We start from the raw sequence: 57,241 nt of genomic DNA on the forward strand, positions 1-57,241 counted from the left end.
CGACAAGTCTGGCCGCGTCACCAGCTCGGGAAACATGCCGCCGGTGTGCTCAAACATCGCCTTGCGCAAGGTCGCCTCCGCCACCCCCAGGCGTCGCGCGACGCCAGGCAGATGCCAAACCGGCTCAATGGCGACCTTGGTGACATTGGCTTCGCCGGTCGCCAGCAATATTTTGCCGTCGGCGGGAATCAGCCCTTGCTTCACCGCATATTGAATTTCGGGGATGGCGATACGCGCTTTGGTGACAGCGATGGTGGGACGGATATCCAACCCTTGTTGCAGGTGCGTTTGGAAGTCTGAGGCCACGCGGTGCCCCCAGGGGTCGAGGGAGACAATCTTGTCCGCATCGCTCCATTGCGGGTGCGGCCCCAAATCGATCACCGGTTCCGTATTGGTAAGATCCGGCCGGTGCAGCGGCGATAAATCGCCCTTCGCCACCGCCAGGGCGCGATACAGACTGTAAGCGCCGGCATGAGAGCCGATGGTGTTTTTACAGGCGGGATTGGACAGCGTTCCGATAATCGGCCCACGCTCGCCAATATCCGCAGCGCCCCATTTGACGGGATGTTTCACCCCGTTGCGCGTATGCGAGGTCAACGCTATCGCGCGCACTTGCTGGTCTACCCCCATAGCCAAGTCCTCAGCTATCGACGACAGGTCGTCGAGGTTGTAAACCCAATATGCTGCAGATTTCATTCCAGTAATTGACCAATCAGTCAACTAATGGGCGCGAGTACTATGCGAGTACTAAAATCAATGAGTTGAACAGTGACAACAGGGTTTCGGCGGCAGGAGGAAAAACAAAAAGGCGGAGGAATAAAGACGCCGCTGCGCATTCATTGTGCAACGGCGCCCGGAGACTGTGCAGCGATTAATAAGTCCAGTTAACCGTCAGCTTGGCGCTGCGGGGCGCGCCATAATAACTCTGCGCCCAGTACAGACTGTTCAGGTATTTTTCGTCTGTGATGTTGTCCAGATTCAAGGTAGCGCTCCAGTTATCCGTAAAATCATACTTCGCCATCAGGTTGACCAGCATGTAGTCCTCCTGAGTGGTGCGGATGGATTCGCCCGCATTCGGCCCCGTCGTAGCCACGCCCTGCTCTCTGTAGATGTCGTCCTGCCAGCTCAAACTGGCGCCCACTTTCAAGCGCTCCAGACCGGGAACGCGATAGCTGGACGACAACCGCAGCATACGCCGGGGCACATAAGTTTTGGCGTCCTCGCCGTCTTTGTCTTCGATGGAAACATACGTGAAMCCGCCCGCCACTTCCCAGCCGGGAGACACTTCTCCGGCGATCTCCAACTCATACCCCTGACTGGAAACGCCATCCACGCCTTTGTAGTAATTCGTGCTGGTTCCAGGATAAACGCCCGCCACTTCCGCGACGTTGTCCTGTTTGGTTTTGAAGACAGCGACGGTGGTATTGAGGCGCTCGTTGAACAGCTCGCTCTTCAACCCTGCTTCGATGTTGTCGCCCTTCACCGGAGCGATGCGGTTATGGTCGATGTCGTCTTTGAACTGGGGATCGAATATTTTGGTGTAGCTGACATATACCGAATGATTTTCATGTATATCCGCCACAACGCCGACATAGGGAACCACTTCTCCACTTTGTGTTTCTTTCTTGCTGTCGCCGTAGGTGACGCCGCTGCTCTCCAGGTCCGTCACACGGAAACCGGTGATCAAGGTCAGGCGATCCATTGGCTTAAGCCGGGTGGCGGCGTACAGGCTTCTGCGCTTATCGGTGAATTTGCTGCCAGCGACACCTGCGTTGTATTCCGGGTCGGGATAATCGCCATCCCAATCGTCAATGTCATCGATTTCCGTCCCGATTCCCGCGCCATATTTGGACTCGTCCCACACCTCGGATTTAGACCAGTTCAAACCAATCACCGCTTCGTGTTCACGTCCTCCCAGGGTGAATGGCCCTGTCGCATAAACATCTGCAATCCACTGCTCGTTATCAAAACCGTACAGGCTGGGATACGCGTAAAGATCAGACCCGGACGTATCCGGATTGGGCGTCCCATAGACATAAAACAGCTTGGTATCGGCCTTGACCTGCTGGCGAGTGAGCACGCCTTTGATACGCCAGCCGTTGGCGAAGTCATGGGCCAGCTCGGCAAAAGAGCTGTCGATACGGCCATCCCAGTACGCCCAATCCGTCGCCGTGCTGACGGACGCATCGTAATTCGTAGCCGAACCATCCGTCCGGTACAGCGGCAATGCGCCCCACATTGGGCTGTTTGAGAGCGTATCCTGGCGACTGTGACCCAACGTCAGCGTGGTGCTGTCATTCAGGTCGGCCTCCACCACGCCATAAAAAATGGTCTTTTCCTGCTCATAGCGATCCAGATAGGACTCTTTATCCTGATAGGACACGACCATCCTGCCGCGCACTCGCTCCGACTGCAGCAAAGCGCCGGAAACATCCGCGTCCACACGACGGTTATCCCATGAGCCATAAGAAAGCCCCACGGAAGCCTGAGTGTCCGCCGTCGGCCGCTTGCGCACGAAGTTAACCGTGGCGGAGGGCGTTCCTGTGCCAGTCATGAGTCCATTAGCGCCGCGCAGCACCTCAATGCGATCGTATATCGCAGTATCTATATCGCCGTACAGATTGCCGTATACGAAAGGGACGCCAATGCCGTCGAGCTGAAAGTTGGTGATATCAAAGCCTCTCGCCGTAAAGTAGGTGCGGTCGGTTTCCACCTGCTCCACGGTGACGCCGGGACTGTACGCCAGCACGTCGTTGATATCCGTCAGCGCAAAGTCCTGCAGTTGCGTTCGGGTGATCACCGACACCGACTGCGGCGTCTCCCGCAACGACATGTCCATCCGCGACGCCGTGTTGCTGGCGCGGGTTGTATATGACCCGCTGCCTTCCGTCGGAGCGACGCCGCCCGCCTTAGCGTTTACCATCACCGGCTGCAACACCTGTACGTCATCGCTATCTTCCGCCGCGACGCCTCCTGAGGCCAGCAATCCCAGCGATAACACCGCCACCCAGTACGCCAGTCCGTTGGCGGCATAGGGCGGCGCGTGACGAACGGATCGTCTGGCGCTGCAAGTTTGGGAAGAGATTGGGAATAAACGGGGCGCAAATTTACCGGGACAACGCTGCGTCGCCATACTGCGGGTTCCTCTCAGGTAGCAATTAATCTGGCAGACAAACAGCGTCCTTCTCTTTGTCTGAAATGACAGGACCTGCGTACGCCAAGTGGCCAGGCCTGCTTTCCGCTGCATGTCGCCGCACAGGCGCATCCATACGCCTGACTATCAGCGGTCGATTCATTGTCAGGCTGATAACGAGTGGGAATCTGAGTGGCGTCCAGGCCAATACGGCGATGCAATATTTGATAATCTAAACGCAAATCATTATCATTTGAATTAATTTTCGCGTCAACCTGCAGAGAAACGTCGCCGTAACGCATCGCTCATCCGGCCGCCTAACTCACTCAGGTATCGGCGACATTGAGTAAGCCATCATTCGCAGCCATTAAATCGGACAGCCCAATCACCCCGTGAGACCATCATCCCCCTTGCACCACTGTCAGCCCGGCGCAGCATCCGTTCCGCTGGATGCGCTGCTGCGCGCCGCCGCGCTGGCGCACCCTGCATTGACGGGAGAGATCGGCGTCGACAACACCGGTTTGATTTGCGCAAAGGCGGATAATCAGGAAGTTCTGACGCAATTACACAACTACTGGCGCAATGCCTGCCCGGAAGCAGGCGCTCCTTACTGGGCCGTGCGCAGTTGGACCATGCTGGTGTGGCAACCGACTTTTATTGCGGTTGCAGCAGTGCATATCGTCGGCGCCGCCGCGCCTTTATCCGAGCTGGGACAGAAGTACGCCCAGGGCGTAGTAGCGGGTTTTCGCACCCCGCCCGTGGCCTTGCCCACCACCGCCATCGAACGCTTGATCGAGTTCAGCGGCGCAGAGCTGGCGCAAGTGTGCGAAGGCTTTCTGGAACAGCTAAACCGCATCGCCAAGGTTAAGCCACTGATCGCTAAACGCCTGGTTGCGGACAGTCTGTTATCCGCCCTCTCTCGCCTCAGCCTGCTAAACGCGCCCCCCGACAACGACGAGATCCAACACTGGGCGCAAGCCTGGCTGAAGGCCATGGACCTGGTTGGATACAGCAGCCTGACGCCCATTCCGCTGCATAACGGAAGACTGCAACTGACCCTGGACCGCAAAGCCTGTTGCCTGCACTACCTGCGACAGGACGGCGAGCTATGCGCGTCATGCCCGAAACAAAAACCGGAAGTGCGCGTACAACGACTGACGGAAGAGTGGAACGCCTATGCTTGAGCTTGAAGATATCCGCGTGCGCCGCGATGGGCGTGACATCCTGTCTCTGCCCCACCTGAATCTGGACCCGCGCCGCTTCAACGTTATCCTGGGGCATAACGGGTCTGGAAAATCCACTCTGATCAATTTGCTGGCGCGGCAAATCCAGCCGGATTCCGGCGTCATCAGACTGCAAAACCGCCCGTTGAACGATTACTCACAACGAGATCTGGCGAGGAACATCGCGTTTCTGCCGCAAAATCTGCCGGAAGTCGCCGGCCTTAATGTCAGGGAGCTGATACGTCTGGGCCGCTTTCCCTGGCGTGGGACATTTGGACGCTGGCGTCAGGAAGACACGGCGATTATCGAGGCGGCGATGGCGCAGACAGGTGTGTCGCGCTACGCGGAACACCTGACGGATCGACTGTCTGGAGGCGAACGCCAGCGCGCCTGGATCGCCATGTTATTGGCCCAGCAGGCGCCGTTGTTGATGCTGGACGAACCCACTTCCGCCCTGGACTTATCCCATCAATACGAAGTGATGGGGCTACTGCGCCGTCTCAATCAAGAACACGGACGCGGCGTTGTCGTCATCCTCCATGACGTCAATCTGGCCGCCCGTTTTGCAGACCGCATCGTGGCGCTGAAACAAGGGCGACTGGCGTTCGACGGCGCGCCGGAGTCTCTGTTGTCCGCTTCGCTGTTAGGGGAGTTGTACGGCATTGATATTGACCTCGTCGATCATCCGCGCCAGGACAGCAAAATCGCGGTAGTGGCATGACATTCATGATTTCTTATTGCACATCGATTATCCCTTCGCCTTCCATCCGGGTATGCCCATGACTTTATTTTCCAACCTGATTCGCCCTTCCCGTCGCCCGCTTACTGGCAGCCGCGCTTTCATTGCTCTCGCCTCTATCCTGGCGCTGACGATCAGCGTCTGCGCCCAGGCGATCACCATCAGCGACAATCGCGGCGAGCATGAATTCGCGCAAACGCCACAGCGGGTTATCGCGCTGAACTGGTCTATGGCGGAAAATCTGGTGGAACTGGGCGTCACGCCGATCGGCGTCGCCGATATCAAGGGCTATCAGGAGTGGGTGGTGCGCCCCCAACTGGCGGATTCCATCACTGACGTAGGCACGCGCTCCGAACCTAACCTGGAGCGTATTGCGGCCCTGCAACCGGATGTGATTCTGCTTTCCAGCATGCAGGAAGGCATGGTGGAAAAACTGGAGCAAGTGGCGCCAGTGCTGTTTTTCGACTCTTTCCGCGCCGACCACGATAACTTCGATGTCTCCCGGCAGATCTTCCTGCAACTGGCTCGCCTGTTCGAGAAAGAAACCACGGCGAAGCAAAAACTGGACGCGATGGACGCCCGCTTTGGCGAACTGCAAGCGCAATTGAAGGCGCACTATCACGGCAACTTGCCCAAAGTGGCGGCAGTGCGCTTCACCACGCCCTCGGTCCTGCGCATCTTCGGCGACAACTCCATGGCGCAAGCCGCCATGGCCAAACTGGGACTGCAACCCGCCCTGCCACAGTCGGCGAACCAATGGGGCATTACGCAGAAAAAGGTGACAGACCTGGGGCGGATCAAAGACGGCGTGGTGATTTACATCGAGCCTTTCGAACAGGCGGACGACCTGTTCTCCACACCATTGTGGCGGGCAATGCCCTTCGTTCGCGGCGAACGCTTCGCCGCCGCCCGCTCCACCTGGACTTACGGCGGACCGCTGTCGGTGCAATATCTGGCGGAATCCATCACCGACGCCTTATTAACGCTAACGCCGTGATCAAACTGGATCAGCTCATCGCTACAGGTTGAAGTCGTATGCGCCGCTATCTGGTCACCCTGGCGTTATTGCCGGCTCTGCTGTTCGCCTACCTGCAACTTAGCTCTCCGCCGCCGCTCAGCGTGCAGTGGACGTTGCTCAGCGGCGGCGCAGCCATAGAGTTCGAAGACTTTCAGTTCTTTTACGCCACCCTGCCCCGGGCCGTTCTGGCCTTGCTGGTTGGCGGCGCTATGGGACTGGTCGGCAGTTTGTTGCAGCAAATCACCCAGAATCGCCTGCTCTCTCCTATGACCCTGGGCGCCGCGTCAGGAGCCTGGCTGGCGCTGGTCTGCGCCAGCGTCTGGGCGCCCGCCCTGATGGCGAATTATGGAGCCTGGATCGCCATGGCGGGCGCCAGCCTTTCCGTCACGCTGGTGTTATTGATCGCCGGCAGCGGTGGCTTGGCTGGTTTGCCTGTCGTGCTGGCGGGCATGGCCGTTAATATTCTGTTGGGCGCAGCGGCTTCCGCCATCGTGCTGCTCAACGATCAGTATGCGCGCAACCTGTTCATCTGGGGCGCGGGCGATCTGACGCAAACAGACTGGAACTGGGTGGTCTGGCTCGCGCCCAAACTAAGCATCGCCCTGCTGATTCTGCTCTTCGCGCACCGCCCCCTGACCTTGCTGCGCCTCGGAGAGGCCGGCGCACGAGGACGCGGCATGGGCGTTTTCGCCACACTGGCGTTACTGCTTCCCGCCGCGCTTTGGCTGGTGGCGTGTTCTATCACTGCCGTAGGAGTTATCAGTTTTATTGGCCTGCTAACGCCCAATCTTGCTCGCGCACTGGGAGCGCGCCGCGCCGGCGATGAGTTGGCGTACAGCCTGCTGCTGGGCGGACTGTTATTGCTGGCGACTGACGCCATCGCCGTGTTGGCCAGCCAGTGGACAACCGATCTGGTTCCCAGCGGCGCCGCGGCGGCGTTAATCGGCGCGCCTGGATTAATCTGGTTCACCCGCCGCAAGTTAACCGCCGCCGATCACAGCTCTCTACAACTGCCCGCCGGCGTGATGAAACTATCCAAAACCGCTCTGATCATGCTGGCGCTGGCCGTGCCTGCAACAGCGGCGATAGCGTTGTTGTGGTCTCCAGAAGGGGCCGGTTCCGTCAGTTGGCGCTTTGGCTGGCCGTCCGACCTGGTTTTCTCCCTGCGCTGGCCGCGTATTGTCACCGCGGCGGCGGCGGGAGGCGGCATGGCCCTGACGGGCGTCATTCTTCAGCGATTGATTCGCAATCCCCTGGCGAGCCCGGATATTCTGGGCATGTCCGCCGGCGCATCGCTGACATTAGTGCTTTCCGTGTTGGCGTTTGGAGGCTCGATCTATCAAGCCGGCCCTTTGATCGCTTTCGCCGGCAGCCTGGGCGTACTTTTGCTGCTATTGCTGCTGGGACGCCGCCATCACTACGCCCCCGGCGTCATGGTGCTGACCGGCATCTCCCTGGCGGCGTTGATCGACGCCCTCGTGCGTTTCGCCCTGGCCAAGGGCAGCGACAGCGCCTATTCGATTCTGGGCTGGATGGCTGGCTCCACTTACCAAACCACCGACGGTAAAGCCTGGCTTCTGCTGACCGGAGTTATCGTCCTCGCCACGTTATGCGCGCTTTGCTCCCGCTGGCTGACATTGATCTCCGCCGGAGACCAGATCGCACTGGCCCGTGGTCTGAATGTCAAACGCGCCCGTCTGGCGTTGCTGTTTCTGGCTTCCCTCGCCTGCGCGCTGGTCACTGCGGTGATGGGCCCCGTCGCCTTCGTAGGCCTGCTTGCGCCACACATGGCCGCCATGCTCGGCGCCCGCAAAGCGCCGCAGCAACTGCTTCTCGCCATTCTGTTGGGAGCGCTGCTGATGATTCTCTCCGATTGGCTGGGACGCACGCTTTTATACCCGGCGCAAATGCCCGCTGGCGCAATCGCGTCTTTGCTTGGCGGCGGTTACTTCATTTACCTGCTGACGCGTCGACGCGCAGCGTAAAACGATTTTTGCTTGCCTGTTAGCGAAATACCGGTAGACTAACAAACAAATGTTAGACATACGGACATTTGTTTGTGATAACCGAACGCGAACAGGAGATCCTGGATTTAATCCGCCAGGACCCGCTCATCTCTCAACAGGCCCTGGCCGACCGTCTGGGCGTCAGTCGCTCCGCCGTGGCGGGTCATATTATGAACCTCTCCAACAAGGGCGCGATTCGCGGTAAGGGCTATATCCTCGCGGACAATCCTTACGTGGTGGTGATTGGCGGCGCCAACATGGATATTCTCGGGCAGCCCAGCGACAAACTGCTGCCCCGCGACTCCAATCCGGGGCATGTCAGCTGCTCTCCCGGCGGCGTCGCCCGCAACATTGCGGAAAACCTGGCGCGCCTCGGCGTAGACGTGCGCTTGATCGCCCCCCTGGGCAAGGACGTATACGGACAGACGCTGCTGGAGCAAGGGCTGCAATGCGGCATCGACATGCGCCATTGCCTGCAACTGGACGACGCCGTCACCTCCACCTATCTGTCAGTGCTGGACGCCTGCGGCGACATGTCCGTCGCCATCAATGACATGCAGATTCTGGATCGTCTCAGCGTCGAATACCTGCGCAGCCATGCCGACATGATCCGCCGCGCCAGTCTGTTGATTGTCGACGCCAACCTGTCCGCCGGGGTATTGGAGTACCTGCTCAGCCAGTTCCCTGATCTGCCGATATTCGCCGACCCGGTATCTGGCCCCAAGTCGGACAAGTTACGCGGGCTGCTCGACGCCATCCACACATTCAAGCCCAATCTGGCGGAAGCGAAGCGCCTGTCCGGGCTGGACGCTCAGGATGACGGACAGCTATCCCAGCTGGCCTCCTGGTTTCATCAGAAAGGCGTGCAGCGTGTTTGCATCAGCCTCGGCGCTCAGGGCGTTTACGTCAGCGAAGCCGGCCGTCACCAACTATATCCGCCGCCGCCAATCCAGCCGGTCAACGCCAATGGCGCCGGCGATGCGTTTCTCGCCGGCCTCGCTTATGGCTGGCTGGCGCAATGGCCCACGCCCAAATCCGTTAACTTCGCCATCGCCGCCTCGGCGGTGGCCATGTCGCACCAGGCGACCATCAATCCGAATATGTCCCTGGCGACAGTGAACCGTTTACTAGAGGAAACTTTTTTATGAATACTTATCTGGACGTATCTCCCGAAGTACAAGCCGCTCTGGCGGCCGGCAAACCGGTCGTGGCGCTGGAGTCCACTATCATTTCCCATGGCATGCCCTGGCCGCAAAACGCGGAAACCGCGTTGCAGGTAGAGCAGATCGTGCGCGACAACGGCGCGGTTCCCGCCACTATCGCCATCATCAAAGGCCGTCTGAAAGTCGGTTTGAGCAAGGAAGAGATCGAATACCTGGGTCAGGCCGGTTTGAGCGTCACCAAAGCCAGCCGCCGCGACATTCCCTTTATCGTCGCCCGTGGCGGCGACGGCGCCACCACTGTCGCCTCAACAATGATTCTGGCGGCCATGGCGGGAGTCAAAGTCTTCGCCACCGGCGGTATCGGCGGCGTGCATCGCGGCGCCCAGGAAACCTTTGATATCTCCGCCGACCTGCAGGAACTGGCGCACACCGACGTGGCGGTCATCTGCGCCGGCGCCAAATCGATTCTCGACCTGGGCCTGACCCGGGAATATCTGGAAACTCATGGCGTGCCACTGGTGGGCTATCAGACTTCCACCCTGCCTGCGTTCTACACCCGCGACAGCGATTTCGATGTGGATTATCAATTGGATACGCCAGAGCAGATCGCTTCGGCGCTGCAAGCAAAATGGGCAATGGGTCTGCGCGGCGGCGTGGTGATCGCCAACCCGATCCCGGAAGCCTACGCCATGGACCGCGCCAAGATTGACCAGGCCATCAACGCCGCGTTGACGGAAATGGAAGAGAATGGCGTCAGCGGTAAAGACTCCACGCCGTTCCTGCTGGCGAAAGTGGCGGAAATTACCGGCGGCGACAGCCTGAAAGCCAATATCCAGCTGGTGTTCAATAACGCAGCCCTGGCGGCGCGCATCGCTGCGTCCTACTACGCTTAAATTCTTTGTCTACGGAGTGGTTTGACGGCATTCGCCAAACCACTCCGTGCGATCATTTTCAGCCTGCCGATCTAAGCCATTCTGGGTGCGACAATTTGCCGTCTTCCCGACAGCGGCCGACTCCTTCTAAACTTCCTCTCACAGCAAGGTACAGAGCGTTCGGCGCAAACTCCCCTTTGCGCAGTTCCGAACGCATTCCTTCCCAGGGTCGTCGTTTGTCCGGCTTCACGGCGGGCATTCAGCGTCCCGAAACTCTGCGGAAACTTTATCGCCCGGCCATCAACGCCGGGCGGGTTTTTTTTGTAGTTTCCGCTGCAAAGTACGGCGATGCATGTTCAGCGCTCTCGCCGTCGCCGAGATATTGCCTTCATTCTCCTGCAACACCCGTTGAATATGCTCCCACTCCAGACGCCGCACGGACAGGGTCGCATCCGTATCCACTTCAGATTCAACCGGCGCTTCTTCGCGGGGCTCGCCAAAAGCCGCCAGCAGCTCCGTCGCCGTCACCGGTTTACAGAGATAATTCAAGGCGCCGCGTTTGATCGCCTCCACCGCAGTGGCGATGCTGGAGTAGCCCGTCAACATCACGACCTGTAATTGCGGCTGGCGTTGCAGCATCTCGCTGAGCAGTTGCAATCCGCTGTCCCCCGCCAGATTCAGATCCAGCACCGCCCGACTAGGACTACTGTCTTCCAAATGAGCCAGCGCCTCGTCGCCGCAACTGGCGGTGATCACAGACTCGCCACGCCGACTTAGAGAGCGGGCGAGAGTTTGCAGAAAAACTTGATTGTCATCGATTAGTAGCAGCGGCGTATTCACCGTTTGGATTTCCTTGTGAAAGGGTCGCATTCTCCCCGTCGCAGCGCGCGCCCTGGGGCATCGGCAACAGGATTTCCGTAATAGTTCCATCAGCGACGTCGAGCAGACTCAAACTGCCGCCCAGGCGTTCAATGGTGGAGTGGGACAAAAACAGCCCCAAGCCATTGCCGCCTTCACGCATTGAAACAAATGATTTGCCCAGATTCTGCCTTACCAGCGACGGCAGTCCCGGTCCTTTGTCATGGATGCGCAACAACAGTTCGCCGTTGCTTAAACGCGCTTCCATTACCGGGTCCTCCGCGCTGGCTTTAGCGGCGTTATCGAGCAGATTCAGAATCGCCATATCGAGCATTTCTTCCGAACGCACTTCCGCCTGCGGATTTTCAATGCTCGCCAAACGCAATGACCCCGCCGGATGCAGCAGGGAGAATTCCTCACGCAAACGCTGCACGAAGCCTTCCAACGATTCACTGCGCACCACGCCAGTACGAATGTCCTCCGCCTGACGCATCATCGACGACAGGGTCTGCTTACACAAATCGATCTGCGTCGCCATGGAGCGCAAGTCGTCCTGCGCCTGGACATCCGCCACATCATGACGCAGATCGTCCACCAACAGCGCCAGGGTTCCCAGCGGCGCGCCAAGTTTATGAGCCGCTCCCGCGGCGAAAATAGCCGTCGCCACCAGCCGCTCGTCGCGCAGCATCTGTTCCCGTTGCGCGGCAATCTGCTCACGTTGCCGCCGGATAGCCAGAGTCAGCGGCGCCACGACAATCAGCAGCAAGGCGACGGACAACAAAAACGTCAGCCACATCCCCGCCAGATGCAAGCGCATGAAGTTCTGCAAACCGTCCGGGCGGCTACTGGTCAGCGCGACGAAATCCTGCGTCAGCGCAAAATAGATGCTCACGCAGACTGTCGCCAGAATCAGACTGGACTGCCATCCCAACAGCGCAGCGCCCATGGCCACCGGCATAAGTAGTAATGAAATGAATGGGTTTGTATGTCCGCCGGTGTCGTGGAGAAACCAGCCCAGCAACAAAGTGGACGCCAACAGCACCGCCAAATAGCGCCCGGTGGTCAACTCCCTTATCCGTATGGAAGCCAGACAGGTCAACGCGGTAATCGCCAATTGCGCCGGCATGACCGCCCAAGGCAAACGCGACGGCAGCTCCAACCGCCAATGGCCGCTGAACAACGCCAGCAACGCCACCAGGGAGATGGACTGCATAACCAGGTAATAAGCCAGATAACGCAAGCTGTCCCGCTGCAAGGGCGTCGCCAGCCAAGCGAAATATTTTGTAGTGTTCATAACGATCAAACCCCAGAGTTGAGGGCATCATACCACTTGCCAAGCCATCCGCGCCCCATGTGACATTTTGCCGCACTCCGCCTAAATTCACCTCCGTCATTCGCTCCTGCGTTTTTTGGTCGTTTCGATCGATAAGCTACAACATAGCCCTCTCTAAGAAGGGTGCGCGAAGAACGCAAACGAAGAAGGAATTTCGATCATCAATGCAAGTCATCGATACGCCAATACACCTCAGGAGGAGAACATGGACACCTCAAAAGCCCAACTCATGGTGAGCCTCGCCCGGGACGAACTGGATGCGCTGCTGGACTGCGCTGCGGAGAAAGGAGCCCGACGGGCGCTGCTCGATTTAGGTCTGACAGGAGAAGACGCTTTTTCCGATATCCGTGAACTACGAGCGCTGCTGCAAGCGCTGCGACACGCCAAGCAGACCGCCTGGCATACGCTGATCCGGCTCGGCACTACCGGCCTGATTCTAACGCTGATGGGAGGGCTGGCGGTGAAGTTTCAACTGCTGTAGCCCGCCAGCGTTGCAGTAAAGACGTCCCCTAACCGCTAACGGTGCGGGCGACCCATGTCGTTCAGGCCGCCCGCCTCTCAGATTGAACATTGTGAACCCGCTTCCGCTGGGGTATCCTGCCTCCGCTTTTTTAAAGCGCACATTTAATCAACTTATTCTCAGGGCAGGGTGAAATTCCCTACCGGCGGTATGTCCCCAGTGGACGAGCCCGCGAGCGCCTGCTGTCGTTCAGCAGGGTCAGCAGATCCGGTGAGAAGCCGGAGCCGACGGTTACAGTCCGGATGGGAGAGAATAAGGCCAATGTCGCAGCGGGACCGCGGAATTCGCCACGGCCTGTTGCGGTCGTACGCCTGTTGACCGGTGTAAGTCGGTCGTATTCCCACAGCCCTGATTCTGGTAACTCAAATGGAGATCCCATGAATCAGCCACACACTTCTTTATTAACGCCATTCGGCGATGCGATCACCCGGGTGGAAAAAGCCCTGGAAGCCATTCGCAATGGCCAGGGCGTCCTGCTGGTGGACGATGAAGACCGCGAAAACGAAGGCGATCTGATTTACGCCGCAGAAACATTGACCGAGCAGCAAATGGCGCTGTTGATCCGCGAGTGCAGCGGCATTGTTTGCCTATGCCTCACTGACGACGTTATCCGTCGCCTGCAGTTGCCGATGATGGTATCGGAGAACTCCAGTAAAAACGGCACCGCGTTTACGGTCACCATTGAAGCCCGCGAAGGCGTCAGCACCGGCGTCTCCGCCGCGGACCGGGTCACCACCATCCGCACCGCTATTGCTGACGACGCCAAACCGGAAGATCTCGCCCGCCCGGGTCACGTTTTCCCCTTGCGCGCGCAACCCGGCGGCGTGCTATCCCGTCGAGGACATACAGAAGGCACAGTTGACCTGATGCGTCTGGCGGGATTGAAGCCCACCGGCGTGCTCTGTGAACTGACCAATCCCGATGGCACGATGGCGCGACTGCCGGAAATCGTCGCATTCGCAGAGAAACACGCCATGCCGGTCTTAACCATTGAAGATTTGGTGAAATATCGGACAGAGACGATGGATCAAGCGGTTTAATTACCCGACGCCGCGAATCTGTCTCAGACGGAGCCGAACGGCTCCGTCTACTCCATCTCCCGCTCAGCCAGATACACCACTGGATTATCACAGCAATCCAGCACCTTGCGTACATCCTCAATACTGATCTCCACCGTCTTCTCAGGCGGCCCGGGAGAAAACACCAGCCTTTCACTGGCGAATATGCACTCATCAATCACCAGCGTGATATCAGCAGGATGCCCAAAAGGACAGGCGCACATCGGCTCACACCCGGTCATTTCCTTTAACTCCTCATCACTGCAAAAAGACGCTTTACCGCCTAGCGCATTCTTTAACTGCTTCCAATCCAAACGCTGATGCTGCAGCGTCACCAACATGCAAAAGCGCCCGTCCTTCAATTTCATGAACAGACTTTTGCTTTCCGCGCCGGTGAAGCCAAAACGCCTGGCCACCTCTTCCGCCTTTTCATAGGTGAACACAGGCTCGTGAGTTTCCTCGCGGTAATTCACATTGGCCTTCTGCAACAAAGCCATCGTATCCCGATATAAGTCGTCAAGCGTTCTCATTGTTTGATTGAATCAATTCTTTGGTAAGGAAATGCTTTGCCTGATTGTGCTTGGGGTAGGACTCCAATGTAAATTGCAGCGTGTATCCTTTCTTCTCATAAAAAGGCAACGCCTGAAAGCTGAACGTATCCAGGACGGCATAACGACAACCACGGTTAATCGCCTCCGCCTCAGCACGGGCTAACAATTCACCGCCAATCCCCTTACCTCGCAACGATTCGGACACCCATAAATATTTAACCTTAAGCCAATTCCCAAGCGTCTCTCCAACCACCCCCGCCAACTTGGCGCCCTGATCATCAGAATAAAAAACCGCCAAATCCTTCATATCCCGCATATCCATATAGTTCAGATTGTAAGCAATCAAACCATTATGAATAACGTCAATATCTTCTTGTGTGGGGGAATCCGTTAATACGAAGTTCATGTTTTTCCTTTTAAATAAAATGATGTCGTTTCGATCCTTATCCTCAGAATCGGCGATAAAAAACCACTGCCCTGAGAGATAATACTTTTGGCATATGGAGAGACCATTAAATTTTCGTTATGATTTTCAGCTATCTCAATTTATTTATACTTTTTAGTCAAAGCATAAGGACTATAGCTGTTATCAATGATATGCATGGAGGCAAATACACATCTCATCCCTGCCACTTTTCTCACTCTTAAATCTTTACGGCTTTCTGTGATCCCAGTTAAAGCGTCTGAGCCTATACAAATTCGAATATAAGGAGCTTAGTTTGAAACACTTTTTGAAAGGCAACTCTCGTAATGGTTCTGCGCTATCTCTACTGGGCCTGCTTATAATTTATTCTCATGCCGCAAAAGCAGGAGAAAGTGTCACGATTCCTGGTAAATTTCTTAACTATGAGGCTGCCAAACAAGCTGTCTGGCAAGCGCCCAAAGACTCATCAGATGGCGGTGGCATTTGCTGTAGCCACCACGAGACAGGCTTTAGAAAAGCATGGAAAAGCGGCAAGCTTGACGGTGTAAGTATCGAATACTATGCCTCTTTTTATTACCCCGAAAAGGAGTCCTGCCCCGCAGGAACTGAACAGTATTCAAATGGTTCTTGCTTACCCATCCCATCAACTGCGCCTCCTGAAGCATGTTCTGTAGGGAACCCTATTGCCGTATCAACAGGTATAAAGCGCCAAGTCGAAACAGATTATCAAGATAGCAAGTCCGGGCTATTAAGCTTCGTTCGCACCTACTCAAGTGACACAGGCAAATGGAGAGATAATTTATCCCGCAGTACGACAGACAAAAAAGTACTTCGCACTGACGGATCTGTCCTTGTTCGGCCCTGGATAAAATCTAATCTAAGCGATGGCACATCCACTTATTATTTAGCCACAGGAAATGCAAAAAAAATTGAATACATTTCCATCAAGCCTTCGACTGGCGGCATTACACCAACCACCACAAAAAACACCTCCGGCATTACATTAGATGAAAATGGAGTGCGCTATACCTATAACAGTGATGGAAAGTTAACTCGTGCAGAGAGGTTGGCTACGGGAGCATACGCCGAATACTCCTATGAGGATACGAATACTATCGTCACGGATAACTTGGGGCGAACACTTCGCATGAGTAAAGATGCGAGTGGAAATGTGACTCAGATGATTACACCTGCCGGTGTGACGTTTAATTATACGTATATTGATGGAAATCTAACCCGCCTTGATAATTCCGCGGATATATCAAAACAATACCATTACGAAGACTCCCGCTTTCCCCATGCCCTAACAGGCATTACCGATGAAAAAGGCGTTCGCTTCGCCACCTGGAAATACGATGACCAGGGTCGCGCAGTTCTTTCAGAGCATGCTGATGGCGCAGAGAGGGTTACTCTCAGCTTCAATTCCGATGGCTCAACCACCGTCACTAACGAGCTGGGCAAGCAAACCACTTACCACTTTACTCATTTATATGGAACGAATAAGCCAACGTCAGTGGAAGGACATGCGTCAGAGAATTGCATCGCAGCAAACTCCTCTTACACCTACGACCAATATGGTTATAAAGACCTGGTTACCGACTGGAAAGGGAACATAACCGATTTCGATTACAGCCCCACAGGTCTGGAGATAAAGAGAGTCGAGGCAAAAGGCACATCAGATGAACGCATTACTGTAACTGAGTGGAACCCGACGTTAAGACAGCCGATTAAAATCACCGAGCCGGATCGCATTACTGAATTCGTCTATGACGATAATGGAAAACTAAAATCCAAGTCTATTTTACCAGTTGAAATTCAATAGTTATCACATCTTAAAAATCGTGTACGAGTAGAATCTAATAGGCTATTTAGTAAAGGAGTTAAGTCACACATCATGCTAACTAAATCAATTGTTATTATATCTTCGCTATTGCTAGCACTGCCCACTTTAGCTCAGGAGTATTATTGGATTGGAGGTCCATATGGGGACTCATCCAATAGCCCAATGTCCATCTGTAATACTTACAATGCGTCGGCAATAATAGGTTCAGGCGTCACTACTACTCGCCTTACTAATCATGCTGTTGGCGAACTTGCTTGTCAGGGGTTTATGGGCAATGCCTCACACCCAGCTATAAAGGATAAGTATATTTTCGCTTTTTTCGTAAGAAGGGTTGGTGATGACTGTCCATCAAACAAAAAATTTGAAGCAGATACCCAAGCCTGTACCAGTCGCTCTCCATACCCCGCCAAGCAGTGCACCAAAGGCAACCCAATAATTGTTTCCAGTGGGGAAAAAGTTCAAACAGAAGTTGACTTTCAAAATGCTTTTGGCCCCGGAAGCCACTATGTCAGAACTTACAAGAGCAAAGTAGAGGCGCCTCAAGCCCATGGGAGTTGGAGTCTGCCTTTTTCACGCAAAATTGCGATGATTGAAGTACCTGTCGCCGATAACTACGTAAGACTTATTCGTGTCGTGAGAGATGATGGCGCCGAGTATCATTTCCGAAGAGACAATGCGACTGGACAATACAGCACTTACACAGACACCCTCATGTCACTAGAAGGCTTTGTTGATGAGAAAGACAAACCTACGGGCTATAAACTCCACTTAGGCAATGAAGTTGAAGAGTATGATCGGTTTGGCCGACTGTTATCCGTTTCAGGTCCATACGGTACAAACTATGAAGTGCAATACGGCACATTCACAACTATCACTTCCAAGCATGGCCAGACTTTAACTTTGAAATACAAGTCTGACCGTCTGACGGTAGAAAGTATTACTCACTCGGATGGAAGAAAAGTTTCCTATACCTATAACGCAAAAGGTCTGGTGGAGACTGCTAGCTTCTATCAGGAGCCTAACTACGACGTCCCTCTACATACTAAGACCTATCACTACGAAAAAACTGGCTTCCCTACCCTCTTAACCGGCATCACCGACGAGTCGGGCGTCAGGTATGTCACTTGGGATTATGATGAGCAAGGCAGGGGCATTTTAAGCGAGCATGCCGGTAGCAATGATCGGTATCAGTTTGCCTATCCCGATGCCCTTACTACAGAGGTTATCAACCCTCTTGGCAAAGTCACGACTTATGAGTTCGAAAACTTCAATGGCTATGAACGCATCAAGGCGGTTAAGGGTGCGGAGTCCGACAATTGTCTGGCGTCCAATCGTAGCTATAGCTACAACGACCAAGGGCTACTTTCTGGAAAAGTCGACGCTAACGGCGTCGCAACCAGCTACGACTACAACGAACGCGGCCTGGAAGTAAAACGCATTGAAGCCAAAGGGACCCCGGAAGAGCGTGTGACGCTCACCGAGTGGCATCCAACATTGCGTCTTCCCACCAAGATCACCGAGCCGGATCGCATCACCGAATTCACCTACGACGATGACGGCAAACTGAAGAGTAAATCCATCCAGCCTGTGGCCGCCAATTAAGCGCACAGGGATGTTACGTTTTTGATTAAGGGTTAATACACACATGATGTTAGCAAAGAAAACCGCTTTGGCGGCGGCTATCGCCGGCGTACTCATGAGCGCCAACAGCTGGGCCGATCGCTCCTGGAGTTACACCTACAACAGCCAGAATCTAATGGAGACCCAGGACGGTCCCCGCACGGACGTCAATGACGTCACCACTTACGGCTATCATGCCGACGGCAACCTGCACACCATCACCAATGCGCTGTCTCAGGTCACCACGTTGGAGAACTACAACGGAGCGGGTCTGGCGCAGAAGATTATCGACGCCAACGGCGTCGTGACCCTGTTGGAATACAACTGGCGCGGCCAGCCGGTTAAGCGCACCGTAAAAAGCAGCCAGGGCGACGCCATCACCGTCTTCGTTTATGACAAGGTCGGGCTGCTGGAGCAGATCACTCTGGCGGATGGCACCTTCCTGCATTACGAATACGATCCCGCACGTCGTCTGCGTAGCGTCACCAACCGCGCCGGCGACAAGATCGTCTATGAAGTCGATCCCATGGGCAACCGCACCAAAGTGGAGATCAAAGACGGCGCCGAAAACCTGTTCAACGTGCAGCGGCAGGTGTTCGACGAGCTGGGCCAGTTGATACGAAGCATCACCGCCGCCAATCATGATACCCGTTACGGTTACGACAAAAATTCCAACATGACGTCCGTCACCGACGCCAACAACCAGCAGACCGTACAGGGCTTTGACGCGCTGAACCGGCTGATCAAGGTGACTGACGCCAAACTGGGCATCACCCAGTATGAGTACGACGCTCAGGACCATCTCATTGCGGTTACCGATCCGCGCAACCTGAAGACGACCTACAAGTACGATTACGCTGGCAACATGTACGAGCAGAACAGTCCGGACACTGGCCAGACTGTCTTTACCCATGATGACGCCGGCAATGCGCTGACCCGCACCGACGCACGCGGCGTGGTGACTGAATACAGCTATGACGCATTGAATCGGGTGACGCAGATTCGCTACCCCGCGAATCCCGCCGAGAACATTTCCTACAGCTATGACGACACCGCCAATGGCGCCAAAGGCATCGGCCGCCTGACCCGCATCAGCGATCAGTCTGGAACCATTAGCTTCCATTACGACGACCGCGGCAACCTAGTGAAGGAAACCCGCGCAATAGAGGGCCAGACCTACGTCACTCTGTATGCCTATGACTTGGCCAACAAGTTGAAGGACATCACCTACCCCAGTGGTCGCATCGTGCGTTATCACTACAATGAAGAAGGTCAAACAGATCGCGTCGTGACGCTGGCCAATAGCGGTGCAGCAGAACAGATCGTGGTGGAGAACGTCAGTTACCTGCCCTTCGGCCCCATGCAGAGCCTTACCTACGGCAACGGCCTGACGCGCACCATGAGCTACGATCAGGACTACCAATTGACCGGTATCGACAGCAGCGTCATGCGTCGCAGCTATGGGTACGATCCGCTGGGCAATATCGCCAGCATCACGGATCAGATCGACAGCGCGCAAAGCCAGAGTTTCGGCTATGACGCCCTGTCGCGCCTGGAAACCGCGGACGGCGGATACGGCGATATGCGTTACGACTACGACGCAGTGGGCAACCGTACTGCGCGCACCCGCACGCAAAACGGTAAGACCCTGTCAGAGAGCTATGAGTACGCCAGCGACAGCAACCGCCTGACCCGTGTCGACATCAATGACGACGGCGCCGTCAGTGAACGCACGTTCGCCTACACCGACAATGGCAATATCCGTCAGGATCAGAACAATGCCCGCAATCTGGAGCTGATCTACAACCAGCAGAACCGTTTAGAAGAAGTGAAGAAAGGCGGCGAGCAACTGGCCATGTATGTACACAACGCCCTCGGCCAGCGCGTCATCAAAGTCGCGACTGACCCTGCGGCCAACGTGCATTTCCACTACAGCCAAAGCGGTCAATTGCTGGCCGAGACCAAGCCGAGCGGCGAAGTCATTCGGGAAATGATTTACCTCAACGGCGTTCCTGTGGCCATGCTGGCGGAAGGCGGTGGCGGCGCAACAACGCCCGTGTCCGACATCATCGTCGACAACCATGACAGCGGCGTCACCACTGTCGGAACCTGGAGCGCATCCAGCTTCTCCAGCGTCCGTCATGGCGCAGACTATCAATACGCGCCAGCGGGCAGCGGCGGGAAATCCTTCACCTGGAAACTCCCCGTCAGCAAAGCTGGCGTCTACAAAGTCTACGCTTACTGGAACGGCGGCTCCTCCCGCGCCAGCAACGCCACTTACAGCCTGCAGACCAGCGCCGGCGCGCAAAGCATCACCGCCAATCAGCAACAAGGCGGCGGCTGGGGCTTACTGGGCTCCTACTCACTAAACAGCGCCTCAGCCATCACGCTGAACGATAACGCTAACGGTTTTGTGATTGCAGACGCCATCAAGCTGGAATGGGTCGGAGCGACTGCAACACCAGACCCCGCTCCCATTACGGTAGACAATAACGACGCCACAGCGACGCAGACAGGCGGCTGGAGTATTTCCACCTTCTCTTCCAACCGTTTTGGCGATAACTACCATTACGCTCCCGCCGGGACTGGAAGCAAAGTATTCACCTGGAGCCTCGCCATCGAGCGGGCAGGCAATTACCGCGTTTACGCCTACTGGAACGGCGGTTCAACCAGAGGCAGTAACGTGAAGTACGACATTCAGACCCAATCAGGAACGCAAAGCGTGCACGTGAACCAACAACAGGGCGGCGGCTCCTGGAGCCAGATCGGCGTATTCCCCCTGGACGCCAACGCGAAAGTCTCCGTCTCTGACAACGCCAACGGCTACGTCATTGCAGACGCCATCAAAGTGGAATGGGCCGGCGAGTAAGGAGTAACAGACATGAAAAGCCTAAACCAATTAACAACGATTTTATTCAGCGCCCTATTCTCACTGACCACCCTGCTCAGCGCACAAGCGCACGCGGAAGCCGATCTGTACTTTATCCACTCAGACCACCTGGGCACGCCTCAGGCGATGACCGACAGTGATCAAAATGTGGTTTGGAAAACCCTGCAGACTCCGTTTGGAGAGACTGTGAAGGAGACAGGGACTGCCGTTCAGCCCCTGCGTTTTCCGGGGCAGTATGCTGATCCAGAGTCGGAATTCAATTATAACTATTTTAGAGACTACGACCCTAAGATTGGCCGTTACCTACAATCAGATCCAATAGGGTTAGCAGGAGGAATTAATACATATGCATACGTTGAACAAAATCCTCTTCTTTATTTGGACCCTGAAGGCCTTTCAAGGAAGAAGGGGCTTGCTGAAGCATTTTTATGTGCAGTGCTTTTCATATGCGGCGACGGCGATCCCCATACACCGGATAAAGCAAGTGGACGGAGAGATCCAACTCCAACAGAGCAGGCCGAGCACGAAAGAAAGAAAAGACAAACAAAAACGCCAAGAAAACGAAAACCGAAAGGAGACGGGGAACTTCCTAGCCTATCACCATATGATTTCCCTGTTTGGGCTGCTTGCGTGAATGGTCAAGCTCCTTGTGATATTTGTAAGCTTTGGGGATATACTAATCCTTATTGCGAGAGTCCCTATAACCCATACAAATGTGAAAAATAATTTACATGAATAATGCTAGAGCACTTGAAGAAGCTAACAATCTTTATCGAAAGAAAAGGTTTAGTGAAGCAGCTTTGTGTTATAGAAGCCTAGCATCCAGTGGACATTATGGAAGCGCGCGTAGGCTAGGGTGGATGTATTTGCTCGGTGAAGGATTAGATGTCAATTATAGCGAAGCATTGAAGTGGCTAAATTATGCAGCCGAACAGGGTGATGATGAGGCCATGTTTGCTATAGGATGGCTCTATCTATCAATGGGCAATGAAAACTGGCACGAAGCCTATAAATGGTTTGAGAAAGCGGCAGAGAAAGAGTTTCCTGCCGCAATATATCGGCTAGCTTGGATTCATATGCATTGCGATGGCTATTCAAAGGCCTCAATTGAAGGCTTGTTGATAAAGTCATCATCACTAGGTTGTTTGCGCGCAAGGAGAGACTTAGGAGTCTGGCGACTAAAAAATAAAAAGGGGTTAACAGAAAAAATACGAGGAGTCTGGGATATAGTTAGCACATTTATCGCAGTGTTCTACGCCACATATAAAAATAACAATGATCCTAGACTATTGTTTTAGCGATAAATTTCGTAAAGCCCCCTCATCGGGGGCCGTCAGATTTGAAATCAATCAATAGGGTCAGTAAAACCAAGGGGCTACCTGCGCGCCCCTTTCCATCCATCATGTTTCACTTATTCTATTTATTCAAATTTGCATGAGAATTCTTAATAATCAATAGGGTCAGAGTCATTGATCCTTACATGCTTAAGAGTTAACCTACCAACCTCAATTTCAGAAACGGATTATTCTGATGGCTCGTTTACCTCGCCTTTATTTCCCGGGCTGTGCTCATCACATCATTCAGCGGGGAAACAATCGTGAACCCTGCTTTTACGATGAGGCGGACTACAAGGCTTATCTCTCTTCTCTAAAGGATGCGGCAGACAAATATCAGGTCGACATCCATGCTTTTGTCTTGATGACCAACCATGTTCATATGCTTGTCACCCCGGTAAACGACCAGGGAATAGGTCGAATGATGCAGGCGCAAGGACGCAAGTATGTTCAGTACTTTAACTACACCCATAGCCGCACCGGCACTCTGTGGGAAGGACGTTACAAGTCCACCTTAGTTGATTCTGAGACATACCTGTTAACAGTTTATCGCTATATTGAGCTAAACCCTGTCAGAGCGGAGATGGTGGAGCATGCTTCTGAGTATCCATGGTCAAGCTATCGGCACAATGCCCTTGGAAGAATGATTCAGTTGATCAGGCCGCATTCGATTTACCAGCAACTGGGTAAAACGGCGGAAGAACGCCAGAAGCATTACCGACTATTATTTCGTGGTCGGATGCCAGAACAAGATTTATCTGCGATCCGGGAAGCGACTAACAAGGCTTGGGTGTTGGGAAATGATCGTTTTAAGGCTGAGATAGAAGCTAAAACTGGAAGACGGGCAAAGCCATTGGGACGAGGAGGAGATAGGAAGTCTGAGAAGTTTCACGTGATGAAAGATCAATGACTCTGACCCTATTGATATGAAACATGAGTATAGAAAGTATAGTTTGGTTAGCTGCACCAATTATTTTATTCTCTGCGTGCGGCTTTTTTATGCCTAGGTTAATTAACAGACAGCGATTCAGCTTTGTTTTTATTGGAGTAATTTTAGGCTTTACCGGATTGTTAATGGGGCCCCGATGCCTATGCATGAAATTAGAGGAAAAAATATATGGAGCGTTAGTTTATTCTATTAGCCTTTCCCTAATAATTATATTAGCTTTATATTTCCTTCTAATTTTCAGGAAGAAAGGGGATAAAAAATGACAGCTGGAATACGAGCAAAGCCATTTATCAGCATACATTTAATCGAAGTGATATTTTTATGAATTGGTATGCAGTTAGAAACCTATATCATTTTGGAGTAAAAAAGTCAGGCGCCAACGTATTCGAAGAAAGAATCGTTTGCATTCATGCAAAAGACTTTGAAGAAGCTCATGAAAAAGGAAAAGAAGAGTCTGAAGCCTATGCATTAGAAAATGAATTTGAAGCACACAATGAACAGCATGCGTACAAACAAGATGGAAAAAAATTAATTGATGGATATGAGTTATGGTCAGAGTTATACGAATCGAACCTGAGTTTAGATGAGTTCTACAAAGAGCACTATTTAAAGTACATGTATGCGCCAGATGAGTAGAAACGTCCTACACGAGACTGTAATTTAATTTGTGTATCTGCCTGTCACTAGTACCCTATAGCAGGGTTAAGGATAGGTAGACAATGAACCAGAAAGAATTAGGGAACCTCTGAATAACCCCAAGAATCAGTCATAATACGGCAGCCCAACTCAGCAGGAACACTTTTCATGGAACAGATGACTTTTTCCGAAGCCGAATACCAGAATAAAAAAGCGTAAGACCCGCCAAGAAATCTTTCTGGACCAGATGGATAAGCCGATTCCCCGGGAATGGTTAGAGAAGGTCGCCCGTCATTATCCTAGGGGTGAGAATGGTCGGCCGCCGTATCCGTCATCCGGGCCGAAGTGGAGTATCCATGCCGCAACATCAAGCAAGTGTTTGGTTATGACAAAGTCCGCTATCGAGGCCTGGCGAAGAACAGAAATCGATTATATCAATTGGCGGCCTTCAGCAATCTTCTTATAGTGTGGAAAGAGCTGCGGACATAGAACGAAAGTTGTTGAAAAAAGCCAGATGTGGTTGGGTCAAACATACAATGTTGATGGATATTGGGATAACCATAGGTTATCCAGAGTTTCCCTAGCAAATGAAAACAGTATTAATTTTTTGCTTGTTGCTCTCGATAAGTCTGGAAGCACACTCTTTTGAATCGGATATGCCGTCTAGTATTCATCTAGATTCTAACGATCTATATAAGCTAAGCATTCAAGATTTTTTGGAATTACTATTATCTAGGCCAGATGGACACATTTTCATTAAAGGCGCCACGATAGGTTGGCCAGACATCAAGAGTGTTAAATACTTAAAAAATTTATTAGGCAACAAGGCATCCTGTATGAGTGTATCCTCTTACTCTTCTTCAAGTCTTGGTAGCAGACCATCAGACATTGATAGAGAAGTAAGGTTTCTTCTACTTGGAATAAAGGAAAAGTCGTACCCTCCACGGCTAAACTCATTTAATGTAACACAGAAAGAATATGAAGAAATAGAAAGCTGGATAAAAACATTATCTAAGTAACTTGTAGCAGCAACTATTATCCAATATTGTTAAAAGACATCGCTCTGCCAGCCTGTGTAGTAATGGGGCAGAGTCCAGGAAAATCGCACTATGTATCTGCAAAGAAGCCAAGCCCGATAGAACGGCATTGTCGAGGAAACAACATGCATCGGGATTTTATTTTTCGTCACCACAATCCTCATGACTTGCATCTCACTTACTTTCAGCTCCTAGTATACGGAAGCTATATACTGTGCGTTATAGTGAGTTCAAACTTAGCTTATCACTGCTCAATTGGAAATATATATGAGAAAGTGTCCTTCATGCTTAAAACAGTCAATTTCAAGCTATAAAATCGCCATCTCTGCAGTTATCCCAGGGTACTCAGTGCATTGCGCCAACTGTTATACGCTAGTAACCCCCTCCATTATGAGAAGAGGGATAATCTTCTGGTATATTGACCACATATTATCCAGCATCGTTATATTAGCATTAGCGCTTTACAGCTTAGTAAGCTTCGACAGCATATGGATTGCGTTGCTAGGCTTTAGTATCTTTTTAGTCATCAAAGGTGTTATCTACTCAAGAACGAAGCTAGTAGTTTTAATAGAGTGAGCTAAAACTTTTCTCAACAGCGAGATTCTTGACTCACTCCGCATTCATTCCAGATCGCCCAAACAGCTAATAGAGGCAACAACACAATGAAAACCACCAGCGATGGTATAGATATTTACGAATGGGAAACCATTGTGGAATTAGCCAGTGAAATCGCCAACATGACAGCAATTGACGTGGATGCTTCATTGATAGAAAGGAAGCTTCTTTTAGAACTTGATAAACTAGAAGAAAAATATGGCCCGCTACCGTCTATACTCAGCACGAAGGCGGAATACATAGATGAATTCAGGCTAAAGCTTACATTACTTAAAGAAGCATACATAAACTCTTGCGAAATAAGTGACCTGAATAACAGAGCATTCATAAGCAGCACCATTGCAGAGTTATACATCGATAATTGTAACGATATTGTCCGCTCAAAATACTGGCTAGAGAAATTCAGGAAGGATTTAGAGCGCTATCCGGAAGATGAGTATTTAAATGGGCTTTACCAAGAGCTTTCAGCGAAGTATCGCGATCTTTGATAGCGCGGCGCAGCTAACAAATCGATCACAACTTTATAGCCACTGCCGCACGAGTTAGCGCATTAAGCACCCACCTCAAACAACCCCACTCTCCCCCTCAAAACTCATCTCCACGAAGTTGCGTACGGTGACGCCTTCTGGTAGTTCCGGCACTCTAAGGGTGTCCAGGTCCCAGACTTTTTCTCCGTCGATGGTGACTTTCAGGCTGCTGCCGCACCAGGCGTAAATGGTGTAGGTGTCGTCTTTGATCCGCACTTCGAATTGGCCTGCCGTTTCGCTGTCGGCAGTGAATAAGGCGGTTTTTCCCGGGGGGACTTCCACTTCAAGAGCCCAGGGCTCTATCCATATGGTCATTGATTTGCCTGTGGGATTCAGGATTCGCTTTTCGTCTGTGTATATCATCGGGCGCTGTCAGGATTTCGTCTGAAAACGAGCCGCAATAATACATCATTTTTCGTATTTTGGGACACCCGCTACATTACAGACGGTTTTTTCTCTTTGATTCAATAGGTTGAAGTCAAATAAAGCAGTACTCCCGCCCTCTTCGCTTCTGCCGCAATGTTATAAACGGTCACTCTGTAGGCGCCAAAAAATCTAAAGGCAACCTTTTGAAAAAATGACGTTTTTTCAGCGCGAGCCACCGCCCGGGAAAAACCGGTTACCCCTGGTGTTATACTGATTTGACTTCCCTAACGGGGGAGCAAGGGGGTGTCACATGACAATTCAAGAAACCTATCGAGAAATCGAGCAAACCTTGGGACTGGTTCCGGAATGGATAAGACAGATGCCCGAAGGCGGTGTGAACGGCTTTTGGACAATGGCCCGGGATTTCTGGCTGTCGGAAACCAAAGTCCCCAATAAATACAAAGAGCTGATTGGTCTTGCGGTGTCCGGCGCGACCCGCTGTAAATACTGCGCCTTATTCCATACCGAAGCCGCCCGGCTTTTTGGAGCCACTGACGATGAGATCGCCGAAGCCAGCCTGATGGGCGCGCTTTCCATGATGGGCAGCACCTTTATCAACGCCCAGCAAATTGACTACGACACATTCAAACAGGAAACGCTTGATATTGTCCGCCATGTTAAAAGCCAGCAAACCTCTCAAGCGGCATGAAACGTTAAAGGACCCTACGTTATTGCGATTGGAGCAGGATAGATTGATTCAACACACCGCCGGAGGTCCCAAGACCTCCGCCCGGTGGCAGGCCGCCGTGATGCGGGCGACCGGCGAACTGATGCAAAACCCGGAGTACGCACAGCCAACCAGCCAGGATCTGCGCATCGCCTACGCCAAAGCGTTGTTCAGTATTTACGGCGATACCGTGACGGATCTGGAGCTGACTGAAATGCTCCTGGTTTTGTGGCGTATCGAAATGGATAGCCTCTCCCCTGTTCAGCATTCGCAGACCTAAAGCAATCTGCTGAGAATCAACGCTCTCCCAGCCACTTCCGGGTAATGCGCTGCATGCGCCCGTCCCGCTTCATTTCATCCAGAGCATCCTGCCAAGTCTGAATCACGCTATCCGGAACCTCTTTGGAGAAGGCGATATATTTGGGCTGTTCCTGGATGACGTAAACGATTTTCATCAGTCCGGGGTCTATGCCCTGCAACCTGGCGGTAAATACGCCCACCACATCCACCGTCACCCAAAGATCCAGATAGCCCCGCACCAAATTACCCGGATTAAACTGCTCACTCCCCGGGCTACTGACCAGATTGGCGAAGCCTTGTCGTTGCAACAGCTTTTCAGCGGAGTACCCCTGTACCGTACCGATGCGAGACACTGCACGGGCGTCGTCCATGTTGTTGATCTGAACATTGGAGTCTTTAGCGGCGAAAAACACCAAGTTAGAAATCGCCACCGGCCCCACCCACTTATATAACGACTCTCGTTGTTCTGTGCGAGTGACTGTGAATAACGCCGCGTTGGGCCTGTTGGCCAAATAATACAGACCCCGTTTCCAGGGCGTGGATTGGATAGGATAGGCCTCGCCTACCGTTCGCATAATTTCCTCAACGGTTTCAACCGCCATGCCTTTGGCGACGCCATTTTCCGTGTAGCAGAAGGGAGGATATTCAGAGATGTAGACGTCCAACGTCGCTGTCGCGCTTCCCGCCGTTTCAGCATGAGTTGGCAGGGCGCGACATAGCATCAACACGAAGAAACAGCACCAGCGTGAGACCAGCATGACTTCCCGCCGCAATATTCATGGGGGTGGCTATAAGTCTAGCCCTTGTCATATCACTGTAAAGTCTTCGAGGCGTTCGGAGCCCCTTTAAACGAGGCTCTCCACGCGCTGCAAAAACGCGCTCGCCTCCGGTTCAGGGCCGTCTCCCATATTAGCGTGAGAATCGCCGCGCCACTCACACATAACGGTACGCAGTCCACCTTCCGTGCTTACGCCAAGCTCTAAGGTAAAATAGCGGAATGGAGGCGTCCCATTTTCTACGTTCATCTCCGGTCCCGCCGTCAGCACTATCGCCACCAGCATCGCCTCCGCGACAGCTTTGGCCTCAGGCATTTTCATTAGAATCGTCGGATACTCCTTCACCCGTAAGGTGGCGAATTCAATGTCACCGGGATCAAAATCCGCTTTGCCCTCCGCGTCGCAGTTTTCGCATACTTTGGACCAAAGAAAATCCACCAGGTGCGATCGCTCTTCGGTAGGGATCAAGGCGAATAACTGTAACGGATCGCTTTCGCAAAACTTACGCATGGCGATGTGGGCGAACATGTAATGATGCGGCCTGGGATCGCTCAACAGTTCGACTTCATTCTGACCCTTGTATTGCTTTTTCCAGAACATAAACGACTACTCCAGTTTTCGATTTCCGGTCTTTGTTCGCGCGCTATTGTTTATTGCGAACGGTTGTTTATTGCGAACTATTGTTGTTGCGAACTACGGTTTGTCGCGCACGACGGCATGCCGCCTTTCCACATGAACGCCCAGCCGCTTGGCCAGCCTGATAAGGTTGGCGCGGTCCAGAGACAGGGCGCGGGCGGCGGCGGCCCAATTGCCCTGCTCTTCGGTTAAAGTGCGATGAATCAGTTCGCGCTGAAACCGTTCCGTTTCTTCTTTCAGGTTAACAGGCTTATGCGATGAAGCCAGCTCAGAGGAGACAGTATGATCTGACTGCGACATAGTTGAGGAGGAAAGCGGAACGGAAAGATCACAGTGCTCCGGTAAGATCGTCACAATCCGCTTCCCCGCCTGCTGGCTTCTGGCGCGCAGGGCCGCACGGCTGATGGTGTGCTCCAGCTCGCGCACATTTCCCGGCCAGGAGTATGCCAGCAACGCCTCATTCACCGCCTGCGCCAGACGAATCTGCTCCATACCCAGCTTGCGCCGCGTCGCAGCGATAAAATAACCTGCCAGCAGCAAAACGTCCTGGTCCCGTTCGCGCAAAGGCGGAACCTGAATGGGATAGACGCTCAGACGATGATATAAGTCTGCGCGAAACGTTTCTGCTTTCACTTCCCGCGCAAGATCCCGATTAGTGGCGGCGATCACCCGCACATTCACTTTCTCCGGTTTATCCCGCCCCACTTTTTGCACTTCTCCGCTTTGCAGCGCTCGCAGCAGTTTGCTCTGCACCGCCACTGACAACTCGCCGATTTCATCGAGAAACAGGGTGCCTCCATCCGCCAGCATGAACTTGCCCATACGATCGCTGTTGGCGCCAGTGAAGGCGCCGCGCACATGACCAAACAGCTCGCTTTCCGCCAGGGCGTCCGGCACGGCGGCGCAGTTGACGTATACCAGCGGCTCATTGCAGCGGGACGACTGCATGTGCAAAGTGCGGGCGACCAGCTCTTTCCCCACGCCAGTTTCCCCGGTCACCAACACATTGAAGTCCGAGGACGCCACTAGCCGGATTTCCCGCCGCAACTGCGCCATGGCGACGCTTTCGCCTATCAGTTCGCCGCCATCACGGCTCAATGCCTCCTGGGTCAGCGCCAACGCTACTTCATGGGCGTGACTGGCCTTGTACTCCAGCATGTTCAGCAGTTCGGCTGATCGTAATGTCGCAGCTGCCAGAGCGTTAAGAATAGATAGCGTCTTCTGGGAAATATCGTCGAACACGCCGGCGCTCAGGCTGTCCAGCGTCAGCAGGCCGATCAGGCGATGGTCCGAATACAAGGGAAATCCCATGCAAGCGTGCACCGGCAGATCCCCTTGCGTCGCCAGCAGTAGACCGTCATAGGGGTCCGGCAACTGGCAGTCGGCAGCGAAGCGCACCGGTTGGCGCGACTGCGTCAGACGTTCGAAACGCGGGTGTTCATCCGCCTTGAAGCGCCGTCCCAGAATATCCGGAGACAACCCCTGCGCCGCCAATGGAACCAGCACATCCTCGCGCAAAGCGAGCAGCGCCACCGCATCACAGGGTATGGCGTGGCGCACGGCGCTCAATAAGCGATCAAAGCGGTCTTCATTGGTCAGGCTATTGGCGAGATCCACAGCGATCTCCACTAACACGGAGAGAGGCGCATCGGTCATATCAAATAAACCCTTATATGTCTTTTAGACTCGATTTATCAGGGTCATTTTAACCCTCCCGTCGCTTAAATCCAGCGCTTTTCCCTTTAATTTCAGGGCATTCCAAACTGGCAAAGCAATTGCAAATACAGAATCAACACTTCCGGTTAATACGCATCTTGAGGAGGAATGCTATGAACCAGGCCAACGCAACCCTCGACGGTTTCGCCGCCAGACTGATGAAGATTGGCGACAGAACGCTGGTGACGTCCATTTTCGTTATCGTCGCCACCGCGCTGATTTGCTACCCCTACGCGGACAACTTCAGCATCGGACAACAAGTCGCCGCCCATATCACCATGGTGGTGTCAGCCGGCGCTCTGAAACTGGGCTATGTTTTACGTCTGATCGGCAATCGCCGCATCGCTTTGAATGGAGGCTGATTAAAATCTCATGACCTCAATCGTCAGCGACCGCAACCCGCGCACAACCCTGCCATTACTGGGTTTGGCGTTCCGCCCCTTTTTTCTGTTTGGCGCGCTGTTCTCCGTTGCCGCCATCGCCTACTGGATATTGCTGCTGAATGGCTCAGCGCCCTGGCTCACCGCCATGTCGCCGGTCGTCTGGCACGGCCATGAAATGCTGTTTGGGTTCGGCGGAGCGATAGTCGTGGGATTTCTGCTTACGGCGGTGCAGACATGGACCGGCTTACCCAGCGTGAAAAACAAAGCGCTGGCGACATTAGTTCTGCTCTGGCTGACAGCCCGCGTCGCCTTCTTTCTCGGCGGCGACGCGCTACGCCTGGCCATTGTCGCGGAGATATTGTGGTGGGCCCTGTCGGCGCTGGCGTTCATCAACTTACTGGTTCGTTCAGGCAATCACCGCAATCTGATCATCGCTCCGGTTTTGATATTGATGGCGACACTGGACATCGCTTCCATCGCCGCCAGTGATGCGGGACTGGCTCTGCATCTCCTTAATACCGGCGTCCTGATGATGGGTGTCTTGATCACCCTTTTAGGTGGCCGGGTCATTCCATTTTTCACACAACGGGGACTTGAGATTGACGCCATCACAACGCCCGGCTGGCTGGAAAAAGCCCTGGCGCTGCTGACGCCTCTGACGGCGCTGGCTTTTTTCAGCGAACGCTTTCTCACTTCACTGACGCTGACCGTCGCAGTGCTGTTGCTGGCAACAGGCGCGCTGCAACTCTTGCGGATCGCGCACTGGCGCAGCCTGAAAACATTCGGCGCGCCGCTGTTGTGGTCGCTGCATCTCTCTTATCTGACGCTGGCTCTCGGGCAGACAGGCATGGGCCTGAGTCTGCTGTCACAAGGCGTGCACTTCGCAGACGCTTTGCATCTGGTGACCGTCGGCGCCATCGGCGGCATGATTCTGGCGATGATGTCCCGGGTCTCATTGGGACACACCGGCCGACCTTTACAGCCGCCAGCACTGATGTCCTGGGCGTTTGCGTTGATCCTGGCGGCGGCTGTGGTGCGCGCAGGGCTACCGCTGCTTATGTCGGCTCCCGCCGCCTGGCGCATTTCCGCAGCGCTTTGGGCGCTGGCTTATTTACTGTTCGTCATTCATTACGCCGGCATTCTCAATGCGCCGCGCGCAGATGGAAAACCCGGTTGAACGCCACTGCCCGCCGCCCACTGTGGACAAACATGAGACGTATTGATTGACCTGATTTTCACCTAAGCGCGCAGCGGTTTTCTGTCGCGCGCTTAGTTACACCACTGAACGCGTCATGACTCATGACGCAACACGACATCCATAACGCTATTTACCATCCAAGAAGGAGTTAGAGTGTTAGATTCCAACACTATCACAACCATCAAAGCCACCATCCCGGTATTGGAAAGCGGGGGCGTGGCGATCACTGAGCATTTTTACCGCAGATTGTTCAGCCACAATCCCGAGCTGCTGAATATTTTCAACAGCAGCCACCAACATTCAGGCGGGCAACAGGTCGCCCTGTTCAACGCCATCGCCGCGTACGCCAAGCACATTGAAACGCCGGAAGCGCTGCAAAGCGCCGTCGAGCGCATCGCTCACAAGCACACGAGCTTCAATATCCAACCCGCGCAGTACGACATCGTCGGCCATCACCTGCTGGAAACGCTGCAGGAACTGCTTGGCGACGCATTCACTCCAGAAATCAGAGACGCCTGGACCAAGGCCTATCAGTTTCTCGCCAGCATTTTCATTGCGAAGGAAGGCGAGCTGTATCAGACACGCGCCAGCGCCCAAGGGGGCTGGAAAGGAACTAGAACGTTTATCGTGCAGTCAAAACAAAAGGAGTCCGAGCTGGTGACCAGTTTTGTGGTGGCGCCCAAGGATGGCGACCCGGTCATCGACTTTCAACCGGGTCAGTACATCGGCGTCAAGGTCAAACCCACCGTCGATGGTTATGCGCAGATTCGTCAGTACTCTCTGTCGGCAGCGCCTAACGGCGCCACATACCGCATATCCGTAAAACGGGAGTCCGGAGAACAGCCCGGCCTGGTGTCCAACTATCTGCATGATCATGTTCAAGAGGGAGACGCGCTGGAACTCATGGCGCCCGCAGGCGACTTTGTTCTGCATGAAGAGCGTAGCCGCCCCACCGTCCTGATTTCCGCCGGCGTCGGCCTGACGCCGATGATGTCCATGCTGGAACGTTTGAGCGCGGCAGACGACGATGCGCCGATTCACTATCTGCACGCCTGCGAAAACGGCGCGCAGCACAGCTTCAAACATCGCCTGGGCGACTTGTTGGGCATGAAGAAAAACCTGTCCGCGCATGTCTGGTATCGCGAGCCCCGCAGCGAGGATCAACTGGATCACGACTATCAGGCGCAGGGCCTGATGGATATTCCCAGTGTTGCGGCAACGCTTCCATTGGCGCAGGCGCGCTTCTATCTGTGCGGCCCCACGCCATTCATGGCCATGGCGAAAAAGCAGTTACTGTCGTGCGGCGTGGATGCGGAACGCATCCACTATGAGGTATTTGGTCCGCATAGCGATCTGTAAGCCAGTAATAGGTAAACCAGTAACAGGTAAACAAGCACAGATCACCAGCGGATCAGGACATCATCCATCTGAATGTTCAGACGGGTGGGGTCGATATTCAGACGGCCAATGGAAAACTCAGGCTGCACCTGATCCACCTGCAAGGCCAGTTTGACATCGCGCAGCTCGGTTCCCTGGAACCGGGTTGCGTCAAACAACTGCCGTGAACGATAGACCTGGAAAGTATCTCCCGGACGAATGCCTGCATTGGCGCCCGCCTCAAACATGATCTGACGCCCCTCCACTCGCGAGATGCGAGTCATAAACGGCTGACAGGACACATTCTCTTCAATGTCGCCCGCCATGCTCATGAGCGCCCGTTTCACCGCCCGGCCATACTCCATTTCGTTAAACCCGGCGGACAGCAACCCATAATGTTCATCCGCCCGCGCCTCCCAATCGGCGCCGGTGCGATAGCGCTTCTGAAACAGAATGGCTCCGCTAAAACCATCATGGATAAACATCTCCACATCGAATACCCGGTAGGTGTCCTTCAAACCTACGAAGCGCAGCGTATTGTTGAGAACGGAGCGTTTCAGCCCTTCCGGGTCGCGCAGAGTCATGTTCCTGACTACGCCGGACACCACAAACTGCACGCCAAGATCCCGCGACGCCGACACCGCTTTGGTCAACGTGCGCTGCTCCGTCTCATGGGTGGGCGCATTAGCGAGTTCATCGTACAGATGCAACTGACTGGCTTCATGCACAGCAAGACGTGGAGAAGATTGTAGAAGCTGATTGAGGTAACTGGGGATATCACGCTCCACGCCATACAAGCCGCCGACGGAGGCTTGTCGGGGGTCCTGCAGAGAGAAAGACAACAGCGCCAGCTTGCGTCGGTAGGCATTGACGGAGGCGCCGTCGCACAACGGCTGCTCGTACATATCCGCATCTACGGTTAGCACTAATGTGTCGTCTTCCACCTCTTCACTAACCGGAACGACTCGCTTGGCTTTAGCGCGGCTGCTCACGCTCACGCTGGATTGGGTTAAACGCCCCAACTCCATCTGATCCGTGCTGGAGACCTCCGCGCCAAACATCAGCGCCGCCTGCCGCAAAGCGTCTTCCTGCGCCGCCTTGCGCGCCTGCTGGTAATCGCCACCGTATATCAAAGACCGCCCCGTGACCCGCACCCACTCTGCATGCGCCGCTCCAGCGCCTAAAGTGAGCAGCAGCCCGAGCACGCCGGACAACGACAGCATCGACAGTCTTCGGTTGAATAACAGCGTCATGATAGGCCCCCGGGTTTCACTTCTTCACATCGCCATCAAGAAAGTACAGACCGGTTCCGGTGCTGCTCCCCGCTGCGCCTGCCGGAGAGTCCATACTGGCGCGCAAGTCCGGGTCGCTATGGGGCAACGGCATGCGGCATTCTTCGGTGTAGCGGAAGTAGTTGACGTTAGTCAGGCAGCGGCGAAATCTTGCCTCCAGCACCACCTCCAGAACCGTCTCAAAACCACCGCCCTGCAATTCCGACACGCTCATCACCCTGGCGCCGCGAATCACGCTGTCCACCATGGTTTTGAAGCCGTCATTCTGCATCACCAGCGCTTCCACCGTGGAAGAGCCATAGATCACCGTTCCGTAGATGCGCTCCGCCAAAGCGCGATAAGCGTCCAGCTTCGACGCGCGCATCGCCAGCAGACGGTGACGCTGGGACGTGGCGTGGCGGGGGTCCTCATAGGTGGCGTACCCTGACACTCTCACCACGATGGGGTCTTTGCCGATGTTATCGTCAATGGGCTCTTGTTTCTGACCATACAGCCCACAGGCCGACAACAGGCTGGCGAGCGCCGCCAATACAACTGCTTGAATCTGCTTACTCACGCTGGAAGCCCTCAGTACCAATACAATTCCTGCGGCGACGTCCGATGACGCCCGCGTTGTATAGAGTCTTATAGAAAAGTTCGTGCCAAGACGGTCTGGGAAGTGGAGAAAGAAATAGAATTACATTAACAATCAAACTATTAGGCAATCTCATGGTGACTTCTTCTGCGTCACTGGGCGATCTCATGCGCCCATATAGCGGAACGATCTTGCCTCACCGGTCTGACGACCTTGTGACCCCTGGTCATTCCAAGTAACCTACCCTTTCAATCATTACCTATTCGAAACCCTATGCAACGATATTTAGTGGGCGGAGCCGTACGTGACGCCTTACTCGGCCTGCCTGTCAAAGACCGCGACTGGGTCATGGTCGGCTCTACTCCTGAGCAGATGCTGGAACAGGGGTATCAGCAGGTCGGCGCGGACTTTCCTGTGTTTCTACACCCCGACAGCAAAGAAGAACACGCCCTCGCCCGCACGGAGCGTAAAAGCGGCAAAGGCTACACAGGCTTTATCTGCGACTTTTCCCCGGATATTTCTCTGGAAGAAGATCTGTTGCGTCGCGATCTGACGATCAACGCCATAGCCATGGACGACGACGGCAATCTGGTGGACCCCTTCAACGGACGCCAGGATCTCGAAGCGCGCATTCTGCGCCACGTTTCTCCCGCCTTTACCGAAGACCCACTGCGCGTGTTGCGGGTCGCCCGTTTCGCCTCCCGTTACGCCGATCTTGGCTTCACTGTCGCGCCTGAAACTCTGCAACTCATGCAGGACATTCAGGCGTCAGGAGAACTGAAAGCGCTGACAGCGGAGCGTGTATGGCAGGAAACCGTGCGCGCCCTGGGACAAAAGCAGCCCCGGGTTTACTTTCAGGTGCTGAAAGACGCCCACGCGTTGCAGGATATTTTCCCCGAATTAAACGCCTTGTTCGGCGTGCCGCAAGCCCCGCAATACCACCCGGAAGTGGATACCGGTCTGCACAGCCTGATGGCGTTGGAGCAAGCCTGCCTGTTGAGCGAACGGGAAGAAGTGCGTTTCGCCGCCTTGATTCATGATCTGGGCAAAGGCGTCACGCCACAGGAAGCATGGCCCAAACATCATAACCATGAAGCGGCCGGGGTCGATTTGGTAAAAGCGCTGACGGAGCGGGTCAAAGCGCCCAAGCTGTTCAAAGAACTGGCGCTGATGGCCTGCCAGTACCACACCCATTGCCATCGCGCTCTGGAGTTACGCGCCAACACCCTGGTGAAGCTGCTGCAATCCTGCGACGCCTGGCGCCGGCCGGATCGTTTCGAACTGTTCTTGCTCGCCTGCGAGGCGGACGCCCGTGGCCGTACTGGATGGGAGCAAAAGCCTTATCCTCAGGCGGACTATCTGCGCGGCGTCCTGGAGGCGTGTCAGCAGATTCAGCCGCAGGAGCTGGTGGCCCAGGGTTATACCGGCGCCAGGCTGGGAGAGGAAATTCAGCGTCGCCGCATCAGCGCGGTTAAACGCTTCAAGCGCGACTATGCGCCAGAGACCTACGAAGATGACGACGAAGACGACGAAGACGACAGCTTGACCTGACTCAAGCCGGCGGACGATTGCCTGCATCTTCGACCAAAGCGTTATTATAAAAAACAACATCAATAAGTATGCTCATCCTCCAGGCCTGGAAACGTCAACGCCTTGAGGATGACAAAGCATCAGTTCACACACTGACGGATTGAAAGGAGATTTCATATGAAGAAGGTCGTCATTGTCGCCGCCACCCGCACCCCAGTGGGCGCATTCGGCGGTTCCCTCGCCACGCTCAGCGCCGACCAACTGGGATCGGCGGTGATTAAAAAGTTACTGGAGCAAACCGGCGTCGATCCCGCCAAAGTCGATGAAGTGCTGCTCGGTCAGGTGCTTACCGCAGGATGCGGTCAAAACCCCGCGCGTCAGGCTTCCATTAATGCCGGCCTGCCCAATTCCMCCCCCGCCATGACGATCAATAAGGTCTGCGGCTCAGGTTTGAAAGCCATACATTTGGCGGCTCAATCTATCATGCTCGGCGATGCCGATATCGTGATCGCCGGCGGACAGGAAAATATGAGTCAGGCGCCGCATGTGCTGCCAAAATCCCGCGACGGCCAGCGCATGGGTAACTGGACGCTGGAAGACTCCATGATCAAAGACGGTCTGTGGGACGCCTTCAACGACTACCACATGGGCGTCACCGCAGAAAACATCGTTGAGAAATACGGCATCACCCGCGAAGAGCAAGACGCCTTCGCCGCGCAGTCGCAGCAGAAAGCGGAAGCTGCGCAGAAAACAGATCGCTTCAAAGAGGAAATCTGCGCCATCAGCGTACCGCAACGCAAAGGCGACGCTATTGTCGTGGACAAAGATGAAAATCCAAGACATGGAACCACCGCAGAGTCACTGGGCAAATTGAGAGCCGCCTTCAAAAAAGACGGAAGCGTTACGGCAGGCAACGCCTCTTCCCTGAACGACGGCGCCGCGGCCGTCATGCTGTGCAGTGAAGAAAAAGCCAAAGAGCTTGGCCTGACGCCCATCGCCACTATCGCCGCTTACGCTAACGCGGGGGTTGATCCCAGCATCATGGGCGTCGGCCCGGTCACCGCCACCCGCCGCTGCCTGAATAAAGCCGGCTGGAGTGTGGAAGATCTGGATCTGGTCGAAGCCAACGAAGCCTTCGCCGCCCAGGCCATTGCAGTGAATCGCGATATGGAATGGGACACCGCCAAGGTGAACGTTAACGGCGGCGCCATCGCCCTGGGCCATCCCATTGGCGCATCCGGCTGCCGCATTCTAGTCACCCTGCTGCATGAAATGATCAAACGTGACGCCAAGAAAGGCCTGGCGACGCTTTGTATCGGCGGCGGCATGGGCGTAGCGCTGGCGGTAGAGAGATAATCATCTCATCTCGCACTCACTATAAACCTCCTCTTTCATAGGGGAGGTTTCACCTCAGCCTTTACGGCAAAGACATCCAATATAGACACTGCTAAATAGGGACAAACGACAGGCGCGCTCACCAGCTTATGAGCGGAATAAGTACGGAATAAAAGAAAGAGAAAGGAGAGGAAAATAAAGTCTGTGGTCGAGAAGCCCGCATGACTGCGCCGCTTCTCCGTTTGACCACAGACGTCGCTTCAGAACCTACTTGGCCGCAGCGCGAGCCTGCTCCAACCAGCCGTCAAATTTCTTCTGATTGGCTTTGATCCAACCATCCGCATGACGCTCGATTTCCGTAGCGCTGTCTTCGCCATCGCGCATACGCAGGTTTTGCGCACTGATATCGTTGGCGCTGATTTTCATAATGGAGAACAGCTTGGCCGCCGCTGGATTGCTCTTAGCGAACTCCAGATTGGCGACGATGCGCTGATTGTTCGCCTGGAAGCCATAGTTGCTGCCATCTGGCAGGCTGGTGTCGATGTCTTTGCGCTCTCCTGGCAGAGAAGAGAACGGCACTTGCAACCAGACTACGTCTTTACCAGGAACCATCACGCCGCTGACCCAGTATGGCGTCCAAGTGTAGTACAACACCGGCTGGCCCTGCTTGTAGCGAGCGATGGTGTCCGCAATGATGGCGGAATAGCTGCCTTGATTATGGGCGACTGTTTTACGCAGGCCGTATGCGTCCAAGTGATGCTCGATGACCTTTTCACAGCCCCATCCAGGGTTACAGCCAGCCAGATCCGCCTTGCCGTCGCCATCTGCGTCAAACAACTTGGCGAGCTTTGGATCTTGCAGCTGCTTGATGTTCTTGATGCCGTATTTGTCCGCCGTGGCCTTGTCGATCAGATAACCCTGCAACGCGCCAGAGGAATAGACGCCTTCACGGTACAGCTTTTCGTCGCCGCCGGCTTTGGTGAAGAAATCCACGTGCAGCGGGTCCCAGTGGTCCGCCATAAATGTACCGTCGCCGTTGGCCAGTGCGACATGGCCGGTCGCGTATTCCACTTCTTTAATAGGTTTGACGTCATAGCCCAGTTTTTCCAGGGCTTTCATGACCAACAAGGTCTGAAACGTCTCTTCCGCAATGGAGCTTTTCAGAGGCTGCACCTCTACGCCCTTGCCCGGCATGCTCTCCGCATGCGCTGTGAATGAAACCGCGCCCATAACCAGCGCAGCAAAACAGCTCTTAATACTCTTCAAGCTCATCAATTTCTCCTGTTTGTTATCAGTAATTTCGATGACTTATTTATCGAGGGATGAATCAAGGCGACGCCAGTCAATAGACGCCGCCCGATATAGGTTGCGACGTCAGGAGGCCTCTACGGTTTTCCCCATCCAGCGACGCACCAGCCCAACCGGGCCGGCGTCATACCAGTGACGGGTCGGACGACTACGGGCGTCTCGACCCAAGGCCTGAGTCATACGGTCCAGCATGATGGCGAGCAGAACAATGCCAACGCCGCCGACCGTCGCCAGCCCCATATCGAGCCGGCCGATTCCGCGTAATACCATTTGTCCCAGACCGCCTACCGCGATCATGGACGCAATAACCACCATGGACAGCGCCAGCATCAGCGTCTGATTGACTCCCGCCATAATCGTCGGGGTCGCCAGTGGCAGTTGCACCTTGAACAGAAGCTGCCGTGGACTGGCGCCAAAAGAGCGCGCCGCTTCCACCAGATCCTCCGGCACTTGTCGAATGCCAAGGCTGGTCAAACGAATTAACGGCGGCAGAGCGAAAATAATCGTCACCGCTACGCCTGGCACATTACCAATGCCAAATAGCATAACAATAGGCACCAGATAGACGAACGCAGGGGTGGTCTGCATAGCGTCGAGCAATGGCCTCACTGCAGAGGCCGCGCGTTCGCTGCGCGCCAGCCAGATGCCCGTGGGCAAGCCTATAAGGAGACAAAACAAAACGGAAGTGAGTACTAACGCCAGGGTCACCATCGCCTCATTCCAGGCGCCGATCAGCCCCACCAGCGTCAAACTGATCAATGACCCGATCGCCAATTTACGACCGGATAACTGCCACGCCAAGAGCGCGAAAAACAGAATCACAAATGTGGCCGGGATTGCCTGCAACCCCGCTTCAATAGAACTGAGAGTGATGTCGATAGGCCAGCGAACGGCCTGAAAGACCGGACGAAAATGGTTGACCACCCAGTCGAGCCCCTGCTCGACCCAGCTGTCGAGAGGAATCAACGCATCCTGAAAAGGATCGAAAATATCAAATGGGGTATCTTGTTGCGGCGCATCCGCCGGCATGTCCAGCCATCCCGTCGCCGTATCTGGGGCCGGTTCGTTCGCCGTCGCGCCATCGCCCGCCGAAGCGCCCCATGGGTTGGCGGAAGGTTCCGGCGCATCTTCAGCCGGAGTGGACCAGGGATTGGAAGCTTGTTTATCGTCAGCCATGAATACCTCTAATAACTATTTCCGGCTTATGCCCGGCTATGACCGTTTGCATTGCTGCGATCCAACGCTTCAAGCAGCGTGGCTTTATTAATGACGCCGGCGTAGCGGCCATCGGTGTCCACCACAGGGAGGGCGCAAGGCGCCTGCGCAACCGCGCCAATCAAATCGCCCAATGAAACATTCGACGTCACCGGCTCCACTTCGGACAAGTAGGCGCTGGTAATTTTCTGCGCCTCCGCTTGGCTGCTGGCGCGCAGTGAATCCACTGACACCACGCCGTGAAACTTCCGGTCCGGACCGACCACATAACCAAAATCCCGGTCATGTTCTTTCAAGCGCTGCAACGCGGAACGTACTCCCATCCCTTCTCTTTCGATCAGAGTAACCTGAGTTTTACGGGCGATATCGCCGGCGCTCAACACGGAGGTGACATCCACGCCGCGGAAGAAGGATTTCACATAGTCATCCGCCGGGTTATTGAGGATTTCCTCCGGCGTGCCCACTTGCACCACGCGACCGCCTTCCATAATGGCGATGCGGTCGCCAATACGCATGGCTTCGTCAAGGTCGTGAGAGATGAATATGATGGTGCGTTTGTCGTTTTCCTGCAGTTGCAGCAACTGGTCCTGCATTTCCGTCCGAATCAGCGGGTCCAATGCGGAAAATGCTTCATCCATCAGTAGGATATGAGGGTCATTCGCAAGGGCGCGGGCCAAACCGACCCGTTGCTGCATCCCCCCGGACAGCTCGTCAGGATAGCTGTTGGCGTAGGCGCTCAAGCCGACTTTTTCCAGCGCTTCCATGGCTCGGGACTCCCGTTCGGCCAAAGGAACGCTGGATAGCTCAAGACCAAAAGCGGTGTTCTGAACGACGTTGAGGTGAGGCATGAGCGCGAAGGATTGAAACACCATACTCATTTTGGTGCGGCGGACATTGAGAAGCGCCTCGTCATTCATGGCGATAATGTCTTCATCGTCCACCAGAATATTGCCGGATGAAGGCTCAATCAATCGATTAAGCAAACGCACCAGCGTTGATTTACCGGAGCCGGACAACCCCATCACAACAAATATTTCGCCTTCCCTGACTTCGAAGTTGGCGTTGCAGACGCCTACCGTCTGCCCGGTTCGGGAAAATATCTCCGATTTGTCCACGCCCTGGTTAAGGAGTTTCAGCGCAGCGTCCGGTTCAGCGCCGAATATCTTGTACAAATTCTTAACAACTAACTTATTTTTCATCAGTGGCTTCTGTTGCTTGTCTATGCCGCCGCGCCATCCCAGACGCCTTCTGCGACAAGGGCTCGGCGGCATTGTCAGAGACGCCTCCAATGGGGGTGCGGGTACGCATTATTGTTAGACTCAATTAAAAAACAGCTTTTAATTCTAACTAATATTTAAGCATTTAACCAATCCACACCAATTAGCCACGTTTGACCGGCAGAAACAAAAAGCCTACAAACGGCATAAAATACAGACGATTACGAGATAAATTTAAGTAGTTTTTGCGATAGGATTGATCAGAAATACGTCTATCAGGCAAAGAAACATTACATAACGCAGAGAAAGTAGTTATACAACTAAAATTATTAATACAAACTACTTAAAGCAAGGAGAGAGGCATTGGCAGAAGAATACGCAGATTCGTTCTTCAAATGATTGCAGAAAGACCCAGTAAGAGAAAAAATAGACGCCTTTCGGCGCGCCCAGCCCGCCACGACGAGATAAACGCATTACTCAAACGCCCGGACGCTTCCGGAACGCCTAATCAAAAAGAGCCTGAACGTGCTGAATATTGTTTTATTCCAACCGGAAATCCCGCCTAACACCGGCAACATCATAAGACTCTGCGCCAACTGCGGATTCGCCCTGCATCTTATCGAGCCCCTTGGATTCACCTGGGACGACAAGAGACTGCAACGCGCCGGTCTGGACTACCATGAGTACGCGCCAGTAAAACGACACGGGGATTTTCAACAATTTCTGGATGACGTACGTCCCAATAAGGTTTACGCGCTATCCACTCGCGGCAAATCCTACTATCACGAAGTATCCTTCTCCGCCGGAGACGCGTTGGTATTCGGGCCAGAGACTCGCGGCCTGCCGCAGCAGATGCTGGACGACCTGGGTCCCGAGTCCTGCTTGCGCGTTCCCATGCGACAAGGCAGCCGCAGCCTCAACCTGTCCAACACCGTCGCGCTGGTCTCCTATGAAGCCTGGCGTCAGTTAGGATTCGAAGGCGGACTTTAAACGCATAAACGCAGCAAAGCCTCCCGCAGGAGGCTTTATTCCAGGCGCCGCACTGAAGCCGAGAGCATAGCGGCGCCCAATCTGATTTAGTTCGCGACATGCAGACGCACGTCCACATTACCTCTTGTCGCATTGGAGTACGGGCAGACTTGGTGAGCCTTATCGACCAGCGCTTGCGCTGCTTCCAGCTCCAAACCGGGCAGTTCAATGAACAGGTCGATATCCAGACCAAAACCGCCAGGAATCTGCCCAATTCCCACCTCAGCGCGGACATTCACGTCAGCCGGAAGCGCGGCTTTTTGCTGACTCGCCACAAACTTCAACGCGCCGATAAAACATGCGGAATAGCCCGCGGCGAACAGTTGCTCAGGATTGGTGGCCGCTCCGCCTGCGCCGCCCAGTTCTTTAGGCGTCGTTAATCGCACATCCAGTACGCCGTCGGAAGATTTCGCATGACCATCACGGCCGCCAGTGGAAGTAACCGATGCTTTATAAAGTACGTTCATTGGGGTTTCCTTTTTCGTGCTCTGATAATTTTTTGGTTAACCGGATCATCCGGGAACGAGACAATATTATCGCAACAATAGTTATCGCGATAAATTTAATTTCCTATCAGAGTCATAGCGGTTCGCTATCCCTCCGCCCTGGATAGAGTTGGCGCCTATTTCAAGACTGGATACCCAAATAAAAGACGAAAAAAAAGCCGGATAACCGGCTTCTTTAATAAGAAAACGCTCAGCTTAGTGCTTGGCTTCTTCCGCAGGAGCGGCCTGCTGCGCCTGTTGACGCTTCACGGCTTCCGCATAGATAGCGTCGAAGTTGACGGGTTGCAGCATCAATGCAGGGAAGCTGCCTTTAACCGCCAACATGTCGATAGTTTCGCGAGCGTACGGGAACAGGATGTTCGGGCAGAAAGCGCCCAGTGTTTGCGCCAGTTGCTGCGGGCTCAAACCATCGATCATGAACACGCCGGCTTGCTGCACTTCGATAACGAACGCAGTCTTATCAGCCAGTTTGGACGTGATGGTCAGGGTCAAAACGACTTCCCACTGGTTGTCGCTGACTTTTTTGTTCTCGGTGTTCAGGTCCATATTGACCTGGGGCTTCCACTCAGACTGGAATACCGCCGGAGAGTTTGGCGATTCGAAAGAAAGGTCTTTCAGATAAATACGTTGCAGCGCGAAAACTGGCTGCTTGGGAGCTTCTGCATTCTCAGACATGACTCTACCTTGATCTCTTTATATTGGTTTGCGGCTCGCAGCAGCGAACCCCCCTTGGTTAACTCGCGTCGGCGTGCGTCCGCAAACGCAGTAGCCATAGAAGCCGACACTTGTCGTTATTTTTCAATTATTCAGGAAGGGGAGACTGATTAGTCCGACGCTCCCGATTGCAGCAGCGCATCCAGCATGCCGGCGCGCTCCAGACCGTAGAGTTCGTCGCAGCCCCCCACATGTTCCTCACCGATCCAAATCTGCGGCACCGTGCGGCGACCGCTTTTCTGCATCATTTCCTGCCTCAGGGCGGCATTGAAATCAACTTTAATTTCTTCGAAAGACGCCCCTTTGGCCTCCAGGAGACGCTTAGCCCGGATACAATACGGGCAGAATTCCGTGGTGTAAATGGTCACGGGCTTGAACTGGGCCATAAAGGATACCGCTTAAAACGTCACTTCTATTACATATGGGCTTTTATTTTTTTGACAATGGCAAATTTGCATTACGCCATTCGACAATGCCCCCTGACAGACGCTGAACGCCTTTAACGCCAGCCGCCGCGAGCGCTCTGACCGCCATGCCGGAATGCTGCCCCATCTTGTCGGCGATGACGATGGTCTTGCCTTCGTGCTTCTTCAGTTCGCCGGCGCGTTCTTTCAGGCTGGTGACGGGCATATGAATGGAGCCTTTGATCACGCCTTCCGCCAGATCCTTCTTCTCACGCACATCCAAAATGACGGCCTCATCATTATTCATCAGTCTGACCACTTGCTGCGGAGACAGAGATTTACCGCCGCGCAAACGCTCAGTAAGAAGCAGAGCGACGGCCAAACCGACGAATAATGAGCTTAAAATCCAGTGATCGAGAGCAAATAAAAGATACTTCTCCATAACTCCGCCTTTTCTTTAGTAATCTTCTGGGGAAGCGTCGCCGCCCTGCTCCGCTTCGATGTCACAGCCCCCCACATCGCGCGCTGGCGATGTCGATGACTTAAAATCTGTTCGCAATCGGAGCCTGTCTCCGCCTGAAAAGCCCGGGCATTATACACAGCCGCCATAGGTTTCAGAAGACAAAGCCCCGGCCGTGTGGCCGATTCCCAACGACAACTCACGAATAAACAATAACTATCAACTACAAAGCAGTTTTAAATTTAAACTATCTATGCGAAACACAGTATGCTGGACCTAACGAAAATCCCAACCCCGCGCCCGAGCTGAAGCCAGGCGCCGTCTAGGCGGACAACGGATTCAGCCGTTTCTCCGATTGACGGCTTTCAAGACATGGGCGCTAATTACAAGTAGAATACTCGTAAAATTACTAATGGCGGACAGAAAATGACTGCAAAACGCAAACCTACAGCTTTACTCATTTTAGACGGTTGGGGATATCGCGAAGGCAAAGATTCGAACGCTATCGCCAACGCCAACACTCCATTCTGGGACCAGATATCCAGCCAAAACCCACATGTACTGATACACACTTCCGGCATGGCCGTGGGTCTTCCTGACGGTCAGATGGGCAACTCTGAAGTCGGCCACATGAACCTGGGCGCCGGACGTATTGTTTATCAGAATTTCACCCGTATCACCAAAGACATCGAAGATGGCGTGTTCGCTCAGAATCCCGTCATCAGCTCCGCTATCGATAAAGCGGTCAGCAAAGGCAAAGCGATCCATCTGCTTGGTCTGCTCTCTCCCGGTGGCGTGCACAGCCATGAAGATCACATTTTGGCGGCCTGCAAAGTCGCCAAAGAGCGCGGCGCGGACAAAGTCTTCGTGCACGCGTTTCTGGATGGCCGCGATACGCCGCCCCGCAGCGCGCAGCCTTCGCTGGAGCGCACCGATAAACTGCTGAAAGAACTGGGCTGCGGCCGAGTCGCCTCCATTATCGGACGCTACTACGCCATGGACCGGGACAACCGCTGGGATCGTGTGCAGTCCGCTTACGACCTGCTGACCCTGGGCGAAGCGCCTTATCACGCAGAAAGCGCAGTGCAGGCGTTGACCGCCGCCTATGAGCGGGGCGAAGACGACGAATTCGTAAAAGCCACCCTTATAAAAGGAAGCAGCGATAACGACGCGGTTATCAATGATGGTGACGCCGTTATCTTCATGAACTTCCGCGCCGACCGCGCCCGCGAGCTGACCCGCTGCTTCGTCGAGCAGGATTTCGATGGCTTCGCACGCAGCAAGCTGCCCAAGCTGGCGGACTTTGTCATGCTGACCGAATACGCCGCCACCATTCACACCGCTTGCGCCTACCCCGCCACGGAGCTGACCAACAGCATCGGCGAGTACATGGCCAACCTGCATAAAACCCAATTGCGCATTGCGGAAACGGAAAAATACGCCCACGTCACTTTCTTCTTCAGTGGCGGTAAAGAAGCCATGTTCGAAGGCGAAGAGCGTATCTTGATTCCGTCTCCCGATGTGGCGACCTACGACCTGAAACCGGAGATGAGCGCGCCGGAAGTTACCGACAAGCTGGTGGAAGCGATTAAGTCAGGCAAATTCGATTTGATCGTTTGCAACTACGCTAACGGCGATATGGTTGGCCACTCCGGCGTCTACGACGCAGCGATGAAAGCGGCTGAATGTATCGACCAGTGTCTGAAGCGCATCGCCGAAGCCCTGGATGAAGTTGGCGGCCAATGCCTGATTACCGCCGACCACGGCAACGCGGAGCAGATGGTGGACGAAAACGGCCAGCCGCATACACAGCACACCACAGGCCCAGTGCCGCTGATCTATATCGGACCAAAAGACATTTCCCTGAAAAAAGACGGCAGACTGTGCGACATCGCGCCCTCCCTGCTGGATCTGATGCAGCTGAAAAAGCCGGAGGAAATGACCGGGGAATCCCTGATCGTTCCGAACTGATTGCCGAAATAATCCAGAGAGGGAGAACCGTTGAACGGCTCTCCCTCTTTTTCTTTAGACCACTGACCCTCCCTACCTTACCACCGGGTTTTGCGCCGCAGACCGAAACTCCTCTATACTTGCCGGGGCCAAATCCCGGAGCCTCCCCTTACAGAGGCGTACATAATTATTAATAAAAGAATTTTCATACCGATCGCATGCAGCTTAGCCGTATCGTCCTCTACGTTATCGCAGTTCTGATGCTTGCGCCCGCGGCCGCCGAGAGTGTCAGGGCTGACAGCGGCTGGCAGGACCAGGGCGACCATGAAAAGAAGCTGAAAGAACTCAAGCGCGATATCAGCAAATTAAAAGACTGGATTCATGACGCCCAGGGCGAGCAAAGCGATCTTGAAAAAGAGCTGCGCGCCACCGAGGAAAAAATCCAGGATAAAGTCCGGGAAATCAACAAACTCCAAACCTCTATCAACGACACTGAAAAGCAGGTCGATGAGCTGGAGGACAAGGAGAAAGAACATCTGGCCTCCCTTTCCCAACAGAAAGGCCTGCTCGCCAGACAGATTCAAGCCGCTTATGGCATGGGCCGCGAGCAAGGCGTCAAATTGCTGCTCAACGCGGAAGACCCCACCACCCTGCAAAGAATGCTGGCCTATTACGACTACCTGAATGTGGCCCGTGGCGAGCATATCGAAAAATATCGCCAGACTATCGAGGAACTGAAGCAGACCCGCGCGGAAATTCTCAAGCGCAACCAAGCGTTGTTGGAATCCCGCAATGCGCTGGCACTCAGCAAAGAAACGCTTGAGTCCAAACGCAAAGAGCGGGAAACGACGCTGGCCAAGCTCAACTCCAGCCTTAATTACAAGCAGAACGAATTGACCCGCATGCAGAAAAACCAGAAGCAACTGGAAACGCTGGTCAAGGAAGTGGAAAAGGCCATATCTAACTTAGAGTTAACCCAAGACTCTGTGCCTTTCTCCAAACTCCGTGCTAAATTACCCAAACCTACGAAGGGCGCATTGCAGCAGCTTCAAGGACAATCCGGCGGTGGTTTCAGACCGTCCGGGGTATTTTTCCAAACCCCACTGAACACCCCTGTTTCCGCCGTGCATCACGGACGCGTCGTGTTTGCGGATTGGCTGCGGGGCTTCGGCCTGTTGATGATCATTGATCACGGCGATGGCTATATGAGCCTGTATGGCTACAATCAAGCTTTACTCAAGGATACCGGCGATTGGGTTCGCAGCGGCGAGACCGTCGCCAGCGCCGGCAGCAGCGGAGGCCAGTCCGAAACCGGGCTATACTTTGAAATAAGGCATAACGGCAAGCCTGACGACCCTCTCCGATGGTTCAAGAAATAAAGGTGAATGCAGGGAATTTAATATGTTGTCAAAATTTACTCGAAATGCGCTATCCGGAATCATTCTCTCTCTCGCCGTTGCCCCACATGGTTGGGCTGACGAGCCCCTGCAGGAACCCGAGACTCCCATCGACGACGTCAGCGTAACAGACGCGGCCATTGCTGAACGCGGCAGTTTGCCCCTGGACGATCTGCGCAAATTCGCGGAAGTATTTGACCGCATCAAACGCGCCTATGTGGAAGACGTCGACGACACCACCCTGTTGAATAACGCCATTCGCGGCATGTTGTCCGGACTTGATCCCCACTCCGCCTACCTGGAGCCCAGCGCTTTTGAAGACCTGCAGGAATCCACTTCCGGCGAGTTCGGCGGCCTCGGCATTGAAGTCGGACTGGAAGACGGGTTCATCAAGGTCATTACTCCTATCGACGACACCCCCGCGCAGAAGGCGGGAATCGGCGCCGGCGACCTGATTATCAAGCTCGACAACAAAACTGTTAAAGGCATGACGCTGGAAGACGCCGTCAATATGATGCGCGGCAAACCCGGCACCCCGATCAAACTGACCTTGGTGAAAAAAGGCGAAAACAGCCCCGTTGAACTGGAAGTGTTGCGCGACGTCATTCGCGTCGCCAGCGTGAAAACCATGAACCTGGACAAGGGATACGGCTACATCCGCATCACTCAGTTCCAGGCGCAAACCGGCTCTGATTTCACTAAAGCGATCAACAAACTGAAAGAAGCTTCGCCGCAAGGTCTGAAAGGCGTGATTCTGGATCTGCGCAACAACCCCGGCGGCGTTCTGCAGGCGGCAGTCGACGTAGCAGACTCTCTGCTGGATGAAGGCCTGATTGTTTACACCGATGGCCGCATTAAAAGCTCCAAGCTGCGCTTTACGGCTACCCCTGGCGATGAGATCGCCGGCGCGCCGATGGTCGTGCTGATCAACGGCGGTTCCGCATCCGCCTCGGAAATTGTCGCAGGCGCCTTACAGGACCACCATCGCGCTATCATCCTGGGCACAGAAAGTTTTGGTAAAGGCAGCGTTCAGACCGTCTTACCGCTGGACGAAGAATACGGCCTCAAGTTGACTACTGCGCGTTACTACACGCCCAGCGGCCGCTCGATTCAGGCCCTTGGCATCGTGCCGGATATTCAGGTGCAGCGCGCCCAGATCACTGAAGAAGAATCACAACCGTTCTTCAAAGAGGCGGACCTGTCCGGTCACTTGGTCAACGAGAATGGCGAAAACGACGGCAAAACCGCCAAGCGGGATAGCAGCGTACAGGAAATCATCGCCAAGGACTTCCAGTTGCGTGAAGCGCTAAATCTTCTGAAAGGCCTCACTATTATGAAGGCGTCCGCGAAAGGCTGAACTGTTTGAGGCCTTCGCTAATCAACCTACTCCGCGCCGGCGTCAGGGCCGGCCTTCTCTTGCTTTTGACGCATTCCGCGGCGAAAGCGGAGGAAGCCGCTGACGCCACGCCGCCCCAAGCGGCGGTGACGCCTGCGATCATGCGCTCCGCCCCACTGGAAGATCATCCGCCCACCATCGCCATCATCATCGACGATATGGGCAACTATCAGCATATGGGGGAACGCGCCATACGCATTCCTGCTCCGCTGACGCTGTCATTTCTGCCTTTCCGTCCTCATACCATTTCTCAAGCCAGACTGGCTTACGCCGCCGGCAAGGAAATCATGCTGCACATTCCCATGGAGAACGTGAAGCGGATTCCCCTCGGCGCCAGCGGGCTGACCAGCGACATGAGCAATCAGGATATGGTGGTGACGTTCCGGCAGGCGATCAAGGCGATTCCATACGTGAGCGGCGTCAATAACCATATGGGCAGCGCCCTGACGCAAAACCGCTCCGCCATGAATCTGGTGATGGGAGAACTGCAGGGCTATCCTCTGTACTTTGTCGACAGTCGCACCACGGCGTCTTCCATCGCGCACTCCGTTGCCGTCAGTCATTCGATCCCTACTCTGGACCGGGATGTTTTCCTGGACCATGTCATCAGCACCAAGGCCATCGACTTTCAGTTCAAACGCCTGCTGGACATCGCCCGCAAAAAAGGCACGGCCATCGCAATCGGCCATCCTCACAAAGAAACCATCGAATATCTGGAAAAAGTGCTTCCCTCACTGGGAGAGCAAGGCGTCGCCATCGCCACTATTAAAGGTTTATGGGCGATTCGCAATAACGCCCAGGACATGTTCCAGACCACGCCCCCGACGATTCTGGCGGAACGCCATCACGACAGCGAACCCAAGAAAAGCGTCAACTGAATCAGTTTGTTGGTTGATAGTGTTCGCTTAAGGCCGGATATCTCTTTCAGTGATATAGATGCTGATAATGCGTCACCAATGAACGCAAGGTGGCGATCAGAGCTTTTCTATCGCCGTCCGCCAACCAGGCGCCCACTTCCACTTCCTCGCCTTTACAGACGAACACCACGCAGAGATGCCCATTGCGGCCGCCTTCCACCAGCACGATGCGCGTGTACCAACGGGGAAATGTCCAGGTGCGTTCCGGCTGCGCCATGCCTTTTTCAATGCAGACTTCCAGAGGAGTGATAAGGATCACTTCCTGCGAGGCGCAACGTTTACTGACCGCCCGCAGCATACCCGCCAAAAGCGCGAGTTCCAGACCGCAGAACGCCAGTACAGGCAGTGCGCCAAAGAAAGAAAAAGCGATGGAGATAGTCAAGGCGACGCCGCCGACAGCAAAGAGGAAGACGCGGTTGCCTTTCCAGCCAGCGGAGTTATTGGGTTGCAGGATCAGCCGGGCGCAAGCGGCATTTTCTCCGGGGACGACGTCGAGCATATACAAACCTGTTCAGGAAATGCCGAAGCAGGGCCTGTTCACACATCAACTTCAACAAGCCAGGAGCTGTTCCTAAAAAAGTATATACCCGCTCTTCAAAGCGCGACACTTTACCTTTGCGGTTCAGTGGTCGCGCAGGAATACGTCAGCGTGAATCAGATGCGCACTTCAACGCCCTGCTTGGCCATAAACGCTTTGGCCTCAGGGATGCTGTATTCGCCGAAGTGGAAAATGCTGGCGGCCAGTACGGCGTCGGCGCCGCCGTCTTTAACGCCATCGACCAGATGCTGTAGATTGCCTACGCCGCCGGAAGCGATCACAGGCACAGACACGGCGTCGCTCACCGCACGGGTCAGCGCCAGGTCAAAACCGTTTTTGGCGCCATCGCGATCCATGCTGGTCAACAGGATCTCTCCCGCGCCGAACTCCACCATTTTTCTGGCCCACACAATAGCGTCCAACCCGGTTGGCTTGCGACCGCCGTGGGTGAATATCTCCCAGCGCTCAGCTTCGCCGGGCGCGGAGACTTTCTTGGCGTCGATCGCCACGACAATGCACTGACTACCGAACTTGGCGGCGGCTTCGCCCACAAACTCAGGGGTGAAAACAGCGGCAGTATTAATGCTGACTTTATCCGCACCGGCATTCAGCATGGTGCGGATATCCTCCAGCTTGCGAATGCCGCCGCCGACAGTCAGGGGAATAAACACTTGGCTGGCCATGCGCTCCACCGTATGCACAGTGGTGTCGCGGCCTTCATGGCTGGCGGTGATGTCCAGAAAAGTGATTTCATCCGCGCCCTGCTCGTCGTAGCGCTTCGCCACTTCCACTGGGTCGCCTGCGTCGCGGATATCCACAAACTGAACGCCTTTGACCACTCTTCCTTTATCTACGTCCAAGCAAGGAATAATGCGTTTCGCCAAGCCCATGTTGTTACCTATGTGTCTGTCTGATACGGGTGTTCGTGAGTTGTTTGGCCTTTCTATACCGATCAGCCAATGGAGTCACAGTACGTTTGCGCTTCGCGCAGATCCAGCGCGCCTTCATAAATGGCTCGCCCGGTAATTGCGCCGATAACGCCGCTGTCCGCCACTGTCGCCAAACGACGAATGTCGTCCATGTTGGTGACGCCGCCAGATGCGATAACCGGTAAACCTGACTCCCGCGCCAGCGCCGCAGTAGCTTCCACGTTCACGCCTTGCATCATGCCGTCGCGGGCGATGTCCGTGTAAACGATGGAGGAAACGCCCGCGTCGCGGAACTGTTTCGCCAGATCCACAGCGCTGACGGAACTGACTTCCGCCCAACCTTCCGTCGCGACCATGCCGTCTTTGGCGTCAATGCCGACGATGACGGCGCCCGGGAAGGCGCGACAGGCTTCTTCGACGAAAGCCGGCTCTTTCACCGCTTTGGTGCCGATGATGACGTACTTCACGCCCGCATCCAGATACTGTTCGATGATGTCCAATTCGCGAATGCCGCCACCGATCTGAATGGGCAGATCCGGGTACGCTTTGGCGATAGCGGAGACGATTTCACCGTTCACCGGTTTGCCGGCGAAAGCGCCGTTCAGGTCCACCAGATGCAGTCTGCGAGCGCCTGCGTCGACCCATTGCGCGGCCATGGCCACGGGATCATCGGAGAATACGGTGGAGTCGTCCATGCGGCCCTGCTTCAGGCGCACGCACTTACCATCTTTCAAGTCTATCGCGGGGATTATAAGCATTGTGGTTCTCAGTCGTTCGGATGTCTGGCTGTAGGGAATGTTGCAGCCGCCACGATCAAGGACGGCCGTTCCAACGGGTGAAGTTTTTCAGTAACTGCAGCCCGGCGTGCTGGCTCTTTTCCGGGTGGAATTGCGCGGCGAAGATATTGTCGCGCGCGATGGCGGCGGCGAAGTCCACGCCATAACGGCAGGTTCCCGCCACGACTTCCGGGTGGTCGCCCGCCGCATAATAGGAATGCACAAAATAGAAGCGATCATTGTCGGCGATGCCGTCCCACATGGGGTGGTCAACGGTTTGTTTGACTTCGTTCCAGCCCATGTGCGGCACTTTCAGGCGTTGGCCATTTTCGGTCAAATCGTGGCCGAAAAATTTTACGTCGCCGGGAAAGACTTTAAGGCAGTCGACGCCGTTGTTTTCCTCGCTGCGTTGCAGCAACACCTGCATGCCCACGCATACGCCCAGCATAGGGCGGCCGGAGGCGACTGCATCGAGGATGATCCTGTCGAAGCCAAGGCGCACGATTTCGCCCATGCAGTCACGCATTGCGCCCACGCCGGGCACCAGTACGCGATCCGCCTCAGCGATGATCTTCGGGTCGGCGGTCACCAACACCTTCGCATCCGGCGCTACATGCTGCAACGCCTTCGACACCGAGTGCAGGTTACCCATTCCATAATCAATGACCGCGATCGTATTCATGCTTGGTATGACCGTTCCTGTTTTATTCGCTAAACGTAAAAAAGGCCGCTTTCATAGACGGCCCCTGGTTACGGAGTTACAGCGCGCCCTTGGTGGACGGCATAATGCCGGCCATGCGAGGGTCCAGCTCCAGCGCCATGCGCAGCGCGCGACCGAAAGCTTTGAACACTGTTTCAATCTGGTGGTGAGAATTGCGTCCACGCAGGTTATCGATATGCAGGGTTACCTGAGCGTGATTCACAAAGCCCTGGAAGAATTCGTAGAACAGATCGACATCGAACTGGCCAATCATGGAGCGGGTGAACTCGACGTGCATTTCCAGGCCGGGGCGGCCGGAGAAGTCGATCACTACGCGGGACAGGGCTTCGTCCAGAGGCACATAGGAGTGACCATAACGACGGATGCCTTTTTTATCGCCAAGGGCTTTGGCGACGGCTTGTCCTAAAGTGATGCCGATGTCTTCCACGGTGTGGTGGGCGTCGATATGCAGATCGCCTTTGGCGACGATATCCATATCAATCAGGCCATGTCTGGCGACCTGATCCAGCATATGGTCGAGAAACGGCACGCCGGTTTCGAAACGGGCCTGACCGCTGCCGTCGAGGTTAATCTTGCAGGTGATTTGGGTTTCCAGCGTATTGCGGGTGACTTCCGCCTTGCGCTCCGCCATGCGTTACTCCAGCCAATGCAGAAAACGCGCATTATAGCGTGTAATCTCCGCTTAGCCTACAGCGCCGGGGACCGTCGCGGATAATCCGTCCGGTCCCAGCGCATCCGCGCAGGTATCAGGAGGCGAATTCTTTTTGCAGGTTGTCCATATAGACGTCGACAAGGGAGTTGAACTCGTGTTTAACCACGGGGCTGATGGCCAGTTTCAGCAGGCTTGGCAGAGGCAAAGTCAGTGAGCCTTTGGTCTGGAAGCGCGCTTCCACGCGACCGCCTTTATCCACCACGGTCCAGGAACCCTGCACTTCGCTGTTCCCTTCTCCTTTTATAGGCGCCCAGGTGATGCTGCCGCGTTCTTTATCGGCACTGTACTGGCAGGCGTAAACAGTCTGGATAGCATGCTTGTCGACGCCGATCTTCTTCATTTCCCAGCGATAGGCGTTATCGCCCAGGTCCACCAACTGCTCCACTTTCGGAAAGTGGGATACGGAAGCCGGCACGTCGGCCAGCAAATCGAACACCCTGTCGTAACTGGCGGATGTTTCGAAGGTTCGGCTGATTTCAATTGTGATGTTTACAGACACAAGCTATCTCCTTAAGACTGCACACTTTATTATCGGCGGGTTTTCATTGGTGTGGTTTATCAGGCGTAATCCTGTACACTCCGCGAAGTACTGTTCTATATATACGGACACGTCTTTTATATACGGACGCGCTATCTAAGCGGCCGCTGCAACAGCGGGCGGGACGCGCTATCCGCCGGAGTACGCCCGACAAATCGATCCTTCAGGACCCATAGTTTGCTACGCTAATTGCCACAAGTCTATCTACTTACATGAACAATCCGTCGAATCCCCAAAAAAAACAGCCTGTTACTCTATCCCATGATTCCGCCGGCGAGCAGGACGCCGCCACGGTGACAAACAGCTTCGCTGCGCGCCTGCTGACATGGTTCGACCAACATGGGCGCCATGACCTGCCCTGGCAAGATCCACGCACGCCTTATCACGTGTGGATATCGGAGATCATGCTGCAGCAAACCCAAGTCAGCACAGTGATTCCCTACTTCATCAAATTCATGGAGAGCTTTCCCACTGTCGCGGCGTTAGCAGAGGCGGATCAGGATACGGTGCTGTCTCACTGGGCCGGTCTGGGGTATTACGCCCGGGCGCGCAACTTACATAAAGCCGCCAAGACTATAGTGGAGAAATTCAACGGAGAGTTTCCCAACACGCTGGAAACAATTCAGGAATTACCTGGCATCGGGCGCTCCACCGCCGGCGCGATTCTGTCTATGGGCTTTGGCATTCGCGCGCCAATTCTGGACGGCAACGTCAAACGTGTACTCTGTCGTCATGACGCCGTAGAAGGCTGGCCGGGGAAAAGGGAAATTGAAACCCGCCTGTGGGAGTTAGCGGACGCTTACACACCTGTCGAGCGAGTCACCGATTACACTCAGGCGATCATGGATCTCGGCGCCACCTTATGCACCCGCAGCAAACCCGCCTGTAGTCGATGCCCAATGGAGGACACTTGCCGAGGGTTGGCGCAGGACATGACGGACCAGTTGCCAACGCCCAAAGCCGGCAAGAAGATCCCCACTCATGAACGCTTTGTCCTGGTGCTGCAAAATGAGGACGGGCATATCCTGCTGGAGCGCAGACCGCCGACAGGCATTTGGGGTGGACTCTGGTCTCTGCCCGAAAGCGATAAGAACATGGACCTGCCGGACGCCCTGCAAAGTTGGAAAGAGCAGATGCACCTACAGTTGAAGCAATATGAGCTGGCCTCACCGTTCCGCCACACCTTTTCTCACTATCATTTGATACTGAAGCCCATCATCGCTTCTACAGCCGATATTGAGCGGCGGGAGGACGCTGCGTCCATCGTCGGCGAACCCAACAGCCAGTGGTTCGATCCGGAGCAGGAATTACCCGGCCTGCCCGCCCCTATAGAGAAGTGGCTCAGCCAGAAGTCGCTGAACAGGCAAAAGCGCCTGCTCTGACAGCTTTGTTATAATCGAACCTAATCACACTCAGATAATTGAAACTACACGAAACCCAATAAAGGATAAGCAACATGGCGCGAATGGTATTCTGCAAAAAGTATCAGCAAGAACTCGAAGGCCTCGCCCTGCCCCCCATGCCGGGCGCCCGCGGCAAGGAATTGTTCGAGACTGTTTCCAAGAAAGCATGGCAGGAGTGGCTGCAACACCAGACCATGCTCATCAACGAAAAGCGTTTAAACCTGATGGACCCGGACGCTCGCACCTACCTCACCGAGCAGATGGAGAAGTTCCTCAACAACGAAAATTTCGACGCTGCGGAAGGCTTTGTTCCTAAAGACTAAAAAATTAAAAAAATATGCTTGACCTTTTTTCTCCCAGAGGTTTAAATACGCGCCGTCGCCCAGATAGCTCAGTCGGTAGAGCAGGGGATTGAAAATCCCCGTGTCGGTGGTTCGATTCCGCCTCTGGGCACCACCATTCTAAAAGCCTGCATTTATATGCGGGCTTTTTTCTTTTCTAGCCCAAGAAAATCCACGCCAGCAAAGAGCTTAGCAATTCACACCCCCGGCA

55 protein-coding genes, 1 tRNA gene, 1 pseudogene and 1 riboswitch (1 of these 58 cut by a window edge) are annotated in these 57,241 nt (G+C 54.4%); of the genes and pseudogenes, 32 read left to right on the forward strand and 25 right to left on the reverse strand.

What is annotated here, in order from left to right:
* Together KP814_RS20775 and KP814_RS20780 are read right to left on the reverse strand one after the other, a co-directional pair.
* Positions 1–696: the 5' portion of a GTP cyclohydrolase II gene (locus KP814_RS20775; RefSeq protein ID WP_253938524.1), read on the reverse strand. The gene continues 624 nt to the left of window position 1, outside the view; the window shows 696 of its 1,320 coding nt (coding positions 1–696); it begins with the start codon at positions 694–696; the stop codon falls past the left edge of the window.
* A 175-nt stretch (positions 697–871) separates the two neighbouring features.
* Positions 872–3,133, reverse strand: coding sequence for a TonB-dependent siderophore receptor (locus KP814_RS20780; RefSeq protein WP_216738572.1), 2,262 nt, complete (start codon positions 3,131–3,133; stop codon positions 872–874).
* A gap of 392 nt (positions 3,134–3,525) precedes the next feature.
* On the opposite strand from KP814_RS20780, the gene KP814_RS20785 reads away from it, so the two are divergent.
* The 6 genes from KP814_RS20785 to KP814_RS20810 all read left to right on the forward strand — a co-directional run bounded on the left by KP814_RS20785 (position 3,526) and on the right by KP814_RS20810 (position 10,175).
* Complete coding sequence (locus tag KP814_RS20785; protein WP_216738573.1) at positions 3,526–4,317, forward strand: siderophore ferric iron reductase; 792 nt, start codon at positions 3,526–3,528, stop codon at positions 4,315–4,317.
* A complete protein-coding gene (locus KP814_RS20790) occupies positions 4,310–5,077 on the forward strand; it encodes an ABC transporter ATP-binding protein (RefSeq protein ID WP_216738574.1) in 768 nt (255 codons plus the stop codon). Before KP814_RS20785 ends, KP814_RS20790 begins: the two co-directional genes overlap by 8 nt.
* Positions 5,078–5,135: 58 nt before the next feature.
* Entirely contained in the window at positions 5,136–6,092 is a 957-nt protein-coding gene (locus KP814_RS20795; protein ID WP_253938525.1) for an ABC transporter substrate-binding protein, read from the forward strand.
* 38 nt (positions 6,093–6,130) lie between these two features.
* A complete protein-coding gene (fhuB, locus tag KP814_RS20800; protein ID WP_216738575.1) occupies positions 6,131–8,098 on the forward strand; it encodes a Fe(3+)-hydroxamate ABC transporter permease FhuB in 1,968 nt (655 codons plus the stop codon).
* Between the two features lie 74 nt (positions 8,099–8,172).
* On the forward strand, positions 8,173–9,267 hold the full coding sequence (locus KP814_RS20805) for a PfkB family carbohydrate kinase (RefSeq protein WP_216738576.1): 1,095 nt from the start codon (positions 8,173–8,175) through the stop codon (positions 9,265–9,267).
* Positions 9,264–10,175, forward strand: coding sequence for a pseudouridine-5'-phosphate glycosidase (locus tag KP814_RS20810; RefSeq protein WP_216738577.1), 912 nt, complete (start codon positions 9,264–9,266; stop codon positions 10,173–10,175). The genes KP814_RS20805 and KP814_RS20810 overlap by 4 nt, the downstream gene beginning before the upstream one ends.
* Positions 10,176–10,454: 279 nt before the next feature.
* On the opposite strand, the gene KP814_RS20815 is transcribed toward KP814_RS20810, so the two are convergent.
* Positions 10,455–11,024: a response regulator transcription factor gene (locus tag KP814_RS20815; RefSeq protein WP_216738578.1), complete on the reverse strand. Its 570-nt coding sequence runs from the start codon at positions 11,022–11,024 to the stop codon at positions 10,455–10,457.
* Positions 10,966–12,306 (reverse strand): ATP-binding protein, encoded by a 1,341-nt coding sequence (locus tag KP814_RS20820; RefSeq protein WP_216738579.1) that lies wholly within the window; start codon positions 12,304–12,306, stop codon positions 10,966–10,968. Before KP814_RS20820 ends, KP814_RS20815 begins: the two co-directional genes overlap by 59 nt.
* Before the next feature lie 244 nt (positions 12,307–12,550).
* Here KP814_RS20820 and KP814_RS20825 point away from each other — a divergent pair, with 244 nt between their 5' ends.
* Both KP814_RS20825 and ribB read left to right on the forward strand, forming a co-directional pair.
* A complete protein-coding gene (locus KP814_RS20825) occupies positions 12,551–12,826 on the forward strand; it encodes a DUF6127 family protein (protein ID WP_127973072.1) in 276 nt (91 codons plus the stop codon).
* 150 nt (positions 12,827–12,976) lie between these two features.
* Positions 12,977–13,123: riboswitch (FMN riboswitch) on the forward strand.
* A 119-nt stretch (positions 13,124–13,242) separates the two neighbouring features.
* Positions 13,243–13,905, forward strand: coding sequence for a 3,4-dihydroxy-2-butanone-4-phosphate synthase (gene ribB, locus KP814_RS20830; protein WP_216738580.1), 663 nt, complete (start codon positions 13,243–13,245; stop codon positions 13,903–13,905).
* Positions 13,906–13,952: 47 nt separating this feature from the next.
* Here the strand turns inward: ribB and KP814_RS20835 are convergent, their stop codons facing one another.
* Both KP814_RS20835 and KP814_RS20840 read right to left on the reverse strand, forming a co-directional pair.
* Positions 13,953–14,453: a YbaK/EbsC family protein gene (locus KP814_RS20835; protein ID WP_253938526.1), complete on the reverse strand. Its 501-nt coding sequence runs from the start codon at positions 14,451–14,453 to the stop codon at positions 13,953–13,955.
* On the reverse strand, positions 14,440–14,880 hold the full coding sequence (locus KP814_RS20840) for a GNAT family N-acetyltransferase (protein ID WP_216738581.1): 441 nt from the start codon (positions 14,878–14,880) through the stop codon (positions 14,440–14,442). The genes KP814_RS20835 and KP814_RS20840 overlap by 14 nt, the downstream gene beginning before the upstream one ends.
* Positions 14,881–15,193: 313 nt before the next feature.
* Between KP814_RS20840 and KP814_RS32905 the strand changes: the two genes are divergently transcribed.
* From KP814_RS32905 to KP814_RS20885, 9 genes and pseudogenes are all read left to right on the forward strand, one after another.
* Positions 15,194–16,720, forward strand: a complete 1,527-nt coding sequence (locus KP814_RS32905) for a hypothetical protein (RefSeq protein ID WP_253938527.1) — start codon at positions 15,194–15,196, stop codon at positions 16,718–16,720.
* 72 nt (positions 16,721–16,792) lie between these two features.
* Positions 16,793–18,343 carry a DUF6531 domain-containing protein gene (locus tag KP814_RS20850; protein WP_216738582.1) on the forward strand — a complete coding sequence of 517 codons (1,551 nt, stop codon included), beginning with the start codon at positions 16,793–16,795 and terminating at the stop codon, positions 18,341–18,343.
* A 43-nt stretch (positions 18,344–18,386) separates the two neighbouring features.
* A complete protein-coding gene (locus tag KP814_RS20855) occupies positions 18,387–21,230 on the forward strand; it encodes a hypothetical protein (protein WP_216738583.1) in 2,844 nt (947 codons plus the stop codon).
* 12 nt (positions 21,231–21,242) lie between these two features.
* Positions 21,243–21,977, forward strand: coding sequence for an RHS repeat domain-containing protein (locus tag KP814_RS20860; protein WP_216738584.1), 735 nt, complete (start codon positions 21,243–21,245; stop codon positions 21,975–21,977).
* A 5-nt stretch (positions 21,978–21,982) separates the two neighbouring features.
* Positions 21,983–22,549: a tetratricopeptide repeat protein gene (locus KP814_RS20865; protein ID WP_216738585.1), complete on the forward strand. Its 567-nt coding sequence runs from the start codon at positions 21,983–21,985 to the stop codon at positions 22,547–22,549.
* Between the two features lie 232 nt (positions 22,550–22,781).
* On the forward strand, positions 22,782–23,495 hold the full coding sequence (locus KP814_RS20870) for a transposase (protein WP_216738586.1): 714 nt from the start codon (positions 22,782–22,784) through the stop codon (positions 23,493–23,495).
* 360 nt (positions 23,496–23,855) lie between these two features.
* The gene (locus tag KP814_RS20875; protein ID WP_216738587.1) at positions 23,856–24,170 is read left to right on the forward strand and encodes a DUF4288 domain-containing protein; all 315 of its coding nucleotides are present in this window, start codon (positions 23,856–23,858) and stop codon (positions 24,168–24,170) included.
* A gap of 336 nt (positions 24,171–24,506) precedes the next feature.
* Positions 24,507–24,659 (forward strand): annotated as a pseudogene (locus KP814_RS33470) (transposase); the annotation flags it as partial.
* A gap of 1,210 nt (positions 24,660–25,869) precedes the next feature.
* Positions 25,870–26,310 (forward strand): hypothetical protein, encoded by a 441-nt coding sequence (locus KP814_RS20885; protein WP_216738588.1) that lies wholly within the window; start codon positions 25,870–25,872, stop codon positions 26,308–26,310.
* A gap of 75 nt (positions 26,311–26,385) precedes the next feature.
* Here the strand turns inward: KP814_RS20885 and KP814_RS20890 are convergent, their stop codons facing one another.
* Positions 26,386–26,664, reverse strand: a complete 279-nt coding sequence (locus tag KP814_RS20890) for a hypothetical protein (protein ID WP_127973091.1) — start codon at positions 26,662–26,664, stop codon at positions 26,386–26,388.
* Between the two features lie 361 nt (positions 26,665–27,025).
* On the opposite strand from KP814_RS20890, the gene KP814_RS20895 reads away from it, so the two are divergent.
* Together KP814_RS20895 and KP814_RS20900 are read left to right on the forward strand one after the other, a co-directional pair.
* The gene (locus tag KP814_RS20895) at positions 27,026–27,424 is read left to right on the forward strand and encodes a carboxymuconolactone decarboxylase family protein (protein ID WP_216738589.1); all 399 of its coding nucleotides are present in this window, start codon (positions 27,026–27,028) and stop codon (positions 27,422–27,424) included.
* A gap of 43 nt (positions 27,425–27,467) precedes the next feature.
* The gene (locus KP814_RS20900; protein ID WP_253938528.1) at positions 27,468–27,722 is read left to right on the forward strand and encodes a hypothetical protein; all 255 of its coding nucleotides are present in this window, start codon (positions 27,468–27,470) and stop codon (positions 27,720–27,722) included.
* Between the two features lie 16 nt (positions 27,723–27,738).
* Here KP814_RS20900 and KP814_RS20905 read toward each other — a convergent pair whose 3' ends face one another.
* From KP814_RS20905 to norR, 3 genes are all read right to left on the reverse strand, one after another.
* Positions 27,739–28,500: an ABC transporter substrate-binding protein gene (locus KP814_RS20905; RefSeq protein ID WP_216738590.1), complete on the reverse strand. Its 762-nt coding sequence runs from the start codon at positions 28,498–28,500 to the stop codon at positions 27,739–27,741.
* Positions 28,501–28,587: 87 nt separating this feature from the next.
* Positions 28,588–29,118, reverse strand: coding sequence for a hypothetical protein (locus tag KP814_RS20910; protein WP_216738591.1), 531 nt, complete (start codon positions 29,116–29,118; stop codon positions 28,588–28,590).
* Positions 29,119–29,211: 93 nt separating this feature from the next.
* A complete protein-coding gene (gene norR / locus KP814_RS20915) occupies positions 29,212–30,810 on the reverse strand; it encodes a nitric oxide reductase transcriptional regulator NorR (protein ID WP_216738592.1) in 1,599 nt (532 codons plus the stop codon).
* Between the two features lie 173 nt (positions 30,811–30,983).
* On the opposite strand from norR, the gene KP814_RS20920 reads away from it, so the two are divergent.
* The 3 genes from KP814_RS20920 (at position 30,984) to hmpA (ending at position 33,810) form a co-directional block, all read left to right on the forward strand.
* Positions 30,984–31,232 carry a hypothetical protein gene (locus KP814_RS20920; RefSeq protein WP_216738593.1) on the forward strand — a complete coding sequence of 83 codons (249 nt, stop codon included), beginning with the start codon at positions 30,984–30,986 and terminating at the stop codon, positions 31,230–31,232.
* A gap of 10 nt (positions 31,233–31,242) precedes the next feature.
* Complete coding sequence (locus KP814_RS20925) at positions 31,243–32,430, forward strand: NnrS family protein (protein WP_216738594.1); 1,188 nt, start codon at positions 31,243–31,245, stop codon at positions 32,428–32,430.
* Between the two features lie 174 nt (positions 32,431–32,604).
* Complete coding sequence (gene hmpA / locus KP814_RS20930; RefSeq protein WP_216738595.1) at positions 32,605–33,810, forward strand: NO-inducible flavohemoprotein; 1,206 nt, start codon at positions 32,605–32,607, stop codon at positions 33,808–33,810.
* A 41-nt stretch (positions 33,811–33,851) separates the two neighbouring features.
* On the opposite strand, the gene KP814_RS20935 is transcribed toward hmpA, so the two are convergent.
* Both KP814_RS20935 and KP814_RS20940 read right to left on the reverse strand, forming a co-directional pair.
* A complete protein-coding gene (locus KP814_RS20935) occupies positions 33,852–35,081 on the reverse strand; it encodes a flagellar assembly protein FlgT (RefSeq protein ID WP_216738596.1) in 1,230 nt (409 codons plus the stop codon).
* Between the two features lie 16 nt (positions 35,082–35,097).
* Entirely contained in the window at positions 35,098–35,676 is a 579-nt protein-coding gene (locus tag KP814_RS20940) for an LPP20 family lipoprotein (RefSeq protein ID WP_127973098.1), read from the reverse strand.
* 291 nt (positions 35,677–35,967) lie between these two features.
* Here KP814_RS20940 and KP814_RS20945 point away from each other — a divergent pair, with 291 nt between their 5' ends.
* Positions 35,968–37,245 carry a multifunctional CCA addition/repair protein gene (locus tag KP814_RS20945; RefSeq protein WP_216738597.1) on the forward strand — a complete coding sequence of 426 codons (1,278 nt, stop codon included), beginning with the start codon at positions 35,968–35,970 and terminating at the stop codon, positions 37,243–37,245.
* Positions 37,246–37,401: 156 nt separating this feature from the next.
* Positions 37,402–38,580, forward strand: a complete 1,179-nt coding sequence (locus KP814_RS20950) for an acetyl-CoA C-acetyltransferase (protein WP_216738598.1) — start codon at positions 37,402–37,404, stop codon at positions 38,578–38,580.
* A 246-nt stretch (positions 38,581–38,826) separates the two neighbouring features.
* Here KP814_RS20950 and proX read toward each other — a convergent pair whose 3' ends face one another.
* The 3 genes from proX to proV form a co-directional block, all read right to left on the reverse strand.
* Positions 38,827–39,831, reverse strand: a complete 1,005-nt coding sequence (gene proX / locus KP814_RS20955) for a glycine betaine/L-proline ABC transporter substrate-binding protein ProX (RefSeq protein WP_216738599.1) — start codon at positions 39,829–39,831, stop codon at positions 38,827–38,829.
* Positions 39,832–39,933: 102 nt separating this feature from the next.
* Positions 39,934–41,043 (reverse strand): glycine betaine/L-proline ABC transporter permease ProW, encoded by a 1,110-nt coding sequence (gene proW / locus KP814_RS20960; protein WP_216738600.1) that lies wholly within the window; start codon positions 41,041–41,043, stop codon positions 39,934–39,936.
* A gap of 26 nt (positions 41,044–41,069) precedes the next feature.
* Complete coding sequence (gene proV / locus KP814_RS20965) at positions 41,070–42,281, reverse strand: glycine betaine/L-proline ABC transporter ATP-binding protein ProV (RefSeq protein ID WP_216738601.1); 1,212 nt, start codon at positions 42,279–42,281, stop codon at positions 41,070–41,072.
* A 543-nt stretch (positions 42,282–42,824) separates the two neighbouring features.
* Between proV and trmL the strand changes: the two genes are divergently transcribed.
* Positions 42,825–43,289: a tRNA (uridine(34)/cytosine(34)/5-carboxymethylaminomethyluridine(34)-2'-O)-methyltransferase TrmL gene (trmL, locus tag KP814_RS20970; RefSeq protein ID WP_216738602.1), complete on the forward strand. Its 465-nt coding sequence runs from the start codon at positions 42,825–42,827 to the stop codon at positions 43,287–43,289.
* A gap of 86 nt (positions 43,290–43,375) precedes the next feature.
* On the opposite strand, the gene KP814_RS20975 is transcribed toward trmL, so the two are convergent.
* The 4 genes from KP814_RS20975 to KP814_RS20990 all read right to left on the reverse strand — a co-directional run bounded on the left by KP814_RS20975 (position 43,376) and on the right by KP814_RS20990 (position 45,394).
* A complete protein-coding gene (locus tag KP814_RS20975; RefSeq protein WP_216738603.1) occupies positions 43,376–43,795 on the reverse strand; it encodes an organic hydroperoxide resistance protein in 420 nt (139 codons plus the stop codon).
* Positions 43,796–44,029: 234 nt separating this feature from the next.
* Positions 44,030–44,509, reverse strand: a complete 480-nt coding sequence (gene secB, locus KP814_RS20980; RefSeq protein WP_216738604.1) for a protein-export chaperone SecB — start codon at positions 44,507–44,509, stop codon at positions 44,030–44,032.
* Positions 44,510–44,658: 149 nt separating this feature from the next.
* The gene (grxC, locus tag KP814_RS20985) at positions 44,659–44,934 is read right to left on the reverse strand and encodes a glutaredoxin 3 (protein ID WP_127973106.1); all 276 of its coding nucleotides are present in this window, start codon (positions 44,932–44,934) and stop codon (positions 44,659–44,661) included.
* A gap of 43 nt (positions 44,935–44,977) precedes the next feature.
* Positions 44,978–45,394, reverse strand: coding sequence for a rhodanese-like domain-containing protein (locus KP814_RS20990; RefSeq protein ID WP_216738605.1), 417 nt, complete (start codon positions 45,392–45,394; stop codon positions 44,978–44,980).
* A gap of 444 nt (positions 45,395–45,838) precedes the next feature.
* Between KP814_RS20990 and gpmI the strand changes: the two genes are divergently transcribed.
* The 4 genes from gpmI (at position 45,839) to KP814_RS21010 (ending at position 51,033) form a co-directional block, all read left to right on the forward strand.
* Positions 45,839–47,383 (forward strand): 2,3-bisphosphoglycerate-independent phosphoglycerate mutase, encoded by a 1,545-nt coding sequence (gpmI, locus tag KP814_RS20995; RefSeq protein WP_216738606.1) that lies wholly within the window; start codon positions 45,839–45,841, stop codon positions 47,381–47,383.
* 239 nt (positions 47,384–47,622) lie between these two features.
* On the forward strand, positions 47,623–48,741 hold the full coding sequence (locus KP814_RS21000; protein WP_253938529.1) for a murein hydrolase activator EnvC: 1,119 nt from the start codon (positions 47,623–47,625) through the stop codon (positions 48,739–48,741).
* Between the two features lie 22 nt (positions 48,742–48,763).
* Positions 48,764–50,116 carry a S41 family peptidase gene (locus KP814_RS21005; protein ID WP_216738608.1) on the forward strand — a complete coding sequence of 451 codons (1,353 nt, stop codon included), beginning with the start codon at positions 48,764–48,766 and terminating at the stop codon, positions 50,114–50,116.
* Between the two features lie 59 nt (positions 50,117–50,175).
* Complete coding sequence (locus tag KP814_RS21010) at positions 50,176–51,033, forward strand: divergent polysaccharide deacetylase family protein (protein WP_253938530.1); 858 nt, start codon at positions 50,176–50,178, stop codon at positions 51,031–51,033.
* A gap of 46 nt (positions 51,034–51,079) precedes the next feature.
* Here KP814_RS21010 and KP814_RS21015 read toward each other — a convergent pair whose 3' ends face one another.
* From KP814_RS21015 to KP814_RS21040, 6 genes are all read right to left on the reverse strand, one after another.
* Positions 51,080–51,571, reverse strand: coding sequence for a DUF2244 domain-containing protein (locus tag KP814_RS21015; protein WP_216738609.1), 492 nt, complete (start codon positions 51,569–51,571; stop codon positions 51,080–51,082).
* Between the two features lie 155 nt (positions 51,572–51,726).
* Positions 51,727–52,500, reverse strand: coding sequence for an imidazole glycerol phosphate synthase subunit HisF (gene hisF / locus KP814_RS21020; protein ID WP_216738610.1), 774 nt, complete (start codon positions 52,498–52,500; stop codon positions 51,727–51,729).
* Positions 52,501–52,562: 62 nt separating this feature from the next.
* On the reverse strand, positions 52,563–53,297 hold the full coding sequence (hisA, locus tag KP814_RS21025; protein WP_127973113.1) for a 1-(5-phosphoribosyl)-5-[(5-phosphoribosylamino)methylideneamino]imidazole-4-carboxamide isomerase: 735 nt from the start codon (positions 53,295–53,297) through the stop codon (positions 52,563–52,565).
* Positions 53,298–53,352: 55 nt separating this feature from the next.
* The gene (gene hisH / locus KP814_RS21030) at positions 53,353–53,997 is read right to left on the reverse strand and encodes an imidazole glycerol phosphate synthase subunit HisH (RefSeq protein WP_216738611.1); all 645 of its coding nucleotides are present in this window, start codon (positions 53,995–53,997) and stop codon (positions 53,353–53,355) included.
* 76 nt (positions 53,998–54,073) lie between these two features.
* On the reverse strand, positions 54,074–54,667 hold the full coding sequence (gene hisB / locus KP814_RS21035; protein ID WP_011395282.1) for an imidazoleglycerol-phosphate dehydratase HisB: 594 nt from the start codon (positions 54,665–54,667) through the stop codon (positions 54,074–54,076).
* Between the two features lie 115 nt (positions 54,668–54,782).
* Positions 54,783–55,247: an SRPBCC family protein gene (locus KP814_RS21040; protein WP_127973115.1), complete on the reverse strand. Its 465-nt coding sequence runs from the start codon at positions 55,245–55,247 to the stop codon at positions 54,783–54,785.
* A 251-nt stretch (positions 55,248–55,498) separates the two neighbouring features.
* On the opposite strand from KP814_RS21040, the gene mutY reads away from it, so the two are divergent.
* From mutY to KP814_RS21055, 3 genes are all read left to right on the forward strand, one after another.
* Positions 55,499–56,668, forward strand: coding sequence for an A/G-specific adenine glycosylase (mutY, locus tag KP814_RS21045; RefSeq protein ID WP_216738612.1), 1,170 nt, complete (start codon positions 55,499–55,501; stop codon positions 56,666–56,668).
* Between the two features lie 74 nt (positions 56,669–56,742).
* Positions 56,743–57,012, forward strand: coding sequence for an oxidative damage protection protein (locus KP814_RS21050; RefSeq protein ID WP_011395279.1), 270 nt, complete (start codon positions 56,743–56,745; stop codon positions 57,010–57,012).
* A 57-nt stretch (positions 57,013–57,069) separates the two neighbouring features.
* Positions 57,070–57,145 (forward strand) — tRNA-Phe (locus KP814_RS21055).
* The last annotated feature ends 96 nt before the right edge of the window (positions 57,146–57,241 follow it).

The sequence above is a fragment of the Hahella sp. HN01 genome (assembly GCF_018986435.1).
In the GTDB taxonomy this organism is placed as follows: domain Bacteria; phylum Pseudomonadota; class Gammaproteobacteria; order Pseudomonadales; family Oleiphilaceae; genus Hahella.

Coding starts and splice junctions, on each gene's coding strand:
- KP814_RS20790 (WP_216738574.1), top strand. CDS start 4,310: ATGCTTGAGCTTGAAGATATCCGCGTGCGCCGCGATGGGCGTGACATC.
- KP814_RS20795 (WP_253938525.1), top strand. CDS start 5,136: ATGACTTTATTTTCCAACCTGATTCGCCCTTCCCGTCGCCCGCTTACT.
- fhuB (WP_216738575.1), top strand. CDS start 6,131: ATGCGCCGCTATCTGGTCACCCTGGCGTTATTGCCGGCTCTGCTGTTC.
- KP814_RS20810 (WP_216738577.1), top strand. CDS start 9,264: ATGAATACTTATCTGGACGTATCTCCCGAAGTACAAGCCGCTCTGGCG.
- KP814_RS20815 (WP_216738578.1), bottom strand. CDS start 11,024: ATGCGACCCTTTCACAAGGAAATCCAAACGGTGAATACGCCGCTGCTA.
- KP814_RS20820 (WP_216738579.1), bottom strand. CDS start 12,306: ATGAACACTACAAAATATTTCGCTTGGCTGGCGACGCCCTTGCAGCGG.
- KP814_RS20825 (WP_127973072.1), top strand. CDS start 12,551: ATGGACACCTCAAAAGCCCAACTCATGGTGAGCCTCGCCCGGGACGAA.
- ribB (WP_216738580.1), top strand. CDS start 13,243: ATGAATCAGCCACACACTTCTTTATTAACGCCATTCGGCGATGCGATC.
- KP814_RS20835 (WP_253938526.1), bottom strand. CDS start 14,453: ATGAGAACGCTTGACGACTTATATCGGGATACGATGGCTTTGTTGCAG.
- KP814_RS20840 (WP_216738581.1), bottom strand. CDS start 14,880: ATGAACTTCGTATTAACGGATTCCCCCACACAAGAAGATATTGACGTT.
- KP814_RS20850 (WP_216738582.1), top strand. CDS start 16,793: ATGCTAACTAAATCAATTGTTATTATATCTTCGCTATTGCTAGCACTG.
- KP814_RS20855 (WP_216738583.1), top strand. CDS start 18,387: ATGATGTTAGCAAAGAAAACCGCTTTGGCGGCGGCTATCGCCGGCGTA.
- KP814_RS20860 (WP_216738584.1), top strand. CDS start 21,243: ATGAAAAGCCTAAACCAATTAACAACGATTTTATTCAGCGCCCTATTC.
- KP814_RS20865 (WP_216738585.1), top strand. CDS start 21,983: ATGAATAATGCTAGAGCACTTGAAGAAGCTAACAATCTTTATCGAAAG.
- KP814_RS20870 (WP_216738586.1), top strand. CDS start 22,782: ATGGCTCGTTTACCTCGCCTTTATTTCCCGGGCTGTGCTCATCACATC.
- KP814_RS20875 (WP_216738587.1), top strand. CDS start 23,856: ATGAATTGGTATGCAGTTAGAAACCTATATCATTTTGGAGTAAAAAAG.
- KP814_RS20885 (WP_216738588.1), top strand. CDS start 25,870: ATGAAAACCACCAGCGATGGTATAGATATTTACGAATGGGAAACCATT.
- KP814_RS20890 (WP_127973091.1), bottom strand. CDS start 26,664: ATGACCATATGGATAGAGCCCTGGGCTCTTGAAGTGGAAGTCCCCCCG.
- KP814_RS20895 (WP_216738589.1), top strand. CDS start 27,026: ATGACAATTCAAGAAACCTATCGAGAAATCGAGCAAACCTTGGGACTG.
- KP814_RS20905 (WP_216738590.1), bottom strand. CDS start 28,500: ATGCTGGTCTCACGCTGGTGCTGTTTCTTCGTGTTGATGCTATGTCGC.
- KP814_RS20910 (WP_216738591.1), bottom strand. CDS start 29,118: ATGTTCTGGAAAAAGCAATACAAGGGTCAGAATGAAGTCGAACTGTTG.
- norR (WP_216738592.1), bottom strand. CDS start 30,810: ATGACCGATGCGCCTCTCTCCGTGTTAGTGGAGATCGCTGTGGATCTC.
- KP814_RS20920 (WP_216738593.1), top strand. CDS start 30,984: ATGAACCAGGCCAACGCAACCCTCGACGGTTTCGCCGCCAGACTGATG.
- KP814_RS20925 (WP_216738594.1), top strand. CDS start 31,243: ATGACCTCAATCGTCAGCGACCGCAACCCGCGCACAACCCTGCCATTA.
- KP814_RS20935 (WP_216738596.1), bottom strand. CDS start 35,081: ATGACGCTGTTATTCAACCGAAGACTGTCGATGCTGTCGTTGTCCGGC.
- KP814_RS20945 (WP_216738597.1), top strand. CDS start 35,968: ATGCAACGATATTTAGTGGGCGGAGCCGTACGTGACGCCTTACTCGGC.
- proX (WP_216738599.1), bottom strand. CDS start 39,831: ATGAGCTTGAAGAGTATTAAGAGCTGTTTTGCTGCGCTGGTTATGGGC.
- proW (WP_216738600.1), bottom strand. CDS start 41,043: ATGGCTGACGATAAACAAGCTTCCAATCCCTGGTCCACTCCGGCTGAA.
- proV (WP_216738601.1), bottom strand. CDS start 42,281: ATGAAAAATAAGTTAGTTGTTAAGAATTTGTACAAGATATTCGGCGCT.
- KP814_RS20975 (WP_216738603.1), bottom strand. CDS start 43,795: ATGAACGTACTTTATAAAGCATCGGTTACTTCCACTGGCGGCCGTGAT.
- secB (WP_216738604.1), bottom strand. CDS start 44,509: ATGTCTGAGAATGCAGAAGCTCCCAAGCAGCCAGTTTTCGCGCTGCAA.
- grxC (WP_127973106.1), bottom strand. CDS start 44,934: ATGGCCCAGTTCAAGCCCGTGACCATTTACACCACGGAATTCTGCCCG.
- KP814_RS20990 (WP_216738605.1), bottom strand. CDS start 45,394: ATGGAGAAGTATCTTTTATTTGCTCTCGATCACTGGATTTTAAGCTCA.
- gpmI (WP_216738606.1), top strand. CDS start 45,839: ATGACTGCAAAACGCAAACCTACAGCTTTACTCATTTTAGACGGTTGG.
- KP814_RS21000 (WP_253938529.1), top strand. CDS start 47,623: ATGCTTGCGCCCGCGGCCGCCGAGAGTGTCAGGGCTGACAGCGGCTGG.
- KP814_RS21005 (WP_216738608.1), top strand. CDS start 48,764: ATGTTGTCAAAATTTACTCGAAATGCGCTATCCGGAATCATTCTCTCT.
- KP814_RS21015 (WP_216738609.1), bottom strand. CDS start 51,571: ATGCTCGACGTCGTCCCCGGAGAAAATGCCGCTTGCGCCCGGCTGATC.
- hisF (WP_216738610.1), bottom strand. CDS start 52,500: ATGGGCTTGGCGAAACGCATTATTCCTTGCTTGGACGTAGATAAAGGA.
- hisA (WP_127973113.1), bottom strand. CDS start 53,297: ATGCTTATAATCCCCGCGATAGACTTGAAAGATGGTAAGTGCGTGCGC.
- hisH (WP_216738611.1), bottom strand. CDS start 53,997: ATGAATACGATCGCGGTCATTGATTATGGAATGGGTAACCTGCACTCG.
- hisB (WP_011395282.1), bottom strand. CDS start 54,667: ATGGCGGAGCGCAAGGCGGAAGTCACCCGCAATACGCTGGAAACCCAA.
- mutY (WP_216738612.1), top strand. CDS start 55,499: ATGAACAATCCGTCGAATCCCCAAAAAAAACAGCCTGTTACTCTATCC.
- KP814_RS21050 (WP_011395279.1), top strand. CDS start 56,743: ATGGCGCGAATGGTATTCTGCAAAAAGTATCAGCAAGAACTCGAAGGC.